This window comes from Brotonthovivens ammoniilytica (assembly GCF_025566885.1).
Lineage (GTDB): Bacteria > Bacillota > Clostridia > Lachnospirales > Lachnospiraceae > Brotonthovivens > Brotonthovivens ammoniilytica.
The window spans coordinates 1-57,671 of record NZ_JAOQJQ010000003.1; the positions used below are offsets into that span (position 1 = coordinate 1).

General features: G+C 42.9%; 50 protein-coding genes, 14 tRNA genes and 3 rRNA genes (1 of these 67 running past the window's edge). 60 read left to right on the plus strand and 7 right to left on the minus strand.

Annotated elements, in window-relative coordinates; translation table 11 throughout:
- The 12 genes from OCV88_RS08005 to OCV88_RS08060 all read left to right on the plus strand — a co-directional run.
- Nucleotides 1-71: ribosomal RNA gene (locus OCV88_RS08005) — 16S ribosomal RNA — on the plus strand; the annotation flags it as partial.
- 191 nt (nucleotides 72-262) lie between these two features.
- Nucleotides 263-380, plus strand: a 5S ribosomal RNA gene (gene rrf / locus OCV88_RS08010).
- A gap of 7 nt (nucleotides 381-387) precedes the next feature.
- Nucleotides 388-461: transfer RNA gene (locus OCV88_RS08015), tRNA-Ile, on the plus strand.
- Between the two features lie 28 nt (nucleotides 462-489).
- Nucleotides 490-562, plus strand: a tRNA-Ala gene (locus OCV88_RS08020).
- A gap of 306 nt (nucleotides 563-868) precedes the next feature.
- Nucleotides 869-3,755, plus strand: a 23S ribosomal RNA gene (locus OCV88_RS08025).
- 249 nt (nucleotides 3,756-4,004) lie between these two features.
- Nucleotides 4,005-4,076, plus strand: a tRNA-Asn gene (locus tag OCV88_RS08030).
- A gap of 176 nt (nucleotides 4,077-4,252) precedes the next feature.
- Nucleotides 4,253-4,324: transfer RNA gene (locus OCV88_RS08035), tRNA-Glu, on the plus strand.
- 60 nt (nucleotides 4,325-4,384) lie between these two features.
- A tRNA-Ile gene (locus tag OCV88_RS08040) sits at nucleotides 4,385-4,458 on the plus strand.
- 22 nt (nucleotides 4,459-4,480) lie between these two features.
- Nucleotides 4,481-4,554: transfer RNA gene (locus tag OCV88_RS08045), tRNA-Asp, on the plus strand.
- A 4-nt stretch (nucleotides 4,555-4,558) separates the two neighbouring features.
- Nucleotides 4,559-4,631: transfer RNA gene (locus OCV88_RS08050), tRNA-Val, on the plus strand.
- 28 nt (nucleotides 4,632-4,659) lie between these two features.
- Nucleotides 4,660-4,743: transfer RNA gene (locus OCV88_RS08055), tRNA-Leu, on the plus strand.
- 15 nt (nucleotides 4,744-4,758) lie between these two features.
- Nucleotides 4,759-4,832 (plus strand) — tRNA-Arg (locus OCV88_RS08060).
- Between the two features lie 204 nt (nucleotides 4,833-5,036).
- On the opposite strand, the gene OCV88_RS08065 is transcribed toward OCV88_RS08060, so the two are convergent.
- Nucleotides 5,037-5,957 (minus strand): LysR family transcriptional regulator, encoded by a 921-nt coding sequence (locus OCV88_RS08065; RefSeq protein ID WP_262591012.1) that lies wholly within the window; start codon nucleotides 5,955-5,957, stop codon nucleotides 5,037-5,039.
- A gap of 140 nt (nucleotides 5,958-6,097) precedes the next feature.
- Here OCV88_RS08065 and OCV88_RS08070 point away from each other — a divergent pair, with 140 nt between their 5' ends.
- The 12 genes from OCV88_RS08070 (at nucleotide 6,098) to OCV88_RS08125 (ending at nucleotide 19,548) form a co-directional block, all read left to right on the plus strand.
- Entirely contained in the window at nucleotides 6,098-7,777 is a 1,680-nt protein-coding gene (locus OCV88_RS08070) for an FAD-dependent oxidoreductase (protein ID WP_158425006.1), read from the plus strand.
- A gap of 22 nt (nucleotides 7,778-7,799) precedes the next feature.
- Nucleotides 7,800-8,336: a TetR/AcrR family transcriptional regulator gene (locus tag OCV88_RS08075; protein ID WP_262591013.1), complete on the plus strand. Its 537-nt coding sequence runs from the start codon at nucleotides 7,800-7,802 to the stop codon at nucleotides 8,334-8,336.
- Between the two features lie 103 nt (nucleotides 8,337-8,439).
- On the plus strand, nucleotides 8,440-9,270 hold the full coding sequence (locus tag OCV88_RS08080) for a DAPG hydrolase family protein (protein ID WP_158425008.1): 831 nt from the start codon (nucleotides 8,440-8,442) through the stop codon (nucleotides 9,268-9,270).
- A gap of 339 nt (nucleotides 9,271-9,609) precedes the next feature.
- Nucleotides 9,610-9,855 (plus strand): 4Fe-4S dicluster domain-containing protein, encoded by a 246-nt coding sequence (locus OCV88_RS08085; protein WP_158425009.1) that lies wholly within the window; start codon nucleotides 9,610-9,612, stop codon nucleotides 9,853-9,855.
- Complete coding sequence (locus OCV88_RS08090; protein ID WP_158425010.1) at nucleotides 9,855-11,531, plus strand: FAD-binding protein; 1,677 nt, start codon at nucleotides 9,855-9,857, stop codon at nucleotides 11,529-11,531. Before OCV88_RS08085 ends, OCV88_RS08090 begins: the two co-directional genes overlap by 1 nt.
- 45 nt (nucleotides 11,532-11,576) lie before the next feature.
- Nucleotides 11,577-12,914, plus strand: coding sequence for a GntP family permease (locus OCV88_RS08095; RefSeq protein WP_158425011.1), 1,338 nt, complete (start codon nucleotides 11,577-11,579; stop codon nucleotides 12,912-12,914).
- Between the two features lie 468 nt (nucleotides 12,915-13,382).
- On the plus strand, nucleotides 13,383-14,327 hold the full coding sequence (locus OCV88_RS08100; RefSeq protein ID WP_158425012.1) for a 3-hydroxyacyl-CoA dehydrogenase family protein: 945 nt from the start codon (nucleotides 13,383-13,385) through the stop codon (nucleotides 14,325-14,327).
- 51 nt (nucleotides 14,328-14,378) lie between these two features.
- Entirely contained in the window at nucleotides 14,379-15,557 is a 1,179-nt protein-coding gene (locus OCV88_RS08105) for a thiolase family protein (protein WP_158425013.1), read from the plus strand.
- A gap of 181 nt (nucleotides 15,558-15,738) precedes the next feature.
- Nucleotides 15,739-16,557, plus strand: coding sequence for a cyclase family protein (locus tag OCV88_RS08110; RefSeq protein ID WP_158425014.1), 819 nt, complete (start codon nucleotides 15,739-15,741; stop codon nucleotides 16,555-16,557).
- Nucleotides 16,558-16,608: 51 nt separating this feature from the next.
- Entirely contained in the window at nucleotides 16,609-17,907 is a 1,299-nt protein-coding gene (locus OCV88_RS08115; RefSeq protein ID WP_262591015.1) for an MFS transporter, read from the plus strand.
- 76 nt (nucleotides 17,908-17,983) lie between these two features.
- Nucleotides 17,984-19,273 (plus strand): DUF362 domain-containing protein, encoded by a 1,290-nt coding sequence (locus tag OCV88_RS08120; RefSeq protein WP_158425015.1) that lies wholly within the window; start codon nucleotides 17,984-17,986, stop codon nucleotides 19,271-19,273.
- Entirely contained in the window at nucleotides 19,273-19,548 is a 276-nt protein-coding gene (locus tag OCV88_RS08125; protein ID WP_158425016.1) for a hypothetical protein, read from the plus strand. The genes OCV88_RS08120 and OCV88_RS08125 overlap by 1 nt, the downstream gene beginning before the upstream one ends.
- A 163-nt stretch (nucleotides 19,549-19,711) precedes the next feature.
- Here OCV88_RS08125 and OCV88_RS08130 read toward each other — a convergent pair whose 3' ends face one another.
- Nucleotides 19,712-21,226 carry a sigma-54 interaction domain-containing protein gene (locus OCV88_RS08130; protein ID WP_158425017.1) on the minus strand — a complete coding sequence of 505 codons (1,515 nt, stop codon included), beginning with the start codon at nucleotides 21,224-21,226 and terminating at the stop codon, nucleotides 19,712-19,714.
- A gap of 213 nt (nucleotides 21,227-21,439) precedes the next feature.
- Between OCV88_RS08130 and larB the strand changes: the two genes are divergently transcribed.
- The 5 genes from larB to OCV88_RS08155 all read left to right on the plus strand — a co-directional run bounded on the left by larB (nucleotide 21,440) and on the right by OCV88_RS08155 (nucleotide 26,714).
- A complete protein-coding gene (gene larB / locus OCV88_RS08135; protein ID WP_158425018.1) occupies nucleotides 21,440-22,192 on the plus strand; it encodes a nickel pincer cofactor biosynthesis protein LarB in 753 nt (250 codons plus the stop codon).
- A 24-nt stretch (nucleotides 22,193-22,216) separates the two neighbouring features.
- Entirely contained in the window at nucleotides 22,217-22,537 is a 321-nt protein-coding gene (locus tag OCV88_RS08140) for a metal-sensing transcriptional repressor (protein ID WP_158425019.1), read from the plus strand.
- Nucleotides 22,538-22,667: 130 nt separating this feature from the next.
- Nucleotides 22,668-23,786 carry a uroporphyrinogen decarboxylase family protein gene (locus OCV88_RS08145; RefSeq protein WP_158425020.1) on the plus strand — a complete coding sequence of 373 codons (1,119 nt, stop codon included), beginning with the start codon at nucleotides 22,668-22,670 and terminating at the stop codon, nucleotides 23,784-23,786.
- Between the two features lie 281 nt (nucleotides 23,787-24,067).
- Entirely contained in the window at nucleotides 24,068-24,952 is an 885-nt protein-coding gene (locus OCV88_RS08150) for a LysR family transcriptional regulator (RefSeq protein ID WP_158425021.1), read from the plus strand.
- Between the two features lie 295 nt (nucleotides 24,953-25,247).
- Nucleotides 25,248-26,714: a sodium:solute symporter family protein gene (locus tag OCV88_RS08155; RefSeq protein WP_158425022.1), complete on the plus strand. Its 1,467-nt coding sequence runs from the start codon at nucleotides 25,248-25,250 to the stop codon at nucleotides 26,712-26,714.
- A 457-nt stretch (nucleotides 26,715-27,171) separates the two neighbouring features.
- Here OCV88_RS08155 and OCV88_RS08160 read toward each other — a convergent pair whose 3' ends face one another.
- Nucleotides 27,172-27,909 (minus strand): DAPG hydrolase family protein, encoded by a 738-nt coding sequence (locus tag OCV88_RS08160; protein WP_158425023.1) that lies wholly within the window; start codon nucleotides 27,907-27,909, stop codon nucleotides 27,172-27,174.
- A gap of 164 nt (nucleotides 27,910-28,073) precedes the next feature.
- On the opposite strand from OCV88_RS08160, the gene OCV88_RS08165 reads away from it, so the two are divergent.
- Together OCV88_RS08165 and OCV88_RS08170 are read left to right on the plus strand one after the other, a co-directional pair.
- On the plus strand, nucleotides 28,074-28,970 hold the full coding sequence (locus tag OCV88_RS08165; RefSeq protein WP_158425024.1) for a LysR family transcriptional regulator: 897 nt from the start codon (nucleotides 28,074-28,076) through the stop codon (nucleotides 28,968-28,970).
- 41 nt (nucleotides 28,971-29,011) lie between these two features.
- Complete coding sequence (locus tag OCV88_RS08170; protein WP_158425025.1) at nucleotides 29,012-29,608, plus strand: hypothetical protein; 597 nt, start codon at nucleotides 29,012-29,014, stop codon at nucleotides 29,606-29,608.
- A 146-nt stretch (nucleotides 29,609-29,754) separates the two neighbouring features.
- On the opposite strand, the gene OCV88_RS08175 is transcribed toward OCV88_RS08170, so the two are convergent.
- Nucleotides 29,755-30,495, minus strand: a complete 741-nt coding sequence (locus tag OCV88_RS08175; protein ID WP_158425026.1) for a DAPG hydrolase family protein — start codon at nucleotides 30,493-30,495, stop codon at nucleotides 29,755-29,757.
- Nucleotides 30,496-30,697: 202 nt separating this feature from the next.
- Here OCV88_RS08175 and OCV88_RS08180 point away from each other — a divergent pair, with 202 nt between their 5' ends.
- The 18 genes from OCV88_RS08180 to OCV88_RS08265 all read left to right on the plus strand — a co-directional run bounded on the left by OCV88_RS08180 (nucleotide 30,698) and on the right by OCV88_RS08265 (nucleotide 41,179).
- Nucleotides 30,698-30,868, plus strand: coding sequence for a type II toxin-antitoxin system HicA family toxin (locus OCV88_RS08180; protein ID WP_158425027.1), 171 nt, complete (start codon nucleotides 30,698-30,700; stop codon nucleotides 30,866-30,868).
- Nucleotides 30,869-30,926: 58 nt separating this feature from the next.
- Nucleotides 30,927-31,340, plus strand: coding sequence for a type II toxin-antitoxin system HicB family antitoxin (locus OCV88_RS08185; protein ID WP_158425028.1), 414 nt, complete (start codon nucleotides 30,927-30,929; stop codon nucleotides 31,338-31,340).
- A gap of 142 nt (nucleotides 31,341-31,482) precedes the next feature.
- Nucleotides 31,483-31,920, plus strand: coding sequence for a DUF1700 domain-containing protein (locus OCV88_RS08190; protein ID WP_158425029.1), 438 nt, complete (start codon nucleotides 31,483-31,485; stop codon nucleotides 31,918-31,920).
- A 261-nt stretch (nucleotides 31,921-32,181) separates the two neighbouring features.
- Nucleotides 32,182-32,370, plus strand: a complete 189-nt coding sequence (locus tag OCV88_RS08195) for a hypothetical protein (protein ID WP_158425030.1) — start codon at nucleotides 32,182-32,184, stop codon at nucleotides 32,368-32,370.
- Between the two features lie 223 nt (nucleotides 32,371-32,593).
- A complete protein-coding gene (locus OCV88_RS08200; RefSeq protein WP_262591020.1) occupies nucleotides 32,594-32,890 on the plus strand; it encodes a rhodanese-like domain-containing protein in 297 nt (98 codons plus the stop codon).
- A 115-nt stretch (nucleotides 32,891-33,005) separates the two neighbouring features.
- Complete coding sequence (locus OCV88_RS08205) at nucleotides 33,006-34,160, plus strand: THUMP domain-containing class I SAM-dependent RNA methyltransferase (RefSeq protein ID WP_158425032.1); 1,155 nt, start codon at nucleotides 33,006-33,008, stop codon at nucleotides 34,158-34,160.
- Between the two features lie 31 nt (nucleotides 34,161-34,191).
- Complete coding sequence (locus OCV88_RS08210; protein ID WP_158425033.1) at nucleotides 34,192-34,788, plus strand: XTP/dITP diphosphatase; 597 nt, start codon at nucleotides 34,192-34,194, stop codon at nucleotides 34,786-34,788.
- 46 nt (nucleotides 34,789-34,834) lie between these two features.
- Nucleotides 34,835-35,320, plus strand: coding sequence for a metallophosphoesterase family protein (locus OCV88_RS08215; protein ID WP_158425034.1), 486 nt, complete (start codon nucleotides 34,835-34,837; stop codon nucleotides 35,318-35,320).
- A 178-nt stretch (nucleotides 35,321-35,498) separates the two neighbouring features.
- Nucleotides 35,499-35,573, plus strand: a tRNA-Pro gene (locus tag OCV88_RS08220).
- Nucleotides 35,574-35,579: 6 nt separating this feature from the next.
- A tRNA-Gly gene (locus OCV88_RS08225) sits at nucleotides 35,580-35,650 on the plus strand.
- A gap of 24 nt (nucleotides 35,651-35,674) precedes the next feature.
- A tRNA-Arg gene (locus tag OCV88_RS08230) sits at nucleotides 35,675-35,748 on the plus strand.
- Nucleotides 35,749-35,783: 35 nt separating this feature from the next.
- Nucleotides 35,784-35,857 (plus strand) — tRNA-His (locus OCV88_RS08235).
- A 46-nt stretch (nucleotides 35,858-35,903) separates the two neighbouring features.
- A tRNA-Lys gene (locus OCV88_RS08240) sits at nucleotides 35,904-35,976 on the plus strand.
- A gap of 216 nt (nucleotides 35,977-36,192) precedes the next feature.
- Nucleotides 36,193-36,456: a type II toxin-antitoxin system Phd/YefM family antitoxin gene (locus OCV88_RS08245; RefSeq protein WP_158425035.1), complete on the plus strand. Its 264-nt coding sequence runs from the start codon at nucleotides 36,193-36,195 to the stop codon at nucleotides 36,454-36,456.
- The gene (locus tag OCV88_RS08250) at nucleotides 36,449-36,751 is read left to right on the plus strand and encodes a type II toxin-antitoxin system RelE/ParE family toxin (RefSeq protein ID WP_158425036.1); all 303 of its coding nucleotides are present in this window, start codon (nucleotides 36,449-36,451) and stop codon (nucleotides 36,749-36,751) included. Before OCV88_RS08245 ends, OCV88_RS08250 begins: the two co-directional genes overlap by 8 nt.
- Before the next feature lie 321 nt (nucleotides 36,752-37,072).
- The gene (locus OCV88_RS08255; protein WP_158425037.1) at nucleotides 37,073-38,311 is read left to right on the plus strand and encodes an Nramp family divalent metal transporter; all 1,239 of its coding nucleotides are present in this window, start codon (nucleotides 37,073-37,075) and stop codon (nucleotides 38,309-38,311) included.
- Between the two features lie 76 nt (nucleotides 38,312-38,387).
- Nucleotides 38,388-39,779 (plus strand): dihydroorotase, encoded by a 1,392-nt coding sequence (locus tag OCV88_RS08260; protein WP_158425038.1) that lies wholly within the window; start codon nucleotides 38,388-38,390, stop codon nucleotides 39,777-39,779.
- 74 nt (nucleotides 39,780-39,853) lie between these two features.
- A complete protein-coding gene (locus OCV88_RS08265; protein ID WP_158425039.1) occupies nucleotides 39,854-41,179 on the plus strand; it encodes a class-II fumarase/aspartase family protein in 1,326 nt (441 codons plus the stop codon).
- A gap of 86 nt (nucleotides 41,180-41,265) precedes the next feature.
- Here the strand turns inward: OCV88_RS08265 and OCV88_RS08270 are convergent, their stop codons facing one another.
- The gene (locus OCV88_RS08270; RefSeq protein ID WP_158425040.1) at nucleotides 41,266-41,958 is read right to left on the minus strand and encodes a GntR family transcriptional regulator; all 693 of its coding nucleotides are present in this window, start codon (nucleotides 41,956-41,958) and stop codon (nucleotides 41,266-41,268) included.
- A 341-nt stretch (nucleotides 41,959-42,299) separates the two neighbouring features.
- On the opposite strand from OCV88_RS08270, the gene OCV88_RS08275 reads away from it, so the two are divergent.
- From OCV88_RS08275 to udp, 9 genes are all read left to right on the plus strand, one after another.
- The gene (locus tag OCV88_RS08275; RefSeq protein WP_158425041.1) at nucleotides 42,300-43,064 is read left to right on the plus strand and encodes a dihydroorotate dehydrogenase electron transfer subunit; all 765 of its coding nucleotides are present in this window, start codon (nucleotides 42,300-42,302) and stop codon (nucleotides 43,062-43,064) included.
- Nucleotides 43,057-43,986, plus strand: a complete 930-nt coding sequence (locus tag OCV88_RS08280) for a dihydroorotate dehydrogenase (RefSeq protein WP_262591024.1) — start codon at nucleotides 43,057-43,059, stop codon at nucleotides 43,984-43,986. The genes OCV88_RS08275 and OCV88_RS08280 overlap by 8 nt, the downstream gene beginning before the upstream one ends.
- A 1-nt stretch (nucleotide 43,987) precedes the next feature.
- Nucleotides 43,988-45,172: an NAD(P)-dependent malic enzyme gene (locus OCV88_RS08285; RefSeq protein ID WP_158425043.1), complete on the plus strand. Its 1,185-nt coding sequence runs from the start codon at nucleotides 43,988-43,990 to the stop codon at nucleotides 45,170-45,172.
- Between the two features lie 96 nt (nucleotides 45,173-45,268).
- Nucleotides 45,269-46,012: a peroxide stress protein YaaA gene (gene yaaA, locus OCV88_RS08290; protein WP_158425044.1), complete on the plus strand. Its 744-nt coding sequence runs from the start codon at nucleotides 45,269-45,271 to the stop codon at nucleotides 46,010-46,012.
- 272 nt (nucleotides 46,013-46,284) lie between these two features.
- Nucleotides 46,285-46,788, plus strand: coding sequence for a MarR family winged helix-turn-helix transcriptional regulator (locus OCV88_RS08295; protein WP_158425045.1), 504 nt, complete (start codon nucleotides 46,285-46,287; stop codon nucleotides 46,786-46,788).
- Nucleotide 46,789: 1 nt separating this feature from the next.
- Nucleotides 46,790-49,108 carry an ABC transporter ATP-binding protein gene (locus OCV88_RS08300; RefSeq protein WP_158425046.1) on the plus strand — a complete coding sequence of 773 codons (2,319 nt, stop codon included), beginning with the start codon at nucleotides 46,790-46,792 and terminating at the stop codon, nucleotides 49,106-49,108.
- Nucleotides 49,109-49,111: 3 nt separating this feature from the next.
- The gene (locus OCV88_RS08305) at nucleotides 49,112-50,950 is read left to right on the plus strand and encodes an ABC transporter ATP-binding protein (RefSeq protein WP_158425047.1); all 1,839 of its coding nucleotides are present in this window, start codon (nucleotides 49,112-49,114) and stop codon (nucleotides 50,948-50,950) included.
- Nucleotides 50,951-51,193: 243 nt separating this feature from the next.
- On the plus strand, nucleotides 51,194-52,321 hold the full coding sequence (locus OCV88_RS08310; protein WP_158425048.1) for an AI-2E family transporter: 1,128 nt from the start codon (nucleotides 51,194-51,196) through the stop codon (nucleotides 52,319-52,321).
- Nucleotides 52,322-52,337: 16 nt separating this feature from the next.
- The gene (gene udp, locus OCV88_RS08315) at nucleotides 52,338-53,099 is read left to right on the plus strand and encodes a uridine phosphorylase (RefSeq protein WP_158425049.1); all 762 of its coding nucleotides are present in this window, start codon (nucleotides 52,338-52,340) and stop codon (nucleotides 53,097-53,099) included.
- Between the two features lie 101 nt (nucleotides 53,100-53,200).
- On the opposite strand, the gene OCV88_RS08320 is transcribed toward udp, so the two are convergent.
- Nucleotides 53,201-54,451, minus strand: coding sequence for an ROK family transcriptional regulator (locus OCV88_RS08320; RefSeq protein WP_262591027.1), 1,251 nt, complete (start codon nucleotides 54,449-54,451; stop codon nucleotides 53,201-53,203).
- Nucleotides 54,452-54,545: 94 nt separating this feature from the next.
- Nucleotides 54,546-55,601 (minus strand): NAD(P)-dependent alcohol dehydrogenase, encoded by a 1,056-nt coding sequence (locus OCV88_RS08325; RefSeq protein WP_158425051.1) that lies wholly within the window; start codon nucleotides 55,599-55,601, stop codon nucleotides 54,546-54,548.
- Nucleotides 55,602-55,954: 353 nt separating this feature from the next.
- Between OCV88_RS08325 and OCV88_RS08330 the strand changes: the two genes are divergently transcribed.
- Both OCV88_RS08330 and OCV88_RS08335 read left to right on the plus strand, forming a co-directional pair.
- Nucleotides 55,955-57,355, plus strand: a complete 1,401-nt coding sequence (locus tag OCV88_RS08330; RefSeq protein ID WP_158425052.1) for an ABC transporter substrate-binding protein — start codon at nucleotides 55,955-55,957, stop codon at nucleotides 57,353-57,355.
- Between the two features lie 113 nt (nucleotides 57,356-57,468).
- On the plus strand, nucleotides 57,469-57,671 hold the start of the coding sequence (locus OCV88_RS08335) for a carbohydrate ABC transporter permease (protein WP_158425053.1). It continues 724 nt past the right edge of the window; 203 of the gene's 927 nt are visible here — the first part of the coding sequence; the start codon lies at nucleotides 57,469-57,471; its stop codon lies off the right edge, out of view.

Below are 57,671 nucleotides of genomic sequence, written 5' to 3' on the forward strand. Positions count from 1 at the left end.
CAGGCCTGATAACTGGGGTGAAGTCGTAACAAGGTAGCCGTATCGGAAGGTGCGGCTGGATCACCTCCTTTCTAAGGAAATCGAGTAGGAGATATTTCACTGTTGAGTTATTAAGCAGAGCACTTAGGGAAAACGAGCCAAAGGCGAAGTTTGAAGTTAGTGCGAGCTTAGTTCGAAGGAACTTAGCGAAGGCGAGCCGGAAGGGGAAGCCTGAGGTTAGTGAATCGAACTTCCTTGTGAAAGGAACTTAATAACAAAACTTTCCGGTGGCGATGCGCCTAGGGGAAACACCCGTACCCATCCCGAACACGATGGTTAAGACCTAAGCGGCCGATGGTACTATGCTGGAGACGGCATGGGAGAGCAGGTGGCTGCCGGATTAGAAATGGGCTTATAGCTCAGCCGGTTAGAGCGCACGCCTGATAAGCGTGAGGTCGGTGGTTCGAGTCCACTTAAGCCCATTTATAAAAAATAAAAAGAAACCCGAATGGGGGCATAGCTCAGTTGGGAGAGCACCTGCCTTGCAAGCAGGGGGTCGAGAGTTCGAATCTCTCTGTCTCCATTGCACGAAGCATCCCAAAAGATGCCAAGTGCTGATATGTACCTTGAAAACTTCATACAGAGATAATGAATTGATAAAACGTTTTGTGATCGAAAGATCATAAAACCTCAGATATATCAAGACATCCGAGAAATTTGTCAGCAGAATGCAAATGAACATGAGCATCTGCAGACGAAAATGCAAACCAAACACAATCGTTGAAAAACGAAAACTCATTCTTGAATGAGAGCTGCGAAAGCAGCAGACCCGCCTAAGTAGCTAACGCTATAGCGAACAGGAAGGGAGAGCGGAAAACGCTCGTAGCAAGGTCAAGCAAGAAAGAGCGCAGGGTGGATGCCTTGGCACTAAGAGCCGAAGAAAGACGTGATAAGCTGCGAAAAGCTGCGGGGAGGAGCAAATATCCATAGAGCCGCAGATGTCTGAATGGGGAAACCCACATGAGAAACCCTCATGTATCCATACGCCAATCCATAACGTATGGAGGGGAACCCGGTGAACTGAAACATCTAAGTAGCCGGAGGAAGAGAAAGAAACATCGATTTCGTAAGTAGCGGCGAGCGAACGCGAAAGAGCCCAAACCATGGTGCGTGCATCATGGGGTTCGGACCGCATAAATGATTCAGTGATTCTAGCAGAACGGTTTTGGGAAAGCCGGCCGGAGAGGGTGAAAGCCCCGTAAGCGAAAGAAGAACTGACATGGCGGGATCCAGAGTACATCGAGACACGTGGAACCTTGATGGAANAAGCGGGGACCACCCCGTAAGGCTAAATACTCCTTAGTGACCGATAGCGCATAGTACTGTGAAGGAAAGGTGAAAAGGACCCCGGGAGGGGAGTGAAAGAGAACCTGAAACCCTGTGTTTACAAGCTGTGGAACCATTATCAAAAGTGGAACCGCGTACTTTTTGTAGAACGGTCCGGCGAGTTGTGCATACTGGCAAGGTTAAGGAATAAAGTTCCGGAGCCGGAGGGAAACCAAGTCTTAAGAGGGCGAAAATAGTCAGTAGGTGCAGACCCGAAACCGGGTGATCTATCCATGTCCAGGATGAAGATGCCGTAAAAGGCATTGGAGGTCCGAACGCACATCCGTTGAAAAGGGTGGCGATGAGGTGTGGATAGGGGAGAAATTCCAATCGAACCCGGAGATAGCTGGTTCTCCTCGAAATAGCTTTAGGGCTAGCCTCGGCAGAGTCTTATGGAGGTAGAGCACTGAATTCCTGCGGGGGCGTCAAAGCTTACCAAGGGATATCAAACTCCGAATGCCATGAAGATGCTTGCCGGGAGTCAGACTATACGAGATAAGTTGGATAGTCGAAAGGGAAAGAGCCCAGACCTGCAGCTAAGGTCCCAAAGTGTGTGTTAAGTGGAAAAGGATGTGGGATTTCAAAGACAACTAGGATGTTGGCTCAGAAGCAGCCACACATTCAAAGAGTGCGTAACAGCTCACTAGTCGAGAGGTCCTGCGCCGAAAATGTCCGGGGCTGAAACACACCACCGAAGCTCAGGAACCGAAAGGTTGGTAGAGGAGCATTCTTATGTGGAAGAAGCAGTACCGGAAGGAGCTGTGGACGGATAAGAAGAGAGAATGCCGGAATGAGTAGCGAGAACAAGGTGGGAATCCTTGTGGCCGAATATCTAAGGTTTCCAGGGTAAAGCTGATCTGCCCTGGGTAAGTCGGGGCCTAAGGCGAGGCTGAAAAGCGTAGCCGATGGACAACAGGTTGAGATTCCTGTACCGCGTATAAACAGAACTGTGGGGACGCAGAAGGAAAGCATAAGCCGGGAATGGAAAGACCGGTACAAGCAGGGTAGGAGTGATGCAGGCAAATCCGTATCACAATCTGAAGCTGTGATGTGGAGCGAAATATAAGTAGCGAAGTATGTGAGCCGGCTGCCAAGAAAAGCCGCTATTGTTTTATACGTGCCCGTACCGTAAACCGACACAGGTGGATGAGGAGAGAATCCTAAGGCCGGCGGGAGAAGCATTGTCAAGGAACTCGGCAAAATGACCCCGTAACTTCGGGAGAAGGGGTGCCACAGTGATGTGGCCGCAGAGAATAGGCTCAAGCAACTGTTTAGCAAAAACACAGGTCTATGCGAAACCGTAAGGTGAGGTATATGGGCTGACGCCTGCCCGGTGCTGGAAGGTTAAGAGGAGAGGTTAGCGAAAGCGAAGCTTTGAATTCAAGCCCCAGTAAACGGCGGCCGTAACTATAACGGTCCTAAGGTAGCGAAATTCCTTGTCGGGTAAGTTCCGACCCGCACGAAAGGCGTAATGATTTGAGCGCTGTCTCGACAATGCACCCGGTGAAATTGAAGTACCAGTGAAGATGCTGGTTACCCGCGCCAGGACGGAAAGACCCCATGGAGCTTTACTCCAGTTTGGTACTGGGATTCGGTACTGCACGTACAGGATAGGTGGGAGCCTAAGAAAAGTGGACGCCAGTCTGCTTAGAGGCGCTGTTGGGATACCACCCCTGCAGTATTGGGTTTCTAACCATCTGCCGTGACCCGGCAGTGGGACAATGCCAGGCGGGGAGTTTGACTGGGGCGGTCGCCTCCGAAAGAGTATCGGAGGCGCTCAAAGTTTCCCTCAGAATGGTCGGAAACCATTTAGAGAGTGCAAAGGCAGAAGGGAGGCTGACTGCGACACCGACGGGTGGAGCAGGTACGAAAGTAGGACTTAGTGATCCGGTGGCATAAAGTGGGATTGCCATCGCTCAACGGATAAAAGCTACCCTGGGGATAACAGGCTTATCACTCCCAAGAGTTCACATCGACGGAGTGGTTTGGCACCTCGATGTCGGCTCATCGCATCCTGGGGCTGTAGCAGGTCCCAAGGGTTGGGCTGTTCGCCCATTAAAGCGGTACGCGAGCTGGGTTCAGAACGTCGTGAGACAGTTCGGTCCCTATCCGGCGCGGGCGCAGGATATCTGAGGGGAGCTGGCCTTAGTACGAGAGGACCGGGCTGGACGGACCCCTGGTGCATCAGCTGTCATACCAATGGCACAGCTGGGTAGCCAAGTCCGGAAGGGATAAACGCTGAAGGCATCTAAGCGTGAAGCCCCCCCCAAGATGAGATATCCCTCCGAAAGGAGTAAGGACCCTTAGAGAGTATGAGGTAGATAGGTCAGAGGTGGAAGTGCAGTAATGTATGGAGCTGACTGATACTAATCGTCCGAGGGCTTGACCAAAAAGGGAAGAAAGCGGGTTCCTGAAACCGGGAGCACAGGGAAGAAAAGTTATTTTCTGAGCTGTGGGAGCTGGTTGAAGGAAAGGCATTTGCAGAGCAAATGGCACCGAGAAAGCGAAGCTTTTGAGGTGACCCGGTTTCAAAAAAGGAAAATGGTTTTAGTGAATCGAACTTCCTTAAATATGTCTGGAATGCTTTCACGGAAATCTGTATGAAGTTTTGAAGGTATATGAAATAAGATAGTACCTGATCCTCGATAGCTCAATGGTAGAGCATTCGGCTGTTAACCGAAGGGTTGTAGGTTCGAGCCCTACTCGGGGAGTTAGGAAAATCTGTAAACACTAATGTTTACAGATTTTTTATGCTATAAGGAGATTTTCTCAGTCCCTTTTTGGCTTTGCAAGTATTGCAGATAAAATACTTGCAATATAATTGGATGTATGATAATATTAACTTCGTTGCTGAGAGTAATATTGTGTAAGATAAATGAATGATTATGGCTCCATGGTCAAGCGGTTAAGACATCGCCCTTTCACGGCGGTAACACGGGTTCGATTCCCGTTGGAGTCATTTGAGCAGATTAGCTGCAGATCAGCAGGTTATCGGTTTTAAGTCCGATTATCGGCTTATGGACCTTTAGCTCAGTTGGTTAGAGCAACCGGCTCATAACCGGTCGGTCCTGGGTTCGAGTCCCCGAAGGTCCACTTAAAAACAAAAGAAACATATGGCCTAGTGGCTCAGTTGGTTAGAGCGCCGCCCTGTCACGGCGGAGGTCGTCGGTTCGAGTCCGATCTGGGTCGTTAAGGGATCTTAGCTCAGCTGGGAGAGCATCTGCCTTACAAGCAGAGGGTCACAGGTTCGAGCCCTGTAGGTCCCATACCTGTACGGAAAAAGTGCAGGGAAATGCCGGCGTGGCGGAACTGGCAGACGCGCAGGACTTAAAATCCTGTGGTGGCGACATCGTACCGGTTCGATTCCGGTCGCCGGCATTTAAAACAGAATATGTGTGTGTAGCTCAGCTGGATAGAGCACTTGGCTACGGACCAAGGTGTCGGGAGTTCGAATCTTCTCACGCACGTAACAAAAGAGGGTGCCGCAGGATCATTATTTTAGATGGTTCTGCGGTACTTTCATTATTATCGGTATTAAAAACGCTGAGGCCTTTGATATGTCCAGAACTCTGGGTGCATTTCATTTACGGCTACAGCGATTTTTTGTCTCCTTTTTCTTTTTTATTATGTACAGGAAAAATATCTTCCTGTTAATGAGATTATATAAATCTTTAGTAGAGAACAATTCCATATTCTGCATCTGCCAGAAATTCAGGTCTTCCATATTCTATCAGGATATCGTGAAGGACGCTGATAGACTGGGAGATATCTTTTTTCTTGTGATATACCAGATGAAAATTTCTGTCCCATTCGTAGTTTCCGTTCATAAAAATCTGTACATCATGATTTTTGATTTCTTTTTCAAACAACCGCACAGAAGCAATAGTCAGCAGGTTTTGCTGCATGACAGCAGTTTTCAATGAATCAATATCGCAGGTTTCCCAGCGTACATCAATATTAATATGGTGTTCGGTAAGATAGGATTCCATCATTGTGCGTGTGCCGCTTCCGGCCTCACGCAGAGCAAAAGAATAGTTTGACAAATCTTTCAATGTCACTCGTTTTTTCCCTGCTAACGGATGGGTGCTGCTACAGATGAGAACCAGATAATCTGAAATCAGCGGCATACTGATAAGTTCATTGTTTTTAACGGATCCTTCGATGAGGCCCACATCTAAATTAGATTTTAAAAGTTTTTCTTCTACTGATGCGGTATTCCCTGAATATGAAAAAATATCCAGATGAGGAAGGCGTGTGGTGAGCTGAGTTAAAATATCAGGAAGCAGACAGGTACTGATTGTCAGTGTAGCGCCAATTCGAAGCTGCTGTGTTTTATTGATCTGCAGCATAGCGTGTTCTAGCGTGTCAAACTCTGCTACAACATGTCTGGCATAGCTCAACAGGTATCTGCCATGTTCCGTAATATAAAGTTTTTGTGCGATTCTTTCAAAAAGCAGCACATTATAATGCTCCTCAAGTTCCCGGATAATCTGACTGACTGTTGGCTGAGAGAGAAAAAATTTAGAAGCAGTCATACTCATTTTTCCACTGTCGGCAACTTCAATAAATACACGTAAATGGCGTATTGTCATAATATTTTTCCTCCGGTTAAAATGATACTGTGATATATGAATTTGACCTGCAGCAATTAAGACATATTTTAGCATTTTACAGAATCGGGTGCAAGTGATAGGATAAATGCAGGTAAACAGTGTTATCGGGGGATAAAGATATGAATCTGCAACAATGTGGAAAAGTGGAAAAAGTAGATTTTCTTATTATCGGGGGAGGGATTGGCGGTCTGCAGGCGGCAATTACCGGTGCCCGGCTGGGGCTTGACACTCTGGTTGTAGAAAAAGCTGATACCAGGCGTTCTGGATGTGCTGCTAATGGAAATGATCATTTCGCCTGTTATATTCCTGAATATCACGGAAAAAATTTTGATTTTGCGGTCAGGGAAATGTCCAATACAATGGACGGAGGTTCCTGGCAGGATATGAGTATGCTGAAAACCTGGATGGCAAGGAGTTATGAGGTTGTACAGGCCTGGGAATCTTATGGAATCTGTATGCGTCCCAATGGCAGCTGGAATTTTGAGGGGCATACGTTTCCGGGACAGCAGAGTTATCATTTAAAATATGAGGGAAGCAATATTAAGAAGCTTCTGACAGCAGAAGCGTTACGTTCTGGCAGCAGAATTATGAATAAGACAGCTGTTTGTGAGATTTTGACCAATGGGGCAGGCAAAGTGATTGGGGCCATGGGGATCCGGATGGACAAAGAAGAGCCGGAACTGGTATTATTTCAGGCAAAATCTACTCTGCTTGCAACGGGACTGGTTTCCAGACTTTATCCGGGGGTAAATCCGGCTTTTTTGTTTAATACGCCAAGCTGTCCGGCTTCTACAGGCAGCGGCCATGCAATGGCCTACCGGGCGGGAGCACGGTTAATCAATCTGGATATTCCGGCTGTTCATATTGGGCCCAAGTATTTTGAACGTGGGGGTAAGGGGAGCTGGATCGGTCTCATTTCAGATATTTATGGAAGGAGTATCGGACCATATATGAAGATCCCCTCCAGAAAGATGGGAGATATTACTCCTGATATCTGGCCGGATATTTTTTTGGAAAAAGCAAAGGATGGTACAGGGCCGGTTTATATGAACTGTACACATACCGGGGAAGCGGATTTGGCTTATATGAATGATAATTTTGAAAAGGACGGAATTGATTCACTGGCAGATTATATCAGACAGAACAGGGTGGATGTATCCAAAGATCTGATGGAGTTTTCTTTTTATGGGATGGATTTTGTTCATAGAGGAATTGAAATCCGGGAAGATGCATCAGCGACACTGGAAAATTTGTATGCTGCCGGATATGCAGTGGGAAATGTAAATGGTCATTCAACTGCGGCCGCTGTATTTGGAATGATTGCAGCTGAGTCAGCCTTCAGGAAGAATGCAGCAATTGACTGGGAGGAAATTGAAAATCATCCCGTTATGAGAGAAAAAACAGCGTTGATTAATGGGATGTTAGAGCGTGGAGAACATGGGGCACACTGGAGAGAAGCCAATGGCACTCTTCAAAGCATTATGAAAGATTATGCCGGGTATGAAGGGCGTTCTGAGACAATGCTGACTGCCGGGATTTCCTATATCAGACATTTGAAAGACATGGCAGAAGAACAGATGGGGGCGGCAGATGCGCATGAATTAATGCGGGCTCTTGAAGTGTTTGATATGCTGGATTTAGGCGAGGCGGTATTTTATATGAGCAGAAACCGAAAAGAGACAAGAGAACTGCACAGAAGAACGGACTATCCACAAGAGGACCATACCCTTAAAAACCAGTATCAGACCATTGAAAAAACATCAGATGGAATACAATTGGGATTTAGAAAAAGAGGATAGTCAGGAGACGTACGACAATTTTATGAAATATGAAAAGTCAAAACAAAAAATTAGAGAATCTTTTATACGGTTATATTCAAAATATGATATTAATGAGATTAGTATAATTATGTTGTGTGAAAACTCAAGAGTATCAAGAAGCACTTTTTATCGGTATTACAGTGATATTTATGAAGTTTTAGAAGAGATTGGAAATGGAATACTTGATAAATTTATAAAGATTAGAGCCAATCGCTGCCGTAACAGTTTTTCCAATACAAAGGATTATATTCAGGAATTGTTGAATTGTATCAATCAAAATGCAGATTTTATATATTGTATTTTAGTAAAAGAAAGAAATGGACTTTTTCTATGTAAATGGAAAAAGATCATCCGTCAGGATTTATCTGAAAAGTATACAAAAGACCATAAGCAGGGAGAAGCTATATTGTTGAAATTAGAAATGATTGTTTATGGAGTTTTGGGAGTTTTTTCGTATTGGCTGAGTCATAAAAGCAGTTGTTCAGATCAACTGGTTCTTTCTGCCTTGATTGATATCTGGGATCACGGGAAAATATAAACTGAGACATAATATCCGAATTTGTTCTGTTCTTCAAGTTTTTTTCTGATTAAAATAAATAACATCATAAGATTGATATGCAGAAAAAAGGAGGAGGTATTTTATGTCTGAGTTACAAAGGGTTAATGTCCCTAAAGGAAGTGAAAGCAAACCTTATTTTAAGTACTTTATGAGAAATATGGCGCCTGTTCCACAGGAAAAGCTGGATATGTTAAGCAGAGGTCCCGCAGATACTAAAAAAGCGTTAAAGCTTGATGACAGGGCAAAATTGTTTGAACCGGGTTATCTGCCGATGGAAGTAGGGTATGCATATTTTGATGATGGCTCAGCTGTGGTGGCTAATAAAACATTTTGCAGGGGTGTAACAGGAGAGATGCTTCAGTGGTATTTTGCATGGCATCCTATTGAGCCGTTAAGATATGCGGTATGGGATCCATTTGATCACTATGATTCAGTTGTTTCTGATGAGGTTCTTCATAGATTACTTGATCCGGACATTTCTATTGCAGATAAATGTTTTAACAGTGATCAGCTGGTTACGGAATCTCTGGTTATGGGTGCACCTGGTGTACCGATTATGATTCATTTTAGACGGCCGTCGGAATATGGTATGGATGATCATGTTTTAGAAACAAAACAAGTTTCGTTTATTGTATGTGCTAATTGTGAAATAAAGACTCCAGAGGGACATCCGGATGTCCCGGTATTTATGCTGCATACAGCAAGAGATATAGAAGAGGGATGTGAACTTAGAAGCAGGTTCTGGTTAGGCTGTCATGTGATTAATGGTGAGGCGAAGTGTATGCTTCCGCCAGGAGTGAGGTTTCCGGAGGAAACGGCAAAACAGCTGCTTGGTCACAACTTTAATGAATTTACAAATCTTGCCGCTATTTTGCCGGAATTATATAATGAAAATAAAAATAAATGGGAATAAACAGCTGTTTTAGGCAGGATATTGAGAAATACGAATAGTTTAAATCCTGAAAATAGCAGTGTTACCAGCTGAATGTTTTGGTGTTCGGATCATAATTCTTACTTGCTGTTCTTATTCCATCTGATGAAAAAAGCGATTGATTGTACAGTGTAATTCATTACAGATACAGTCAGCCGCTTTTTTTGTGTCTTCATAGATTTTCCTGATAGGTGCTATCAGAAGTTCCTATTTTACAACTAAGTTACCGAAAGGTAATATTGATGTAGATGATAATTATCACAGAGATCTGCAGAAGCGGTGCACAATCTGCGGAAGTAAGAATTTATAGGAGGTGCTGTTATGCCGCCGGTAATAGAAAAAACAAAATGTAAGAAATGCGGTTACTGCGCACAGATCTGTCCTTTGGATGTAATTAAGATGACAGAAACAGAACTTGGAACAGATATTGATGTAAAATATCCGGATGAATGCTGGCATTGCAGAGCATGTGAGAAGGACTGCCCGGAACATGCGATTTCAATGAGATATCCGCTGTCGCATATGATGCTTCATATGGAACCACAACAGAAAAGGGGGAAATCATAATGCCGGTTAAAGTTAGAGAAGAGATCGTAAAGACAGAGTTTTTAATTGCAGGCGGAGGAATCGGAGGCCTGCAGGCAGCCATTACAGCCGCAGGTCTTGGGGTGGATACGGTTGTGGCTGAAAAGGCAGATACCAGACGTTCCGGCTGTGGAGCTAACGGAAATGATCATTTTGCCTGTTATATACCAGAGTGTCATGGGGATGATTTTGAGCGGGTAGTAAGAGAAATCAATATGACAATGGATGGAGGTCCATGGCAGGATCAGATTATGCTTCGAACCTGGTTAAAAAGGAGCTTTGATGTCATTCAGCTATGGGAAAAGCTGGGCATAAAAATGCGGCCTGCGGGAAAATGGAATTTTGAAGGGCATTCTCTGCCGGGACAGCAGCGATATCATCTAAAGTTTGACGGTTCCAATCAAAAAAAGGTTCTCACAGATACGGCCAGAAAAAATGGGGCCCGTATTATGAATAAAATGCTGATCCATGATGTGCTTGTAAACCGGGAAGGCCGAGTTACAGGAGCTATTGGTATTGATGTAAGCAGGGATGAGCCGGAAGTAGTATTGTTCCAGGCAAAGGCTGTTTTGCTGGCACCGGGAATGGCTGCCAGACTGTATCCAGGTATAACACCGGCATATATGTTTAATACCCCCTGCTGTCCCGCTGTAACCGGCAGTGGTCATGCTATGGGATACCGGGCAGGGGCGAAGCTTGTAAATATTGATGTGCCTCAGGGACATGCGGGACCGAAGTATTTTGCCCGGGGCGGAAAAGGTACCTGGATCGGTGTGACAAGTGATTTAAGAGGTGAATGTGTGGCCCCATATAATACAAAGCCTTCCCGGGAAACCGGAGATGTGGTTGCGGATGTGTGGCCTTCCGTATTCCGGGATAAAATGATTGACGGAACAGGCCCTGCATTTATGAACTGCACAGAAACACCAAAGCAGGATCTGGAGTATATGCTTTATACCGGATTTGTCAGTGAAGGAATAGATTCTATTACCGATTATCTAGAACAGCATCAGATTGATCTTAGAGAATCTATGGTGGAATTTGGTTCTTATAATCCCACAATGAGTCAGAAAGGTCTGGAAACAGACGAACATGCGGCAACCAGTCTTCCTGGATTGTATGCGGCGGGAAATGCTGTGGGCAATTCCAGCGGAAATGTAACCGGAGCGGCTGTATTTGGTATGATTGCAGGTGAATCTGCAGCTGAATATGTGAAACAGGCAGAGTTTGAAGATATCTCAGATCATCCGTGGATTTCAGATCATATACAGTTTTATTCAGATCTTTTAAGCAGAAAAGGGGCTCACTGGAAAGAAGCGGCCTCCACGCTTCAGAATATTATGAATGATTATGCAGGGCTTAATGTGCGGTCAGAGGACATCTTAAGTACGGGTCTTGCTTATCTGCGGCAGTTAAAAGAGTATGCCCGCCGGGAGCTTTCAGCCGGAAATTCCCATGAGTTGATGCGTACCCTTGAAGTAATGGATATGATTGATCTGGGTGAACCGATCTTTTTAACTGCATTAAACAGAAAAGAGACTAGAGGCCAGCATAGACGTTCGGACTATACATATACAAACCTGCTGTTAAATAATAAATTTCAGACAATTTATAAAAGCGGTGATGAGGCTGTGATGGAGTTCAGAAATCGAAGGTAGCATTTAAAAACTGCAGAATCAGGAATTTTAGACGGGAGAAAAAGAATGAGTGCGATAGGCATTATAGGTATTTTAATAGGTATTGTATTATTGATCTGGCTGACAGTAAAGGGAATTCATGTTGTAATTCTTGCGCCGGCCTGTGCACTGCTTGTAATTGTGATGAATCAGATGGCGCCGCTGACCAGTCTGACAGAAGTATTTATGGGCGGAGCCATGGGATTTTTCAAAAATATGTTTTTTGTATTGCTTTTGGGGGCGCTGTTTGCCCAGATTTTTGAAAAGTCAGGAGCGGCGTTAAGCATTACAAATGGTATTCTGGGTGTGTTTGTCAAAGGTGATATGCGGTCATCCAGAGGAATTTTAACCTGTGTTATTTCACAGATTGTGATTGCGGCAATTTTTATGTTTGGCGGAATTGATGGTATGACAGAGTTGATTACCGTATTTCCCATCTGTCTTGCTATGTGCAAAAAGATGAATATCACAAGGAATCTGGTGCCGGCACTGGCATTTACAACTGGTGTGTGGGCGATGTGTTCACCAGGAGCGCCTCAGGCGGTAAATGAAATTGCGGCAAAGCTTTGTGGAACAACGGCATCTGCCGGTCTGGTGCCCGGAATTATTGCAGCGGCCTGCATGGCAGTATTTACCATCTGGTATTTGTATTTTGAAATGAAACGCGCTATGAAGCTGGGACTGACATTTGAGAGCCTTCCAGATGATCCGGATATGTCAGATGAGCGAAGACTTCCAAACTTCTGGGTCAGCATCATCCCTATGGCAGTTATTTTTGCTACATATAATTTCCTTCATCTTCAGCTGGTAACAGCATTGGCTATTGGTGTTATTTTATCCTTCGTTTTGCTGATGCCCACATTGCTGGAAGGAGAGAAAGGCCGTTTTGGAGAATTTACCACTGTATTATCCAAAGGTGCGGATGTAGGTGTGCGGATTACAATTATTGCGGCAGTATTGGCCGGATTTGGCAATGTAGTATCTAACACGCCAACCTTTACGCCGCTGATTGAGAAACTGTCTAGTACCCCGATTCCAATCCTGTTTATCTGTCTGGTATTGGTTGCAGTTATCTGTGCCATTACGTCAAACAGCAACGGAGGCATTCAGGTTGCTTTAAATATTACCATTCCAATGGCACAGCAGGCCGGTGTCAGTATGGCCGCTCTGCACAGAGTTGCAATTTTTGCGGCAAGTTCTTTAAATACGCTTCCCACGAATCCGGGAGTTATGATTACCTGCCAGCTGGCAAAGGTGCCTATGAAGGCAGCATACCGGCCGATTTTTGTATTAACAGTAGTGGCGCCTTTTGTAGGAGCTGTGATTGTTGCGGTACTTTACATGCTGTTTCCGGGAATGGCCTGAATATTTAAGCGTGATAAAAGACGGATTTTTTTCAGATATAAGATCAGCAGGAAAGAGAGCATTTGATATTGCCGGACTATAATAAAATATGTATGCTAAGAGCTTTGGTGTGAAAATGCCAAAGCTCTTAATCATTGTGTTTCCAGAGAACAACAGGAGAATAGCACCTGTTGCGATCTGGGAATTTTTTTGTTGCAAAAATGGTGAATTCTAAAGTGAAAAAGGATTTTGGCACTGTACGAAAGGAAAACGCTGAGAATGCATGACATCCATTTACAGATTCGCGCAGCGCCTTAAAATCAGGCAGTTAATGGAAAATAAAAGAACAGATCCTCATGATTTTTCTGGTTCTGTATTTGGAGAGAAAATCTGGCATAGGATTTGCAATGTTAGTATAGCGCATAAGCCAAAATCCAAGAAGCAGTATAGAGGAAATTTGGAAAAAACAGGAAGGGAGCAGAAAAATAAATGGATCTTAAAAAAAGGGTGGCGGTGCTGGGAGCCGGGAAAATGGGACTGGGTATTGCCCAGCTGTTTGCATCCAAAGGTCATCAGGTCAAAGTAATATATGTATACGATGACAAGACAAGATATGATGCAAAAGCCGTTCTAACAGAGAATCTTCAGGTTCTGGCAGAAAATGAAGTATTAAAGGCGGAGGAAATCCCACAGATTCTTCAAAGAATCAGCTTTGTGGATGCAATTGAAGAGGTGTCAGATTTTGCAGATATTGTATTTGAATGTATCATTGAAAAACTGGAAATCAAGCAGGAGTATTTTGCGCGGATGGATCAGATTTTTCCGGTGGAAACAATTTTGGCCACGAATACATCAGCGATTGGAATTACAGAGATTGCAGAAAAATCTGTACACAGAGAGCGTATTATTGGAACCCACTACTGGAATCCTGCCTATCTGGTTCCGCTGGTGGAGGTTATAAAAACAAAATATGTTTCAGATCAGATTGTACAGGATACCTATGATCTGCTGAAGCAGGCAGGGAAAAAGCCGGTAATTGTAAAAAAAGATGTTCCCGGTTTTCTGGCAAATCGGATGCAGCATGCGCTGTTTCGGGAAGCATTATCTATTATTGAGCAGGATATTGCAGATCCGGCAGCTGTAGACGATGCCATTAAATATGGCTTTGGCATGCGCCTTGGAATCTGTGCGCCTGTGGAAGTAATGGATATGGGGGGCTTGGATTTAACCTACAATATTCATAAATATTTGTTCCCGCATCTTGAAAATTCCACGGAGCCGTCTAAATTGCTGACAGAGCGGATTGAAAGGGGCGATCTGGGATTTAAAACCGGGCAGGGGCTTGAAGCCTGGTCAGAGGAAGAGGTAAAGAGTGCAAACAAAGAGCTGACAGAAGGGCTGATTAAAGTGGCGCGGGCGCTGGGAAGACTGTAAAAGTTTTTGTGGATGTTTGTGCCGGATAATTAAGAAAAGAGGATCAATGAAATGAGAAATGTTGTAATTGCTGCAGGCTGCAGGACGCCCATTGGTACAATGGGGGGACAATTTAAAACACTGACATCACTGGATTTGTCCATTCCGGTTATGCAGAATCTGATAAAACGTTCCGGAATTGACAGTGGAATGATAGAGGATGTGATCTGGGGATGCAATTATCAGAGAACTTATAAAGAAAATAACCTTGCCCGTGTGGCGGCAGTAAAAGCCGGGCTGCCGGTAACTGTTCCGGGGATTACGGTACATAGAAATTGTACATCTTCCATGTCTTCTATCCAGATGGGATATTATCAGATTAAGGCCGGGGAGGCTGATTGTATTATGGCCGGAGGAGCCGACAGCATGAGCACCGCGCCTCATATGGTATTTCATGCAAGATATGGACAAAAATACGGCAATATGGAACTGAGAGATTCTATGTGGGATTCTCTTACAAATCTGGGTGTAGGGCCTGCTATGGGAATTACAGCAGAAAATGTTGCTGATAAGTATGATGTCACAAGAGAACAGATGGACGCTTATTCTCTGCGGTCTCAGAAACGGGCGGCAGCAGCTATGGACGCAGGAAAATTTGAAGAGGAGATTATACCTGTTACAGTTTCCACACGAAAAGGAGAAACCGTTTTTCGGACCGATGAATATCCGAAACGCAATGCGACTTTAGAGGGACTTGAAAGATTAAAGCCTGCATTTAAAGAAGGCGGAAAAGTGACTGCAGGAAATGCATCGGGAATGAATGATGCGGCATCTGGCGTTATTTTAGTAGAAGAGGAAAAAGCGAAAGAACTGGGGCTTCCGATTCTGGCCCGGATTGTCAGTGTGGCAACCACTGGTGTAGAGCCGGAGCTTATGGGTATCGGTCCCATCAGCGCTACAAAAAAAGCATTAAAAAAAGCAGGACTGACTATTGAGGATATTGACCTGTTTGAAATTAATGAAGCCTTTGCATCTCAGTGTCTGGCCTGCCAGAAAGAACTGGGAATTCCGGATGATAAACTCAATGTTAACGGCGGAGGAATCTCTCTTGGTCATCCTGTTGGTGCAACAGGGTCCAGAATTGTAATCTCTTTGATGTATGAAATGATAAGAAGAGAAAATCGTTATGGTGCAGCCACTCTTTGTGCCGGCGGGGGTATGGGAACTGCTGTAATCATAGAGCGGATTTAGGGATAAGAGTAAAAAGCTGCAACAGGCAGACCGGTGAGCGTTGCGGGTGCGCAACAGATCAGACTGCCAGAGGCGTAAACAGTGCAGTTTCCGGTGATTTATTTTGGCATGTGTTTTGCAATAAATAAATCCGGAAGCCAAAAGGCGTAAATAAATTAAGTTAGAGAAAAGGAGAATCATTATGGGAAAACAAGTATTAGTAGATTTATCACATCCGTTTGGAAGAGGAAATCCATTATGGCCGTCAAATGGAGATTTTCATATTGACAGAGTGCAGCATATGCCGATGCATTACAGATTGCTGCAGACATTTAACGATTTTCATATGCACAATAGTACACATGCGGATTCCCCGTCTCATGTAATACCGGAAGGTGCATTTACACATGAACTTCCATTAGAGAATTATTATGGAGAGGCTGTCTGCCTGGACATTCCTAAAAAGCACTGGGAGCTGATTACGGTAGAAGACATTGAAAATGCGGCCAAAAAAGTAGAAGGCGGCATCAAAGAAGGAGACTGGGTACTTCTTTGTACTGGTATGCATAAACGCTGGGGAGAAAATGATGATTATTTTGCTTACAGTCCGGGATTATCCATTGACGGAGCCAAATGGTTTGTAGAGCATAAAGTAAAAGGCGTTGGTTTTGATATGCAGGCCATTGACCATATTTTATATACATATGCTGCTCAGCACGGTCCGGGGCCTTATGTTCCAAGAATTGTTGATGAATATAAAAAAGAATTCGGTCATGATCCCCTGGAGGATTTTCCGGAATGGGAGCCGTGTCACGAGATTTTACTTGGAAATAACGTTATGGGTATTGAGAACCTTGGGGGAGATATCGAAAAAGTCAAGGGACAGCGGTTTATGTTCTGTGCATTTCCATTGAGATGGTATATGGGAGACGGAACCATTGTACGTGCGGTTGCTTTCATTGACGAGGATAAGATTAATAAAGATGTGCCTGACCGGGTTTACAAATACGGTGTATATTAAGCCCCAAAGATAAAAGCTTGTTTTAGGCTTGTATTGCCGGGATGAGAAGTGATGAAAGGAATAGGAGAGGTTATGGATAAAAAGAACAATCATTCTCTGTTTGATTTTGGAAAAGCCGGATGGGGAACCATTATTTTCTGTATGGCAATGTTCTGGTTTTTTGTAGGGTTTTGTACAGATGGAAATAATGTAACTGCGCCGGCTGTAGCTGCCCATCTGGGAATTCAGCCCGGAACCGTGCTTCAGATGAACTCATACGGCGGTATGATCGGCGTGGTTTTCTACATTGCAATGGGACAGCTGACACGTAAAATAGGAGCGCGAAAAGTTTCCGGAATTTCCCTGTTTATATCAGCGGCAGCCTATATTGTTATCGGAAACTGTCCGAATCTCGCTGTATACACGATTGCCTATGTCTGTTTGATTGGTTCTATTATGTCGGCGGGCTATGTAGTGGGCGGCGCGCTGGTGGCTCAGTGGTTTCCAAAGAGAAAAGGCGTTGTTATGGGATATACAACCATGGGACTGAATATTGCATCTGCCACATGGGTTCCTATGATGACATTTATTGTAAATAAAATGGGATTTGAAAAGGGTGTGATTATCCCGGCGGTTTTGGTAGCAGTTCTTGCAGTGATCGGTCTTGTATTTATGCGGAATACCCCTCAGGAGAGAGGTATCAATCCGGACTGTGTATCAGATGAAGTGTATAAAGCAGAATACGATCAGGATGATGCGGAACATGATACAAGATGGACTGTGAAAAAATTATTGAAAACCCGCGCGGTGTGGACAGTAGCCCTTGCAACAGGAATTTTACAATGCTGCTCTACAGGCGTTATGAGCCAGCTGGTTGTCCGTAATCAGGAGCTTGGAATGTCTGCCACACAGGCGGTATCCATGATGACGATTATTGCTGTTGTGGGAATTTTTGGTTCCTGGCTGATTGGTGTATTTGACGATAAGTTTGGAACTAAAAAAGTTATGATTATTTTCTGTATCTGGTATGCTGCGGCAATTTTGGCCAACGTAACAGATACCAGATGGGGAATGTATCTGGCTGTATTTATGATTGGAATATCCATTGGAGGATCGGCAAACTTTATGACCTCTTTTCCCTCTTCTGTATTTGGAAGACACGGATTTGAAAAAGTCAACAGCGTAATATTCCCGATTCAGTCCATTGTAACGGCCAGTGCATTTCTGATTGACGGAATCAGTCTTAATGTAACCGGAAGCCTTCGATGGAGTTACCTTGTGCTGGCGATTATCGGATTAATAGATATTATTTTTGTGGGTCTGACAAAAGATCATGAATTTAATCTTGACTGGAAAAAACAAAGCGTTTGATAAGACAAAGAAACAGAATATGTGCAGGCGGGATTCTTTTCCGGAAAGTCTGCATAAGAATAGAGGAGGAAACAGCATGGCAAAGAAATCTTTAGTTGCCCTTGCCAAAGGAACCGGTGTACAGGAGAATGTAACAAAGGTTTTTGATCTGATGGGCGGAGTAGAGCATGTAATTCGAAAAGGCTCCACGGTGGTTTTAAAGCCCAATGCCGGTCATGCGGAGCCGCCGGAAACGTCTGTCTGCACGAATCCGGAAGTGGTAAGAGCGGTTATCCGTGAAGTGAAAAAGGCATCGCCAAAAAGAATTATTATAGCAGAGGCGGCGGCTATTGGCTGCGATACGCTGGAGTGCTTTAAGGTCAGCGGTATTGAGGCCGTTGCAGAGGAAGAAAATGTAGAACTTATGGATATTAAGCGGGATAAAGATCTAGTGAATATTGCAGTTCGTGATTACAGATCGAATATTGATCATGTGCTGCTTCCAAGGTTCTTATTAGAAGCCGATCATCTGATTAATTTGCCCATTTTGAAAGCACACGCAAGTATGGTGTTTTCCGGTGCCTTAAAAAATATTAAAGGTGTGGTTCAGGATAAAGTACATATGCAGATGCATCAGCAGAACCTGACTATGGCAATGATGGATGTGTGGTCTGCCTGCCGTGCAGATATTAATATTATGGATGCCATGCATGCGGCAAGCGGCTACAGCCCTCATATGCCGGTGCCCATTGACACTAATATGGTACTCGGGTCAAAGGATCCGGTAGCCATTGACCGGGTAGCCTGCGAGGTGACGGGTATTGACACAACTTGTGTAGATTATTTTAAGGTTGCGGCAGAAACCGGACTTGGCAATTATGATATGGAAAACATTGAGGTAGTTGGAAATACCATTGAAGAGTGCTACAAGAAAATGTGGATTCCATACATTGGCGATATGAGCACCAGATGGCCGGAATATGATGTACGGTGTGAAGGCGCCTGCTCTAGCTGTCAGGCATTGCTGGCTATCAATATGGAAGAGCTAAAGGCAGTAAATGAGTATGATAAAAATGCCGGAATGACAGTTGTAATCGGAGGAAAGAATGAGATTCCAAAAGATATTCCGGATGAAAAAATTGTGCTTCACGGAAACTGCACAAAAAAATATTTAAAAGATCATCCGAATGCATACTGGATTTTAGGATGTCCGCCAAACGAGCCGGCTTTGTATCTGACTGTACAGAGAAAAGAAGTAATCAATGGAATGGGCGATCAGGAAGAAGAAATTATCCGCCCGTGTATGGCAAGAGATGCTGCAGTCTGGCGGGATTATGTTTTTGAAGCCGCAGAGAAATATTATTCAGAGCATCCGGGGGAAAAATAATGGATGATTATGTATTTGTCGATGTAGATCCAAAATTTCGGCAGCTATTGAAATCTATTTTTACAGATGAATTTATGAAAAGCTTTACGAATTTTGAAAATTTTGAAGGATTTCAGTATTCCAGTGCGGTAATTACCAACTGGAATTCTGAACGGATGGTATATTCTCAGCTTCTGATGGACAATTTTGTAAGAGAAAGCACCAGGTTTTCTTCCTGGAATGAAATGGTGATTGCCGCGTCAGATCAGCGGTTTGGAAAAGCAAAAGTAAATTAGAACCATAATAACATAAACCTCTACAATAAAAGAACCGGGATACTGCAGGGACAGTTCCTGGTTCTTTTCACTCTATAGGAAATACCGTGTTGTGATAAAGCTGAAAAGTACCGATTCCTATAGAGCCAAAAACGCTTTGCTGTGGCAGGATTCTTTTTCAAATTCAGTCTTTTCTGTTTGGGTAATCTATATTGTACTGTTTGATTTTTCTGGATATGGTAGATGCATTAATGTTCAGTTTCCGTCCGGCTTCTCTTAGGTTGCCGGAAGTTTGCAGCGTATGCTCCAGAAGCTGTTTCTCGAATTCCGCTACAGCTGTATTAAAATCGGAATCTGCCGGAATGGTTTTTTTCTGGGAAGAAATATTCAGAAGGCTGGTAATGACATCATCTTCCACATGTCCCACGCCGGAGCTGCAAAGGACCAGATATTCAATAATATTTTCCAGTTCCCGGATATTTCCGGGCCATTTGTACTGCCGCATATAGCCAAACTGCTGCTCTGTTAGAGAGAACGGACGGTTATATTTGGAGGAAAACAGATCAATAAAGTGTCTGCACAGCGGCTCGATGTCTGCCAGGCGATCTCTGAGAGGCGGAACATGGATAGGAATAACGTTCAAACGATAGTACAAATCCTGCCGAAAGGTTCCATTTTCTATTTTTTCTTTTAAATCGGAATTGGTAAGGGCCAGAAAACGAATGTCTAGTTTAATAGGTTTTGTCCCACCGATTCTGGTAATTTCCTGAGACTGGATAGCCCGTAGAAGTTTTACCTGAAGATCCATAGGCATATCACCGATTTCATCAAGCATCAGTGTTCCGGTGCTGGCAAGCTCAAATAATCCGGGTTTTCCTTTGGCGCTGGCGCCGGAAAAGGCTCCTTTTTCATATCCGAATAATTCTGATTCCAGAAGATGAGCAGGGATGGAAGCACAGTTGATTTTTACGAAGGGTCCGCCGCTGCGGCTGCTGTTTTTATAGATTTCATCTGCAATGACTTCTTTTCCGGCACCGGACTCTCCTGTAATCAGGACAGTAGCGTCGGAGGCGGCCACATGATGAATCAGAGTCCAGATATTGGCCAGCGTTGTAGTTTTTCCAATCATTTCAGAAGAAAGATTTTCATTGGAATTTGTGTTGATGGTTTTCTTATCCAGCTGTGAGAGCTCCTGCACAAAGGTATTAAAATCACTTTTTAAAGATTTCAGGGAGACAATGGTGCGGCTGCAGGCAACTACCTGACGCAGCTCTCCGCTGCTGTTAAAGATGGGGGTGCCTATAACATATCCGGTCTGAGGTTTTCCGGTTTTGTAGGTAGTAGAAAGGCGGAAAGCCGGTTTGCCTGTTTTTAGCACATCGGGAACAGCGCCGCCGGTATACAGTTTATCCTCTCCGGTAAGCTCCGTGATATTGTGATTTAAAACGTCTTCTTGGGTGATTCCGGTGTTACGTGTGTAGGCGGGGTTTACATAAAGTACATTGCCCTGATGATCTGTAATGAAAATACCGTCATCTAATCCGTCTACAATTTCTTTAAAGTCAATGTCTTTTTTTAGAAAATATTCCAGTTTTTCGTCTATCTGATGCAGATACTGTGATAATTCCGTATCGGCAGCTTTTTCCATGGCCTTCAGGAGTATTTCACGAATTTCCCGGATAGCAAGATACTGATTCATAATGAGTCCTCCTGGTTTAATCGTTATTTTAGTTATTATAGCAAGGTGTAATTTGTTTGTAAATAAATGCGGCATCTTTGTTTGATTTCTGCAACAGGAGTGCCCGGGATGCAACAAAACGGAAGATATCCGGAGATGAAAATGCCGTAAAACCAGAGAATAAAAACTGGCATGATTTTTGCGAATATAATAAATATTATGGAGGCTTAACAGATGGATACGGCATATTTAGAAAAATTATTATATCAGGTAAAAAACAGGGAAATGAGTGTAGGGCAGGCGTTGGAATCCTTTAAAACACTGCCGTATGAAGATTTGGGTTATGCAAACATTGATCAGCATCGAAATCTTCGTACTGGTCAGGCGGAAGTGATTTTCGGGGAAGGAAAAACGCCGGAGCAGATTGCAGGTATTGTTTCTCATATGATAAAAAATAATGAAAGAATTCTGGTAACCAGGGCAGATAAACAGGATTATCAGGCCGTAATGCAGACGGTACCTGAAGCTGAGTATGATGAAACCGCACGTATTATTTTAATTGGAGGAAAGCCTGAACCTGTGAAAACAAAAGGGCCCATTGCTGTTTTGACAGCCGGAACATCGGATATTCCGGTGGCAGAGGAAGCCGCTTTGACTGCAGAGTATCTTGGAAATGAAGTAGACCGGATCTATGATGTGGGGGTGGCGGGTATCCACAGATTATTTGGACGGCTGGATCGAATTTTAAAAGCCGATGTTGTGATTGCTATTGCAGGAATGGAGGGAGCACTGGCCAGTGTTGTAGGGGGACTGGTGCAGGTTCCGGTTATTGCAGTGCCCACAAGTGTGGGTTACGGAGCAAATTTCGGCGGCCTGGCCGCACTGCTTTCTATGCTGAACTGCTGTGCCAATGGAATTGGTGTTGTAAATATAGATAATGGATATGGTGCGGCCTGCTTGGCATCAAAGATCCGTATTGGAAAATAAATCATTGTTTTAGGAGGAATACAAATGTCAGAAAATCAGATACATCATCATGAACAGCATCTAGAACAGCATCATCATGCTCATATGCACCCTAACGCAAAAGCAGTTTCTAACCGGCTGGCCCGGGCCATCGGCCATCTGGAATCCGTAAAAAAGATGGTTGATACCGGAAGAGACTGTTCGGAAGTTCTGATTCAGCTGGCGGCAGTGCGCTCGGCGATCAATAATGCGGGAAAAGTAATTTTAATGGATCATATTACCCACTGTATCGTGGAGGCAGTGGAAGAAGGAGACCAGAAAGTGGTAGATGAACTCAGGGAAGCAGTAAAACAGTTCGTAAAATAGTCACATCTATCTATCATAACCAAACTGCATGGCAGAATCGGAACAACTCATTTTACAGATATTTTTCCCTACTTTATACTTGGTATCAGAAGATGATAAATCATAATGCTGATAAACAGGAGGTATAACCATGGGAAAATATGAAGAAAATTTAGAGCGGATTCGAAAAGCAGTGCGGTGTGAACCGGTGGACCGGATTCCGGTGGCGCCGTGCGCAAATGGTTATATGGCAAAAAGCCAGAATGTACTGATGAAAGATTATATTACTGATTTTGACAGAGCCTGCGATGCCAATTTGGCGGAACTGACATCTCTGGATGCGGATGCAACCCAGAATGTAATTTTTTCACCATATCTGCTTGGAACACAGTGGCTGTCAAAAGCTGCGCTGCCCGGTATTGAGCTGGGAGATGATGAGATGTGGCAGATTGTTGAATGCGAGAATATGAAGTTTGAGGAATATGAGGATATTAAAAAAATGGGCTGGGATGCCTGGCAGCAGAAATTTATTGCTGAAAAGTGCAATAATAACTGGGAAAATTTGAAGCCGTTTTTTGAAGCAAATCCCCGCTGTTATGAGAAATTTTATCATGCGGGCATTCCATGTATCTGCGATTTTTTAATGATTACTCCATTTGAATATTTCTGTGGCGGACGTTCTCTGGAAAATTTCTTTATGGATGATCTTATGGAAGAACCGGAGCTGATGCACGAGATTTTTGATATGGTACTGGAGCATAATCTGAAAGCATACCGTCAGCAGATTCAGGATACACATGCCTTAGGCGTGTGGATTGGAGGCTGGAGAACAGGCCCGGATCTTGTTTCCCCGGCGATGTTCGATGAATTTGTATGGCCGTCTTTTAAAGCGTACTATGATCTGTGTATTGAGATGGATGTTATTCCGATGTTCCATCTGGATTCCAACTGGGATCTTGTACTGGAGAAATTTAAACGTCTGGAAGATAAAACTTATATTCTGGCGCTGGATTCCAAAACAGATATCCGTAAGGCAAGAAAAGTGCTGGGACCCAATGTATGTATTCTTGGAGATGTGCCCTGCGAATTGATGAGCTTTGGAACTACAGATGAAGTGAAAGAATATGTAACAAAACTGCTGGATGACATCGGCCCATGGGGATGTATTATCGCTACCGGATGCGATGTTCCCTCCGATGCAAAACCTGCTAATGTTAAGGCCATGAGTGATGCTGCCCACGAGTATTTAACAACACATCCTCAGAACTAAAATAATATCAGACAGAATAAAACGTAACAGAAGATCGTTGTGTATATTTTATGAAGAGGGTGCCGCTCAATCATCTAATTTGATGATTTTGCGACACCCTCTCAATGTTAGATTACTACACCGGAAGGGGTGTCACTTGTTAAGTTGATTGAACCGCCGTGTACCGAACGGTACGCACGGTGGTGTGAGAGGTCGGAAATTTCTTATTTAGAGAAATTTCCTCCTACTCGATCTGCTGTATGTTATGATACTTATATGAAAAGAAAACGGAGGATACAAAGATGAATATGACGCAGATGAAATATTTCATCATGGCAGCAAAATGTCTGAATTTTACAAAGGCCGCGGATAAGCTTTTTATTACACAGCCTGCTTTAAGCCGGCAGATTGTAGCTATGGAAACGGAGCTGAATATGCAGCTGTTTGTAAGAAATAACCGTTCCGTGAAGCTGACGCCGGCAGCTGTGGTTTTACTGGAGGAGTTTGAACGGATTTATAATGAATATAATCTGGCCATAGCGAAAGCAGCTAACAGTTTTGAAGGAATGAGCGGGGAACTGAATATCGGTATTCTGGAGGGGGCTTATGTAGGAGATTTATTTCCGGAAGTGCTGCGTCATTTTGCAAGGTTTTATCCTCAGGTGAAAATTAATCTGCGCAATTACAGCTTTAATGCGCTGATTGAAAAATTGTACAGCAATGAACTGGATATGATTATTACGTTGAGATTTGATGTAGAAGGAAGAGATAAAATTCAGTTTGAAATAATTGAACATACCAGGGATCATGTAGTTGTGCATAAAGACCACCGGCTGGCTAATGCCAAATATGTAAAGCTTTCGGATTTTAAAGACGATACAATTATGATGGTATCCACCGAGGATTCAGAGATGTCCCCTAAGCTGATTTTGGACAAATGCAAAAGCTGCGGGTTTAATCCCAAGGTGAAGTTCGCTTCTTCTCTTCAGGAGGAAATGCTGTGGGTGGAGGCCGGAGTGGGAGTTTGTATTCTGGATACAAGAAACAGCTTATATAAAAATTCTACTGTGAGATTTCTGGAAGTGGACCAGATCAGTGACCCCAGTCTTACCCTGGCGTGGAATGTGGATAAGTATAATCCGATGAAAGAGATTTTCCGGGATAATTTTCTGGGCAGGCGGGGTTGAGATAGCACAGCGGCGGATAGGCATCTGTTAAGTTTTTTTAATATAAATGCAGCAAAGATTACAAAAATGCATGGTGCCATGTAAAAGAGTATTTGTTTTTGAAAATAAAATGGAAAAAAGCCGGGTACCTGGCTTTTTTTGTTTGAGTTTTTACTGTAATACGCTAAAGAAACCTCAGCAAATTTTTATCATAACCAAACTGCATCCTGAAATGATGAATGGGAATTATACAGTGGAATTTAGCAGGAATATAATGAAAGAAGCTAAAAACACAGAGAAAGGGTAAGGTGAGGTTATGAACTGGGGAATTTTAGCATTTGTTATTATTTATGAAATTGTTACAGTTGTTGGAGTGGGGTTGATTATCTCAAGGAAAAATAAGGCAGCCGGAGAGGAAGGGAATTTTGCTCTGGCCGGTAAAGGCCTCCCCACAGCACAGGTTGGAGTAACTCTGGCACTGACCATGCTTGGTTCGGCGCATATTTGGGGAACCTGTGAAAATGCGTACGCCATGGGAGCGATCTCTATATGGTTTGGAATCGCATGTACCGTTATGATGATTGTTATAACACAGATTACAGGACCATGGGTCAGAAAAATCGGTACAGATACCGTCCCTGATTTATTTGGAAAATTATTTGGCGGTAAAATGAGGATTCTTACGGCCTGCGTTATGGGGCCCCTGGTATTTGGATGTCTGTGTCTGGAAACACAGTGCATAGCAGTTACATTTGTTGCCTGCACCGGCTGGTCCTATACAACGGGAGCGATTGTAGGCGGAATTTTCGGTATTCTTTACGTGCTGCTTGCCGGTATGAAAGAGGTGTCCTGGCTGAATATGATTAATGCGGTATTTATGTATGTGGCATTGATTGTAGCTTTGATTGCAATGTTTGTATATCTGCCAGGTAATGGCTGGGAAGATGTGGCTGCAAATCTCAGCAATAATGGACAGGGCTGGATGCTTGATATTTTTGGAAATAAAGATCTGATAATCAACTTTGCAATTCCTACGATCTTTTGTACTTCTATGTTCCAGGGCGTTTCTCAGATGGGACTGCAGACCTGTATTGCAGCAAAGGATGTAAAAGCAGTAAAGAAATCTATCTGGCTGGCTGGCCCGGTAAACGGATGCTTCTGTATTATTCCTGCGCTTCTTGGAATGGCAGCACTGGCTCTGGGCTACTTTAAAATCGGCGGAAGCGCTATGATGATGACACCGGCTATGATTCTGGAAGTACTGCCTCACTGGGTAGTTGCATTAATCTGTGCATCATTCCTGGGCGCTTTGCTTTCCACATTCGCAATGACGTCCTTATGTCCGGCAACGATTTTTGCATACGATCTGTACGGCGGCTTGTATAAGCCAAAAGCTTCAGAGAAAGAAAAAACAATTGTTATGCGGATTATGATCGTAATCGTTGGTGTTCTTGCAATTGTACTGAGTAATTTCCAGCCAACAGTTGTTACAACCATTAACTGGATTTTCACCTGGGGCGTACCAATGTTCGTTATGATGGTAATCGGACTTTGCTGGAAGAGAAATACAAAGGCAGCGGTTATTACATATATTGTGTCATGGATTGCAAATATTTTATGGATTACCTGCGGACTGCAGGATAAACTCGGCATGATGAATTTCCATCAGGTATATTTATGTACCATTATATCTGTTGTTCTTGGACTTTTACTGACTGCGGTTCTGCCGGGGTCCAAACCGGGATTTTTCAAATTGTCCAAGGAAGAGCAGAAGGCTTGTTAATGAAGGAAAAGGAGGCGCATCTGTATGGTAGCTCGTATTGTAATCGAAAGTGTTATTATGGTATTCGGAATTACCATAGCCGGATATTTTATCGGAAAACTGTTTAAAGAAGCAGAGAAAGAAGATTAATCACAAAAAGAATTTCAGGTATCAGGAGGGAACGATATGATCGCAGCGATAACGATGACTCAGGGATGGATGATAGGTATTATTGCTCTGATGGCCGTATTTGGGATCTGTGCACTGGTATTTGCGCAGCTGGGCAAGAAAAAATAATATACGCTCCGCCAGGAGGTGCAGCGATTTGGAATAGAATGTTGTCAGCAAAGCGGACCCGAATCGTGCACCAAGTCTCGCTTTTGTGAGACTTGAAATTAATAGAGCAATTATGGCTCCGGGCTGTGCCCGGAGCCATTTATCTTATTTGAATCAAGATCTGGAAAAGCTGATTTTACAATTAGGCAAAAATCCGGGGAGTGGTTTTGCTTCCCCAGGGTTTTGATTTTGCAAAGGGTTCCGGTGCCCCTAACTCTTCCCAGTGATCTCTCAGATAATAAGAAGGCATCACTTTATTCAGAATATGAAATTCGTTCATATCATGATTCATAACGCCCAGGCCGATTTCCATGGGGAACATAGCTGTTACTTGCTCTGGTGGAAGCTCCAGAGTATCTCCAAGCCAGTAATGATTCCGAAGCACGAGACCGTAAGGGGTATCCCGGCCAACGCCGACGTACTGCCCTCCCACAGGGCGCCCTTTTGGATCACGGATGCATTTATCCCAGTCTCCAAGGTTGCAGCAGGAATAGAGAACCACATCCGCCTCGCCTTGTTCTTTTGCTTTTGTCAGTTTGTCCCCAAAGAGCTCATAAGGATCCAGATACATCAGTGTTGCTTCTGTAGCAGAACCAGCCATCATTTCCCGTGCTTTGTGTGTGGTACCCTCAACACACCCGTCTTTATGTCCGGGCTGGATTTCTGCCCATTCAGAATATAAATGAGCGCCAGGATGCCATAAACGGTATTCGTCGGTATCCGGCTGCATACCAAACCAGTGGGCCAGCATATCAGAGGTACAATTTTCCAGCAGCGACATAACTGCAATGTGCAGACCGCCGCTTGATAAGCGTTCCACTCCGGTTTCCAGCGGCAGCGGGGCAATACTTAATAAAGATTCACATTCTTCAAATCTCATGATAAAAACCTCCTGTATTAGAATAATATGATTGTACTGCTAAAAAGCCGCAGTGGTGTTGCATAGACGGGAATGTATGTCTTGTTTCTTGCAATGCAGATATAGCTTATTTATACTAAAGAAAAGGTCGAATCATACTGCTTTAGAATACGAAGGGGGATTAGATGGATATTCAGCAAATGAAATATTTTTTGAAGCTGGCAGAAAATTTGAATTATACAAATACTGCCCGGGAACTGAATCTTTCGGTTTCTTCTTTAAGCCGCCAGATTGTGGCCATTGAAACAGAATTGAATGTTCAGCTGTTTTTCCGCGACAATAAAAATGTCCGCCTGACAACGTGCGGAGAATATTTTAAAAACCGGTTATCGGATATATACAGGGACTATCAGCAGACCATCCAGAATACACAGAGAATCTATCAGGGAATCAGCGGGCATATTTCCTGTGGAATACTGGATGATATTACCCTTAACGGTGTGATGCAGGAGAACTTCCATGATTTTACAAGGAAACATCCTGACTGTGCGGTTGATTTGTCCAGAGGGTCTTTTGGACAGCTTCTGGAGGGATTGAAAAAAGGGACCTATGATTGTATTATCAGCTACTTTTTTGCGCTGGATCACATTATTTCTCTGAAATATAAGGTGATCGAGGATATGAAAGAAGGGATCTTGATTTCATCAAAAAACCCCCTTTCCGATGAGCCTTGTTTTTGGCCGGAGAAGTTTAAGAACCAAACATTTATCATTGTGTCAGGTGATGATAATGACTATGCTTTTGGGGGTCCGGTACAGTTTTGTCAAAAATATGGATTTTATCCGAAGATTCGTACCGTGCCGGATATTGATACGGCAACACTTCTTGTGGAGGCGGGGCTTGGAGTATCCTTTACCTATGAGAAAAGCATAGGTTCTTATAATCCGGCGTTGAAATTTCTGCCCCTGAAAGAGGACGAGATTATGACATCTGCACCATTTGTGGTTCTTGCCTGGAGTGAAAACATCAATAATCCGGCTGCGGAGAGTTTTATAGAAGAATTTCGGGGAAAAAGGGGATAGGTGAAGGTTAGAATAATCAGAATATATAAAGGAGTATCAGGATGCCGCTTGACCGAAAAAAACAAAAGGGTTTTTATACTAGAGAAGCTATAAAAAGAGAATATGCTGAATTATGCTGCAAATTAAAAACTCATCATGTTCCGGTTAAGGAATTATGCAGCAGTATTCCCATTTCCAGAAATACATTTTATATGTATTTTGCAGATATCGCTTCGGTAGCCGATGAGATTGAAGAAGAGTTGATAAATGGATTTCTGACTATTTATGACGAGTTTTCTGAAACAGATTTCAGCAGTTATCAGAGGGGGGAGGTGCTTCCCATTTTTATGGATACACTGCTATTTATAAAATTGAATAATATGTATTTTCGTGCCTTTGCGGGAAAAATACCGGATTATTACTTTATTGAAAGCTGGAAAAAGATTATTATTGGTCACTTTAAAGAGCGCTGGAAAAGACAGAACGTACATTATGAAAATGAAGATCTTGTTTTGGAAACAACTGCTATGAGTGCCATTGCAGCGTATTCTTACTGGCTGGAAAATGAGGATAAAATAAATCTTATGGAAATGTGTAAATTTCTGGGAGGAATGATTTTTTATGAACAACTGACTTTAAGTAATAGAATTGAAAAATAAAAAAGAATTTATTTACATAAACTGATGAAAATACAGCATAACAGTGTTTTAGCTATTATGCTGTATTTTCTTTGGGTAAGTTTATGCTTCAATTTTATTGATAATAACTGGTTTCGTATCTGATATTTTTATAAGTATTCTGTTTACTATGCAAACAGTTTTGGACTCAGTGTCAGAGCTTTTGGATCTGATACGGAATAGGGCTCTGGAGCTCCAAGTTTTTCCCAGTTATCGCGAAGATAGCAGGGAGGAATTGCTTTTCCAAGGATGTGGAATTCATTTGAATCATGCTCCATAAGATATAAAGCAAATTCTTCTGATACCATCTTTTCAATTTCCTCGCGCGGCAGATTCATTTCATCTCCCAGCCAGTAATGATTTCTGAGGACAAGTCCGTATGCTGTATTCCGCCCTACACCAACATACTGCATCATAGCGGGGTAGCCTTTTTCATTTCTTGAAATTTCGTCCCATTTTCCGGGGCAGGCCCAGCCATACAGTACTACATCAGCATCACCGCGTGCTTTTGCTTCATCCAGTTTTTCACCAAATAATTCACGGGGATCAAGATATTTTAACTGCATTTCCATTACTTCTGATGCTCCCAGGGATTCTCTGATAAAATGAGTTGTTCCGATTACATTTCCAGGTACATGATCGGGTTCATATTCTCCCCAGGTGGAATATTTGTGTGCTCCGGGGTGCCATAGACGATAACCGTCTGTATCACACTCAGATCCAAACCACCATTCCAGCATTTCGGCTGTACAGTTTTCTAAGCACATTCTGACAGCTACGTGCATGCCACCGCTTTCAAGTCTCTCTACACCGGTTTCTAATACAAGGGATTTGCGGTTTAATAATGCATCACATTCTCTGAATCTCATTTACTGTTACCTCCTGTTTTTTTGATACTTTAATTGTAGACTTTTGATTTCGATTTTAACAGGACACCCAGAGGGCAGAGTGTAATCAAAAGCTATGCGGCAGAAGAGCGGGACTTGAATTAGTTGGAACGTAAATATTTTATAAATCAGTTGAAAATAATGTGTATAGTGTGTATAATTTAGTTAAAATAAGGAGGAGGGAATGAAGCAAAGGGATTTAGTAAAGAAATTGAAAAGGGCCGGTTTTCAATTTGAACGGCACGGAAGGAGCCATGACGTTTATGTCCGAGGTTCTGATACAGAAGAAATCCCTAGACATAAGGAAATAAATGAACAACTTGCGAAAGCTATTATAAAAAAATGGGGATTATAAAAATATAATCTTAAAAAGTACACATAGATAAAAATAAAAAGAAAAGGTGTGGTGTGAAATGAAAAAAATTTATCCTGTTATTTTTACTGCCGCAGATTCCGGAGTATTGGTTGAGGTGCCGGATTTGGAAATTTTAACAGAAGGAAAAAATATGCCTGATGCATTTGATATGGCAAGAGATGCTATTGGATTAAAGGGAATTTCATTTCTTGATCGTAATATCGCTATTCCTGAACCCTCTGACTTAAATGAGATTGATCTGGAAAAGTCCGTATTTAAAGAAGAAGGAGAAGCTGTTGTTTCTTATGTAGATATTGATTTTTTAGAATATCAGAGAAAGAATGATAATAGATCAGTAAGAAGAAATGTGACATTGCCGAATTGGTTAAATAAAGAGGCTGAGGCAGCACATTTAAACGTTTCTAAAATATTACAGGAGGCTTTGATGTCAAGACTGGGAGTATCTAAGTAAATGGAGGATACAACTTAAAGTGAATAGATCTTGAAAATTTAAAATTTCTGCATTATACTGGTGTTACAACCCCTCATATAAAGCAATATGAGGGGTTTTTCACTCATTCACTTATAAAATTCTCAGGAGAAACGATGCTAAAATGGAAGATTTTTTATATGTTTTAAAAATGGAATTAGATGGAAAGCTGACGCAGGAGCAGATTGCCCATCAATTGGATTTATATAGAAATTATATTATAGAAGAAATGGGAAAAAATAAAACCGAGGAACAGGTTTTGCGCAAACTTGGCGATCCTGTACTAATCTGTAAATTGATTGTTGAATCTTATGAAAAAAGAGAGAAACAGCAGCGGAAGGAAGAGGAGAAAAAACATCCAAAAACGGCGGAAGAAATCAATGCAGAGATAAAAAATCCGGAGCACGGGCTTCATGCGGAATTTAAGGAAAATGAAGGTTGGGATATCCGCCTTGGCAGATTAAAGTTAAATTCCTGGTACGGGACGTTAATTATTCTTGGTGTGGTATTATTGGTATTTGTAATTTTATCAACACTTTTTCCGGGACTTCGCAGAGGATAACAGCTATAAGGAAATCAGAGGGATTTCCTGTAAAAGAATAAATAAAAGAGAAAAGACCAATGGGGGAGCCATTGGTCTTTTCTATGAGGGGAGTATAAATAATTAATAAGGGGTATAACTAAAAAGAATTTTTGAAGGTAAAATTCTTTTCAAAATGCATTATATACTATTCCAATTGAAATTGCAAACAAAATGTATGAATATTTGCATTCTATTTGAGAAATAATAGGAACGTAATTTATGATAGGAGGCAATTTCAAAATGGCAAAAAATTCAGAAACAAATAAAAACGCTTATGTAACAGAATATGAAGCAAATGAGTATACTGATTCCAGCAGCAACTGCGGGAAAAACAGTTCTCAGAACTGCGGAAAAAACAGCAGCAAAAATAACAGCAAAAACAGCAGTAAAAACAAAGCTTCAAACAAAAACTCCTCAAACTGCAGATAACACATTTAAGACAACTGAATATGATATAAAAAACAGGTTACAGTTTGTAGCCTGTTTTTTACTCTATAGGAAATACTGTGTTGTGATAAAGCTGGAAAGTACCGATTCCTATAGAGCAAAAAAACGCTCCGCTGTGGAACGCACTGCGGCGGAGCGGAGTCATGTCGCAAAAGCGACCTTTTTTATTTGACATACAGACTGGAGTGTAAGGATGAATATTTGTATGATGAAGGCAAAGGAGCTGGACTATTACAAAAATGAGAAAGGCGGAATCCTTATTGATTTAAGAGGTGCAGGTGAATACCGGAAAGATCATATACCTGGAGCTGTTAATGTTCCGTATGACACACTGGAGAGATTTGCAGCAGTGTCTGATAAACGCCAGCTTTATCTGCTGTACTGCGACCGGGGAATTATGAGTCTGAAGGCGGCCAGAAGGCTGGCAAGAGAAGGATACCAGATCTGCGCTCTGGCAGGAGGCTTAAAAGCTTACCGGGAATGGCAGATATATGCTGATTGACAGCGGAAGAAGAAACCGTTATGATTAAATAAATTCTGACTTTTTTCACATGAAAACAGCAGAAAACATGAGACAAAAGAGGGGAAGCATGGACTTGATTTCATGCAGAAGATGAATGAAACTATTTGAATTAACGGCGCCGTGCCATTTTGGGATGGAGGCAGTTTTAAAAAAAGAAATATATGATCTTGGATATGAAATTATACAGGTCGAGGATGGAAGAGTAACTTTTGAGGGGGACTCAGAGGCTGTCTGCAGAGCTAATATTTTTCTGCGGACAGCTGAAAGGGTGCTGTTAAAGACTGGAAGTTTTCAGGCAGTAACTTTTGATGAACTATTTGAAGCTGTCAAGGCTATTCCATGGGAGCAGTATCTGCCGGAAAATGCCAGGTTCTGGGTGGCCAAAGCGTCCTCTGTAAAAAGTAAGCTGTTCAGTCCTTCAGATATTCAGTCAATTGTAAAAAAAGCCATTGTAGAACGACTGAAATACATATATAAAAAAGAATGGTTTGATGAGGATGGGGCCTCATATCCCATTCGGATTTTTCTAATGAAGGATCAGGTAACTATAGGACTGGATACAACAGGCGAGTCCCTCCACAAAAGAGGCTACCGTACCATGACAAGTAAAGCTCCGGTCAGCGAAACGCTGGCGGCAGCGCTGATTATGCTGACGCCGTGGCGCCGGGAGCGGATTTTAGTGGATCCATTCTGCGGCAGTGGAACATTTCCCATTGAGGCGGCGATGATGGCTGCCGGGATAGCTCCGGGAATGAAACGGGAATTTCTGGCGGAAAACTGGACAAATCTGATAGAGAAGGAGCTCTGGAAGGAGTGCCGGCAGGAAGCAGCGGAGATGATTGACCTGGATATTAAAACAGATATCCAAGGGTATGATCTTGATCCGGATGTGATAAAAGCCGCAAGAGAAAATGCAAAAAGAGCAGGAGTAGAGAAGCTGATACATTTTCAGCAGAGGGATGTGGCGCAGCTGAATCATCCCAAAAAATACGGATTTATTATTACGAATCCTCCTTATGGCCAGCGTCTGGAAGAAAAGGATGCCCTGCCGGCTCTTTACAAAGAAATGGGGAAGGCTTTTTCTCGGCTGGATGACTGGTCGGAATATGTGATTACCTCCTATGAAGAGGCGGAACGTTATATTGGCAGGAAAGCGGATAAAAACCGAAAGCTGTATAACGGAATGCTGAAAACCTATTACTATCAGTTTCTGGGTCCGAAACCGCCGAAAAAAAAGAAAGAAAAGTAATTTTACGTAAGAAGGAGAAACAGCAGGAATTATGAAAAAAAGGATTGTATTTGCCACCGGAAATCAGAATAAGTTAAAAGAAATCAAAATGATTCTTGCAGATCTTTGTGCAGAGATTGTAACTATGAAAGAGGCGGGAATTGATATAGAGATTGTGGAAGACGGAACAACCTTTGAGGAAAATGCCAGGATAAAAGCTCAGGCAGTGGCAGAACATTGTGATGATATTGTTCTTGCCGATGATTCCGGCCTTGAAATTGACTATCTGAATAAAGAGCCGGGAGTTTATTCCGCCCGTTATATGGGAGAAGACACTTCTTATGAAATTAAGAATAAGGCATTACTTGGCAGATTAGAAGGCGTGCCTAAGGAGCAGCGTACTGCCCGGTTTGTGTGTGCTGTCTGCGCGGTGATTCCGGGATATGAACCGGTAACGGTAAGAGGAACTATTGAAGGGTATATCGGGTGGGAGCCGGCAGGAGAGCATGGATTTGGATATGATCCGATTTTTTATGTTCCGGATCTTGACTGTTCAACAGCTGAGCTGTCTCCGGAGGAGAAAAATAACAGAAGCCACAGAGGGAACGCGTTAAGAGCCATGAAAGAGGTATTAAAAGATTATCTTTAAATTTGCAGATTAGAATAGCGGAATAAAAAAGGACGGATTTCATTTTATGAAAATATTGGTTGTAAGTGATACCCACGGAAGACATGATTATCTGAAACGGGCTCTTGCCTTTGAACAGTCAGTAGACCGTATCCTTCATCTGGGAGATCTAGAAGGCGGAGAAGAGGAGATTTGTCAGCTGACATCCTGCCCGATAGATATGGTGAAGGGGAATATGGACAGTCTTACCAATTTACATGAGGAGATGCTGGTTCAGGCAGAAGGCCGCAGGATTTTAATGCTGCACGGACATCATATGTGTCTGTCTTCCGGTAAAGAGAAATTATATAGAGCCGCGGCGGATTTTAATGCTGATATTGTTTTGTTCGGTCATACACATCAGCCATTGCTGGAAGAATACCATGGGATTACGCTGATGAATCCGGGGAGTATTTCATTTCCCCGACCTCTTGGGAAAACACCCTCTTATGGAGTGATTGAATTAAATCAGGGGAAAACGGATAAATTTGAGATTCGGTATATTGTGGGATAATTTTATACATAATAAATAGATAAGGACAGGTATACATTTGGTTTCATTCCAGGATACGGAGGCTTTGTCATATTCTCGGCCGAAAATGTAAAAAAATAAAAAAAGATGTTGACATTTTTTGCAATTTTGGCATATAATATATCTTGCGTTGTGCAGATGACGCAGAATAATTAAAGAACGGGGTGTGGCTCAGCTTGGCTAGAGCGCCTGGTTTGGGACCAGGAGGTCGCAGGTTCGAATCCTGTCACCCCGATTGTATGCGGGTGTAGTTCAATGGTAGAACACCAGCCTTCCAAGCTGGATACGTGGGTTCGATTCCCATCACCCGCTTATTTTTCTGTAATTGTATAATATGTGTTTGTAGCTCAGCTGGATAGAGCAACGGCCTTCTAAGCCGTGGGTCGGGGGTTCGAATCCCTCCAAGCACGTTTCGGAAAAATAAAACAGTGAAAGATTTTTTATGGTGGGTATAGCGCAGTTGGTTAGCGCGCCAGATTGTGGCTCTGGAGGCCCAGGGTTCGAATCCCTGTATCCACCTTATATACGTTGCACCAAGTCTCGCAAGAGCGAGACTTGAATTTACGGGGTATTAGCTCAGTTGGTAGAGCACTTGACTTTTAATCAAGTTGTCCGGGGTTCGAATCCCCGATGCCTCATGAAAAAAACCAGATTCGGCAAAAACCGGATCTGGTTTTCTTTTACAATTAGGAAACGTTGTTCCTAGTGTATAAAAATGCTCTGCGGAGAGATATACTGTGGTGAAGATGAAAAGTGCCGTAAGCGACCGAGCTGGCTGCTGGAAGATGCCGGGTATTATTTTTTGCAAAATGTACATAATTATGTTAAAATTATGTACATAAGGAGGTGCGGTTATGCCACAGATCAGACCCATTACAGATTTACGAAATACAAATGATATATCAGATGCATGCCATGCATCAAAAGAGCCTATTTTTATTACAAAAAATGGTTACGGAGATTTAGTGGTTATGAGTATAGAAACCTATGAACGGATTGCTGAAAATCATGTAATTGATCAGGAAATAAAAGAGGCGGAGGAAGAGTATGAAAAAACAGGGGCTCTTTTTGATGCCAGGGAGGCACTGACAGAGCTTAGGAGGAAGCATATTGGATAAATACAGAGTGAAATTAATGCCAAAAGCATTGAGAGATCTTGAGAGTATTTATAGTCACATTATGGATGAGTTCAAGGAAGTTAGTACAGCTGGTCATATGGCAGCTATGCTGGAAAATGCTATCCTGGAATTGGAAGTAATGCCGTATAGAGGTGCTGTCCGTAAAACGGGAAGTTATTCAAATAGCTGTTACAGGCAATTGTTTGTAAAAAATTATACAGTTGTGTATCGTATTCTGGAAGAAGTCAGAATGGTTCTTATTGTGACTGTCAGATATACGCCTAGTAATTTTTGAGAAATAGATAGAGAGTTTGAAAATTGAAAAGATTGTGTGTGAAAAACCAGATTCGGTGAAAACCGGATCTGGTTTTTTGCTGCGCAGGGTAAAACCTTTCTGTTTCTTGTACAGATTTAGAGCAATGTGTGAGATTTATAGCAAAGCTGTATCTGGCTAATGGAGAAATTAATAAAGAATATGTTTGTATACACCAGTATTTTACTGCAATGAAATGTATATAAATGAATAGTTCCCCATATGATTCTTGTTAAATTATAATATACACAACAAAACAAAGCGCTTGGGTTTTATTAAAATATTAACAGGAGGAAGATTTGTATGGAAAATTGTACCACAGAAAAAACAGGTTTCAGATATCTGATGGCAGCCATTGGACCGGGGATGATTTTGGCAGCTACAAGTATAGGGCCGGGCTCTATTGTATCTTTTACAAATGCCGGCGCCGGTTTTGGCTATACGTTATGCTGGTGGATTGTAATTATTCTTGTTTTCAGGGCAATTTTTACCTTTGCCATGAATAAATATACCGTCGTAACCGGAAAGCCTGTTATGGTGGGAATTCGTGAAAAATATGGAGCAGTGTGGGCAATTCTGGCGGGAGTTTTTGCATTTATTGGACAGTGTGTCTATGGAATCGGCAATGTAATTGGAGTCGGCCTGGCGTTTTTGATTTTATTCCCGTTTATTCCATTAAAAGCGGGAGCTGTGATTGGGGTTGTAATCTGCATACTTTTATATTTTATGAAAGGTCTGTACCAGAAAGTAGAAGTATTCATGAAAGTGCTGGTTGTTATTATGGTAGTTATTTTTGCTATCTCATTTTTTGCCACTCTGGGGATTGAATACGACGGAACTGTTTCACATCATTTGTTTGGGATACCTGCAGGATCAAAGGCAATGATGCTTTCTCTGATGGGAACTACAGCATCTCTGGGAACGGTAGCTTATGGCTCTTCTCTTGTAAAAGAAAAAGGCTATAGATTGATAGATATTAAAAAAGGCGGCTTAATGGCAGATGTTGTGGGGGGTGTTCTTGTAATCGGTATTATATCTGCAGCATGTTATTTTGTAGGAGCCAATTTATTTCCAGGTCAGCCCATTGGAACCGGTATGGATTTAGCGGTGGGGCTTTCCGGATTGCTGGGAGCATTTATCCGACCTGTGTTTGGCATTGCATTTTTATCTGCTGCTTTGTCTTCTGAGATGATGGCACCGAAGCTTGGAATTAATCTGCTGCTTCAGGCTTTGAATAAAGAATCAGGAATGGAAAACAAAGCAGAGAATATTGTCTCGATTATAATGCTGTTGTTTGCCTTGGCAATTGTATTTGCATATGGCGGGGTACCGGCACAGCTCCTTACCTTTGCGCAGATTGGCGGGGTGATCAACACACCGATTCTTGGCCTGATGACAATTCTGCTTCTGAACAGAAAGGATGAAATGGGAGAGCATAAGGTATCCGTGGGATTTACATGCGGTCTGCTTGTATCCTATGGGGTAGTATTATATATGGTTGTTAATAATGTCATTACGCTGGCTGGCGGTGTGTCGGCATAGAACAGCTGATAAGTAAAAATGATAGAACAGATGGATTTATGCGAATAGATGCAGAGAAAATTAGGAGAGAATAAAAATGTATGATTTAGTGATAGAGAACGGCCTGGTCTACCAGGATAAAAATTTCTATCCTTTGACAGTATGTGTGAAGGGCGAAAAAATTGCGGCATTAGTACAGCCAAAACAGAAAGTGGAAGCAAAAAAGATAATTGATGCATCAGGGAAACATGTGCTTCCGGGATTTATTGACCCTCATTGTCATTTAAGAGAACCGGGGCTGACCCAGAAGGAGGACTATTATACAGGAACCTGTGCGGCCGCCCATTCTGGTATCACACTTGTTTTTCCCCAGCCAAATACAAAGCCGGTGCCGTCAGATTTTGATGCCTATATGATGCAGGTTGATGCAGGAAAAGAGAAGGCAATTGTAGACTTCAATCCCATTGGAAGTCCGCTTGGAAATTCAGCATCTGTAAAAAAGATTGCGGAGGCGGGAACCATGTGGTTTAAGATTTTCGAGAAGGTTGCTACATATCCTTATAACACCACAGCGGGAACGTTAGATACCCACCGCATCTATGAAGCTTTTAAAGACTGTGCAGCCAATGACAAATATTGTTCGGTACATCCGTTTGATAAATATTTTTTTGATGCGGCTGTGGAAGAAGTCAGATCTCAGGGAAAGGAAGTTAACCTTCGCAATGTAAGGCATAAATGGTACAGTGATGAAGAAATGACAGGGGCCGCCTATCAATTGTCCTATTATGCGAAAAAGGCTGGATTAAAGTGGTATGCAATGCATTGCTGGATGCCTGGATATATTGATTTGGTACGTATGTTAAAACAAAAGGGAGAGATGACCATTGTATCTTCCTGTGAATATATGCCTGCTATTCATGCCTCAGATGAAATCTGGGATATTGAAAATCAGAGGTTTATTTATATCAATCACGATGCAGCTCCGGATCTTGATAAAATCTGGGAAGGAATTAATGACGGAACCATAGATATGATTGGGTCTGATCATGCGCCTTGCCGGCCGGAGGAATATAATCCTGATGATGCGCTTCATACCAGCGCCGGTTTTGCCATGCTGGATTATTACGGACATCTTCTTGTAAGTCATGTGAATGAGGGACACTATTCGCTGCAGAAGCTGGTTGAAATTTCTTCTGAAAATTGTGCCAAAACATTTGGGCTGTATCCCCGGAAGGGTTCTAATATTGTAGGAACAGATGCAGATTTTACCATTGTGGATTTGAAAAAGGAGTGGGAAATTACTAAAAACGACAGGGTCTATACAAAGACACAGACAATACCTTATGTGGGGAGAAAAGTCCATGGACAGGTGACCCAGACTGTAGTACGGGGACGGGTTGTTATGAGTGACGGAGTTGTGGACTGTGAACCGGGATATGGAAAATATATCAGATGTGAGATGACTCCCGCCTCTATAGGTGGTAAGTAACAAGCAGGTATCAGCGGCGGGAGCGAGACTTGAATACAGTTAACGATCACTGAACCGTTTTGAGGTGAAGCAGAATGGAAAAAATGTTATCGAAAATGCAGAATATACTTTCCAGAGAAGGACTTTTTACACGCTGGCTTAAGGTGGAAAAGGCGCTGGCATCCGCTCAGGCAAAGCTTGGGATAATTCCGGAACAAATGGCTGGTGAAATTGCAGATCATGCAGGAATAGAGCATCTGCAAATGGAAAAGTATGATGAAATTTATGAAAAAACAGGTCATCCCATGGTATCCGTGCTTCGGCTTTTGGAGGAAGCTATAGACGGTCCGGCAGGACAATTCATCCATTTAGGAGCCACTACACAGGATATTATAGATACGGCAATGGTTCTGGCTGTAAAAGAAACCTTAGACCTGGGGGAAAATACTCTTGTGAATATGATAAATGCGACCTGCAAAATGGCGCGAAAATATGCGGATACACCAATGATGGGAAGGACCCATAATATGCAGGCGCTGCCTATTACTTTTGGCTATAAGGCGGCTGTATGGGCCAGTGAATTATATCGTTGTCTGGAGCGGCTCAGAGAGAGCAGAAAGCGTGTGCTGGCACTTCAGATGTCCGGGGCAGTGGGCTCTATGGTTTCTTTTGGAAAATTTGGAGAGAAAATTCAGGAACTTATGGCAGAAGAACTGGGCCTTCAGATACCCGATATCTGCTGGCATGCATCCAGAGACCGGTATGGAGAATTTGCCGCTCAAATGGGGCTTATGGGAACCTGCCTTGGAAGGATTGCCGGAGAGATCTATTCATTGATGGGAACAGAATACGGAGAGCTTTCTGAAGTTTGGGGGAAGGACCGTGTGGGCTCATCTACTATGCCTCATAAAGTAAATCCAACCAATACCCAGCATATTCTTGCCAAAGCATCTCATCTGCGGTATGCATCGGCAGAAATTATGGAATTTATGATGGTGGATCATGAGCGGAATATGCAGCACTTTATCGGTGAGCGGACAAAAATGGAGCAGATCTGCCTGTATACAGCTGAGATTATGGATCGAAGCTGTGAATTATTAGATACGCTGGTGGTAAATGAGGAGAATATGTTTCATAACTTAAACCGCCTTGGAGGACTGACCCAGTCAGAACATGTTATGCTGGTACTGGGAGAAAAAATCGGGAAACAGAATGCCCATAAGATAGTGGGAAACATTGCGGTAACTGCCATTTACCAGCATCAGAATTTTGCAAAAGAATTGTGCAAAGTACGAGAAGTTGCAGAGGTGTTATCCAAAGAAGAAATATATGATCTGCTGGATCCTGTGAAATATATAGGGGATTGTCCAAAATTTGCGGTCCGGACAGCCGATGAACTTTTAAGGAAACTGGAAAATTAAAAAATAATTGCTGCCAAAAGGCTGTTGCTGAATCTGAAGGGGATCCGGCAGCAGCCTTATACAATTTTATCAAATTTTTATTTGACTCAGTGGGAATTTTTATCATAAAGGGAATGACTGATCAGCATATTCATATATTTATTTACCTTATCCTTGTTATTGATTTTATAATTTGAAATATATTCTTTATCGTTTTCAATTATGGCGGTCAGTAAATCCCTGTGGGCTCTGGCATAGTTAGCGTCGTAACTGTAAAGAAGAATGTTATTGGCAATGGTTCGCTCCCGAAATTCCAGCCGGCCTGTGATTCTTATTAACTCAGTGTTGCCTGTTGCCCGGATTAATAGAGCGTGGAATTCAAGATTATTTTCAAACTGTTCTTTGGGATCTGTCAGCAGACATCCTTTTTTGATGTTGGCTTCTAACTGCATCAGGATGCTCCGGGGAATCCGTCCTTCTAGAAGGTCAATGGCAAGAGCCCGGAGCCATTCTAGAACCTCTAAAGTATCCAGACATTCGTCCAGTTCAAACTGCCGTACGATAGAGCCTCTCTGAGCATCAGATGTGATAAAGCCCTCATATTCCAGCCGTTTAACAGCTTCTCTTACAGGGGTGCGGCTTACCTGAAATAAATCAGCCAGATCCTCTTCTTTCAGGCGGTACCCAGGTGGAACGATACCGTGTGCAATGCCCTCTCTTAATGTAGAGTAAAGCAGATCTCCGATCTGTTTTTTGTCACCCATTGTTTTCTTTATATCTAATAATTTTTCCAGCATCATTCCATGTTTCCTTTCCGAGCCTGTTCTTTCCTGCTTTTAAAGATATAGCGTAAAATGTAAAACCAATTTTATATATTGTATCAAGTACCGTCTTTAAATTCAATCGGAGAGGGCTGGGAATGAGGGAAAAAGGGTACCTGCAGACAATGAATATTTCTGTATACAGGAGGATACATTCAGAAACGAAATAATAAATATGTGTAGCTTGAAAGAAGAGGTCAGGGCAATATAATGAAGACAGATACCGGGATATGATAGGGGTAAAGAATCCCAAATAAAACAAAAAACAGCCGGTAATAAAAATAGCAGAGAATAAAGACAACAGGTGAAGGAGGAAAGATATGAGTGCAAAAAGATGTCTGGCATCTGTGTATGAACAACAGGAGCTTGTGCCAGGGATTTTCAGTATGTGGATGTTGTGTAAAGAAATTTCAGATGAGGCGGGCCCTGGCCAGTTTTTAATTTTATATTGCCAGGACCAGAGCAGAAAACTGGGAAGACCCATCAGTATATGCGAAATTGACAGAGAAAATGGAAGAATCAGAATTGTATACCGTGTGGCGGGAAAAGGAACGGAGGAATTTTCAAAACTGAAATGCAAAGATGTTATTACAGTGCTTGGACCTTTGGGAAACGGTTATGACATACTTCCGGGGCGGGCGCTGCTGACAGCGGGAGGTATCGGCATTCCACCTATGCTTGAACTGGCAAAACAGCTGCCGGGGGAAGTGACTGTGGCGCTTGGATATCGTGACGGCAGCATGTTCTTAAAAGAGGAATTTGAAAAATATGCAAAGGTTGTAGTTGCTACAGAGGATGGTTCCTTTGGAACAAGGGGAACTGTTTTAGATGCAATACAAACAGAAGGGATTACAGGAGATTTTATCTGCGCCTGCGGTCCAAAACAGATGCTTTTTGCTTTGCAGCGTTATGCTGCCAAGAAAGAGATTAGTGCTTTTTTGTCTCTGGAAGAAAAGATGGCATGCGGAATCGGTATCTGTCTGGGCTGTGCGGTTCCTGTTCGTATCGGGGATGGTTTTACATATAAACGCGTGTGTAAGGATGGGCCTGTTTTTAACAGTAAGGAGATCATATTTGATGAATAAAGAAGTTTTGTTAGGAAAGATAAAGTTAAAGAATCCGGTATTGTGTGCATCAGGCTGCGCAGCCCATGGATATGAGTTAGAGCCGTATACGGATATCAGTAAAATTGCGGCATTTTCCATGAAAACGGTAACCTCTGAACCAAGAATTGGGAATAAGCCCCCAAGAATCTGTGAAGTAGATAACGGGATGCTCACATCCATTGGCCTGCAGAATCCGGGGATCGAAGTTTTTATAAAAGAGCATCTGCCGCAGATTAAAAAAACCTGCCGGCCGGATCAGATTATAATAAGCATTGGCGGAAATGAAATCAGAGATTATACAGCTGTGGCAGAAAAAATTGCACAAAGCTGCGGGGAACATGAAATCGCAGCTGTAGAGGTAAATGGAGCGTGTCCCAATGTTGCTCATGGGGGCGGAGTGATGAGCGCTTTGCCAGAAACCATGTATCAGGTTGTGAAGGCAGTCAAAGATGTAGTTTCCGTTTCTGTTATTGGAAAAATGAACACAAATTTTTCCTGTTATTGCGATGTGGCAAAAGCGATTCAGGAGGCAGGCGCTGAGGCAGTCTATCTGGTCAGCACTCCTATGGGAATGCATATTGATATTAAAAGCAGAAAACCCGCTGTGGGGAATATCAAAGCTCCGGTATCCGGTCCTGCCATTCTCCCCCAGTCAGTGTTGAAAACCTGGGACGTTTACCAGGCGGTGGACATTCCTGTGATTGCCAGTGGAGGAATCTATACCTGGGAGGCCGCGATAGAAATGATGATGGCAGGGGCATCGGCGGTTGGAATTGGCAGTGCTTTGTTTATCAACCCCGATACAGCAGCCAGGATATTGGACGGAATGATTCAATATTGTGAGCAGAATCAGATAGAGTCATTTTCGGAACTGGTGGGATGCGCTCATGGGAGGGATTGATATGAATCTGAAAAGAGCCGCATTGGAGCGGCATTATAAATTAAAGGGAAAGATTGAGGTGGTTTCACGGGCAAAGATCGAATCAGTGGAAGATCTGGCTGTTTTATATACGCCGGGAGTGGCACAGCCCTGCCTTGAGATTCAAAAAGATATCAGGAAAAGCTTTGATTTTACAAGGAGAAATAATCTGGTAGCTGTTATTACAGATGGGACAGCGGTGCTTGGCCTGGGAGACATCGGACCGGAAGCGGGGATGCCTGTGATGGAAGGAAAGTGTCTGTTATTTAAGGAGCTTGGAAATGTTGATGCGTTTCCGTTGTGTATCCAGTCCAGGGATCCAGAAACAATTGTGGAAACCATTGTCCAGATAGCAGGAAGTTTTGGGGGAATTAACCTTGAGGATATATCCGCACCCCGATGCTTTGAGATTGAGGAAAAATTAAAAAAACGACTGAACATCCCAGTATTCCATGATGATCAGCATGGAACGGCGGTGGTTGTTCTTGCCGGTATCATAAATGCATTAAAGCTGACAGGAAAAGAGAAACACGCCTGCAGGGTAGTGATAAACGGGGCGGGCTCTGCAGGGATTGCAACAGCAAAGCTGCTGCATGGTTTTGGGTTTGAAAATATTATTGTGTGCGATATCAGAGGCATCATAGCCAGAGATGACAAATCTTTAAACCAGGCGCAGATGGAAATAGCTGGGATAACCAATCACAGATTGCGGCATGGCTCTTTGGCAGATGCATTAGATGGTGCGGATATTTTTGTGGGAGTTTCAGCGCCGGGGGTTGTGACAGCGGATATGATAAGGCGGATGAATCAGGGAGCTATCGTGTTTGCTATGGCAAATCCGGTTCCGGAAATCATGCCGGATCTTGCAAAAGCAGCAGGTGCGGCGGTAGTTGGAACCGGAAGAAGCGATTTCCCCAATCAGATTAATAATGTCTTAGCTTTTCCGGGAATTTTCAGGGGAGCCTTAGATGTGGGGGCAGGGGAAATTAATGAGGAGATGAAACTGGCGGCGGCTCTGGCGATTGCGGATACGGTTTCAAAAGAAGAATTAACAGCAGATCATATTGTGCCGGAACTTTTGGATCCCAGGGTTTTAAAGAATGTTTCAAAGGCTGTCAGAGAGGCTGCCATTAAGACTGGTGCGGCGGGCGTCAGGAAAGAAGTGTAAAAAAATGAAGTCATCGCTCATATTGTGCAGGATTTGTAAATTCCACAGAGTTTCTGTATAATAATCTAAAATGTCAAAGGAAAGCGAAACAGACAAATGAAGATTATTATTTCTCCGGCGAAAAAAATGAATACAGATACGGATACGCTGGCTGTGGAGGGACTGCCGGTGTATCTTCACAGGACGAAAAAAATTCTCTCCTATCTGCAGGGACTTTCCCGGCAGCAGGCAAAAGAGCTGTGGAAATGCAATGACAAACTGACAGATCTGAATTATCAGCGGATACAGCAGATGGAGCTGGCACGTGCTTTGACCCCGGCTGTTTTGTCTTATGAAGGGATTCAGTATCAATACATGGCTCCCGGAGTGCTTGATGAGGATTCTCTTCAATATCTGCAAGATCACCTGCGGATTTTATCAGGATTTTATGGAATCTTAAATCCCTTTGATGGAGTAGTTCCCTACCGGCTGGAAATGCAGGCGAAGGCCGGAGTGGACGGCTGCAGAGATCTGTATGAGTTCTGGGGGAGCAGCCTGTATGAGAGCCTTGCAAAAGAGACAGACTGTATTTTGAATCTGGCCTCTAAAGAATACAGCAGGTGCATTGAAAAGTATCTGGAGCCGGAAATAATGTTCATTACAGTAGTGTTCGGTCAGATGAAAGAAGGAAAAGTCATACAGAAAGGTACACTGGCTAAGATGGCAAGAGGAGAGATGGTGCGCTATATGGCGGAAAATGGTATCGAAGATCTGGAAAGAGTGAAAGGCTTTGACCGTCTGAACTTTATCTATGCGCCGGAGCGGTCGGATGAAAAGATAATTGTATTTTTGCAAAAATAAAAGGAGCCATTAAAATTGCTAAAAGAGCTGTAATGATGACCGGTATTTTCCGGCAAAGAAAAATCCATGTAACGGGAAACCGCTGCATGGATTTTTTTAGGCAAGGGGCCTGTTCCACATTGTGCAGTTTCTCAAAAGAGAAACGGAGATTTATAAAATGTGAAAAAAGTATGAAGTTGTTGCTTGTGATGTTAGTGTGTGTTATATTCTTTACTATGCCAATAATTAACGATGTTAACTAATTGGACATCAATCTTAAGGTGGTGAAAGGAATGGACGGGAACAATATGGAAATACTGGAAGCATTACAGATGTTTCACAAGCTGAATTTTTCCGTATTATTCCAGGATATGTCAAAGGGAGAGTTTATTACCCTGAAGGCAATCAAAGGATGCTCTGCAAGGTGCGGGACAAATGAGAATGAGTCCCGGACAGACGATGAGGGAGCCCGGGCAAAAGTATCAGATGTGGTAAAGCATTTGGATGTTATGCCCTCGGCAGTTTCTAGAACGTTAAAAACTCTGGAAGAAAAGAAATGGATTATCCGGACCGTAAACAGCCGGGACCGGAGAAATATGCAGGTGGAACTCACAGAGGCGGGCAATAAAGAACTGGATAATGTGGGCCGTAAAATGTCAGAGGTCACAGCGCGTATTTTACAGAAAATGGATCAGAAAGAGCTTGAAAAAATGATACAGATTCTGCATCAGCTGTATGAAATTTCAAAAAGAGAGTTAGAATTGTATAAGGAAGAATTAGGCAGAAAGGACGTTTAAGATGTTTAAGATTTTTAAAAACATGAAGCCTTATTGGAAGAGTATTATTGTCATTATTCTGCTGTTGATTGTGCAGGCCTTCTGCGACCTGTCACTGCCCACCTATACGGCGGATATTATTGATGTGGGCATCCAGAATAAAGGAGTAGAGCATATTCTTCCGGAAAAAATCACAAAAGAAGAATATGAATATGCCAAGCTGTTTATGACTGAACAGGAAGCAAAAGACTGGGATGACAGCTATAAGGCAGATGGAAACGTGTATGAACGTACACAGGAGGATGGGGATACACTTGGCAGTCTGGACGAATCCCTTGCAGTGCCGCTGGTTTTAAATTATCAGATGTCAGCGGTAGATGAGGAGACTTTTAAGGAGTATCTGGCCCAGGCTCAGGGAGCAGACCCGGCAGCTTTAAAAGATTTGTCCATTGAGCAGATTGGACAGCAGTCAGGAATGAAGCTGGAAACCTTTGTGCAGGAAAAGGAAAATGATGACGGGGAAATGGAAGAGATGACCTGCGTGGATATGCGGCCTGTTTTTCAGGGAATGATGGCTTCAGGCCAGATGAATCAGGACAGTGTTATGCAGATGCGGGAATCTATGGAAAAAATGGTTGATGCCATGGGAAGTTCCACCATGCAGTCAACAGGCGTTGCTTATGCGGTTCACTGTGATGAACTTGCGGGAATCAATATAGATAATATTCAGAAATCTTATTTGTGGAAAGAAGGATTTACCATGGTGGGATTTGCCGCTGTTTCAGTGGCATGTGCGATTTTAGTATCCTTCTTTGCGGCGCGTATCGGCGCCGGTATCGGAAGAACCTTAAGAGGCGGAACTTTCAAGAAAGTACTTGGTTTTTCTAATGCAGAGATGAATCAGTTTTCTACAGCTTCCCTGATTACAAGGAGTACCAATGATGTACAGCAGATTCAGCTTGTATCTGCCCTGCTGCTTCGAATGATTTTATATGCCCCCATTCTTGGAATCGGCGGCGTTGTGAAAGTAATTCAGACCGGAGCACATATGGGATGGATTATAGCGTTATCAGTTGTTGTAATTGTAGGATTTGTAGGTCTATTGGTATCTATTGCAATGCCGAAATTTAAAGCAATGCAGAAACTGGTGGATAACTTGAATCTGGTTTCTAGAGAAATCCTGACAGGTCTTCAGGTTATCCGGGCATTTAAGAGGGAAGATACCGAAGAGAAGCGTTTTGATAAAGCAAACAAAGATCTGACAAAAACAACATTGTTTACTAACCGGGTTATGGCGTTTATGCTGCCGGGTATGATGGCTTTGATGAATTGTATTACCGTATTAATTATGTGGGTTGCCTCAAAGAAAATTGATGACGGTGTGATGCAGGTTGGAGCTATGACAGCATTTATCACATATGCAATGATGATTGTTATGGCATTTTTAATGCTGACCATGATGTCTATTATGCTTCCAAGAGCCGGCGTGGCAGCAGAACGTATTGATGAAGTTCTGACTACAAAAAGTACGATTTTAGATCCGGAAAGTCCTGCGGCTTTGACAGACAGCAAAGGGCTGCTTGCATTTCATCACGTGAATTTCAGGTATCCGGGAGGAGAAGAAGATGCTCTCCACGATATCGACTTTGTGGCGGAGCCCGGAAAAACAACTGCGATTATTGGAAGTACCGGAAGCGGAAAATCAACGGTAGTAAATCTGATTCCGCGTTTATATGATGTGACCGAAGGAAGCATCACGCTGGATGGTGTGGATGTGAAGCAGCTGCGCATGAAGGAGCTTAGAGCGGAAATCGGTTTTGTACCTCAAAAAGGCATTTTGTTTTCGGGAACCATTGCTTCTAATCTGCGGTTTGGCAATACAGATGCTACAGACGAAGAGGTGCAGAATGCAGCCGAAATTGCTCAGGCAACGGAATTTATAGAGACAAAGAAACGGAAGTATGACAGCGAGATTTCCCAGGGAGGAACCAATGTGTCCGGCGGGCAAAAGCAGCGTCTTGCAATTGCAAGGGCTATTGCTAAAAATCCGAAAATCTTTGTATTTGATGACAGTTTCTCTGCGCTGGATTTAAAAACAGATGCGGCTCTTAGGAAAGCTTTGTCAGAAAAAGTGAAGGACCGCACAATGATTATTGTTGCTCAGCGTATTAGTACCATTATGCACGCAGAACAGATTATTGTGTTGAATGAAGGACGGATTGCAGGAAAAGGAACCCACCAGGAGCTGCTTGAAAGCTGCGAGGTTTATCAGCAGATTGCAAAATCACAGCTTTCAGAAAAAGAGCTAAAGATGGGTATGCATGGAAAGGAGGAAGCGTAAATTATGAGTGAAAACAGTAGACCTCCAAAACGGCCGGGTGGTTTCGGCGGCGGTATGGCTCCGGCGGAAAAAGCCAAAGACTTTAAAGGAACCATTAAAAAAATATTGCAGTACATTGGAAAATATAAAATTGCGGTTATCATAGTTATGATTTTTGCGGCCTGTTCTACCGTATTCAATGTTTTAGGCCCCAAAATTCTTGGTAAGGCAACGACAGAGCTGGCCAGCGGTCTGATGGCCAAAATCCAGGGAGTAGGAAGCATTGATTTTAGTAAAATTGCCACGATACTGTTGATTGTATTATCGTTGTATGTGATTTCTGCTGCCTTTGGACTGCTGCAGGGATTTATTATGACAGGGGTTACGCAGAAGATCTGCTACCGGATGCGCCGGGAGATTTCTGAAAAAATCAATCGTATGCCCATGAAATATTTTGAAAGCCGCACCTATGGAGAGGTGCTTTCAAGAATTACCAATGATGTGGATACACTGGGGGTGGGGTTAAACCAGAGTATTACTCAGATTATTACCTCACTTGCAACGATTATCGGTGTGCTTGTGATGATGCTCAGCATTTCACCGCTGATGACACTGATTGCAGTTGTTATTCTTCCGGTTTCCATATGCGTGGTTATGCTGGTTGTAAAGCAGTCGCAGAAACACTTCCGCACCCAGCAGGAATATCTGGGCCACATCAATGGTCTGGTGGAGGAGTCCTATGGCGGACATCTGGTAATTAAGGCATATAACAAAGAAGATGAAATGGTTCAGCGTTTTGATAATACTAATGAAGTTCTGTACAAATCCGCATGGAAATCCCAGTTTTTATCCGGAATGATGATGCCGCTGATGCAGCTGGTCAGCAATCTTGGATATGCGGCGGTTTCCATTGCCGGCGGATTCTTATGTATTTCCGGTGTTATTACAGTGGGTGAAATTCAGGCGTTCATTCAGTATGTCAGAAGCTTTACTCAGCCGATTCAGCAGATTGCCCAGGTTGTCAATCAGCTGCAGTCTATGGCAGCAGCTGCAGAACGTGTTTTTGAATTTTTAGAAGAGGAAGAAGAAGATCAGTTTGCGAAAAACCCGGCTGCTATGGACCATATTGAAGGAAACGTTGATTTTAATCATGTAAAATTTGGTTATAAAGAAGACCAGACCATTGTCAATGATTTCAGCGCTCATGTGGAACCGGGACAAAAAATTGCTATTGTAGGACCTACCGGCGCCGGAAAAACTACTATGGTGAAGCTGCTGATGCGTTTTTATGATGTAAATGAAGGCTCCATCTGTGTAGACGGACATAATGTAAAGGATTATAACCGGCGGGATTTAAGAGATGCCTTTGGAATGGTGCTTCAGGATACCTGGCTGTTTAAGGGAACGATCATGGAAAATATCCGGTACGGACGCCTAGAGGCTACGGACGAAGAAGTAATAGAGGCTGCAAAGGCGGCTCATGCACATCATTTTATCCAGACCCTTCCCGGCGGTTATCAGATGGAGCTGAATGAAGATGCCAGCAATGTATCACAGGGGCAGAAGCAGCTGCTGACCATTGCAAGAGCGATTCTTGCAGATAATCGTATTTTGATTCTGGATGAAGCAACGTCTTCTGTAGATACCCGTACAGAAATCCTGATTCAGAAAGCTATGGATAATCTGATGCAGGGCAGAACAAGTTTTATTATTGCCCATCGTTTATCCACCATTCGGAATGCAGATCTGATTCTGGTAATGAAAGACGGCGATATTATTGAGCAGGGAACTCATGAGGAACTCCTGAAAGAAAATGGTTTTTATGCAGATCTGTATAATTCGCAGTTTGAAGAGGCTTCTTAATTCCCGGTTTCCATTGACAGCAGTTTTGATGTCTGGTATTCTTTGGATAGTACAATTTTATATACTTGGCGTGTTGAAAAATATGCCGTATGGAAATAAAAGGGAGTAGTTGGCGCCAGTACAGGCGTTTACGATATCGTCAGCGCGATGACAGAAGGTCATCCGGTACGTAACCAAGCAGCGAGACTTTTGTTGTGAAACAGCCACAGCAGAAGTCCCGCTTTTTTTAAAAGGAGTTTGCGCATGTCAAAGAAAACATTAAGACTGATTCTGGGAATTATTACATTTGCTGTGATACTTACAGCGGTTGTATTTCATCTGAATAAGGTAGCGGGGGTGTTTATAGCCGTATGGAATGTATTTATGCCTTTTGTGGTAGGTGTAGCCCTGGCTTTTATCCTCAATGTTCCTATGAAATTTGCAGAGCGGAGAATTTTGTGTAAGATAAAACGTCATAAGGTGAAGAGGGCCTGTTCGATACTGGCGACTCTTGCTTTTTGCGGAGTTATTATTGCCATAGTTATATTATTAATCGTTCCGGAGATTATCAACACAGTAGAATCCATTATTAACAATCTCCCTGCCATGATGGATCAGGTGGATGCCCTGATTCAGAAGATAGCCGGTTTCAGCAAAGACTTTGAAGAATTTGTAGGAAAGAGCAATTTTGACACAGATAAGATTCTCAACAGTATTATGAGTTTTGCACAGACACAGATGTCAACCCTTGGAACATCGGTTTTCTCAGCTTTGACCAGCGCCATCGGAACCATTGTGGGCGGAGTGATCGGGTTTGTATTTTCCATTTATATTCTGGCATCCAAGGAGAAACTGGTGCGTCAGACCAGAATGGTTTTGTATGCTTATCTGAAAGAAGAACGGGCAAAGAAAATCTGGGATATTATTCTCATGGCTAATCATACATTTCAGAGATTTATTTCCGGACAGTGTCTGGAAGCCTGCATCCTTGGATGCATGTTCTGGCTGTCTATGACAATCTTTAAGATGCCTTATGCCATATTGATCAGCGTGGTGATCGGTGTGCTGGCGCTGATTCCTATATTCGGTGCATTTGTGGGATGTCTGGTAGGATTTTTGCTGATTGTATTTTTAAATCCCATTCAGGCTGTCTGGTTCCTGGTTCTGTTTATTGTAATTCAGCAGATTGAGGGACATTTTATCTACCCCTTTGTTATTGGCACATCGGTGGGACTGCCGTCTATCTGGGTATTGCTGGCTGTTGTAGTGGGCGGAAAGCTGTTTGGAGTCATTGGTATGGTTGTATTTATACCGTTATGTTCTGTGCTGTATGCACTGTTTGCCACAAATGTAAGAAAGCATTTGAAAAAGAAAAAAATGACCATAATCTGAAAGGAGGCATCCTGAGATGAAATATGCAGAAGAAGGAATGCAGTATCATATTGGAATTAGGAACGGTGAGATTGGAAAATATGTAATTTTGCCGGGGGACCCAAAACGATGCGTCAAAATTGCGGCTTTCCTGGATCATGCCAGACTGGTGGCGGATAATCGGGAATTTGTTACCTATACAGGCTTTTTAGAAGGAGAGCGTGTGAGCGTTACATCTACAGGGATTGGAGGGCCCTCCGCTGCTATAGCCATGGAAGAGCTGGTGAGGGCCGGAGCAGATACGTTTATCCGGGTGGGAACCTGCGGTGGAATGCAGCCACAGGTGAAAAGCGGAGATCTGGTAATTGCCACGGGAGCGGTTAGGATGGAAGGAACCAGCCGGGAGTACGCGCCCATTGAATTTCCGGCAGTGGCGGATTTTCATCTGTCAGGCGCCTTAGAGAGAGCCGCAGAAAAGCTTGGATTTTCCTGTCATACCGGCGTTGTTCAGTGCAAAGATTCTTTTTACGGCCAGCATGAACCGCAGAAAATGCCGGTGGGGTATGAGCTTCAGGAAAAATGGAACGCCTGGATAAAGCTTGGATGCCTGGCTTCTGAAATGGAGTCGGCGGCATTGTTTGTGGTGGCTTCTTATCTGAACGTGCGTGCTGCATCAGTATTTTTAACAGTTGCCAATCAGGAGCGGGAAAGGCTGGGGCTTGAGAATCCTGTGGTTCATGATACGGAAAAAGCCATCCGGACTGCGTTAGAGGCTGTTCGGGAATTGATTCAATCATAATAAAAGAAAAAGCAGATACTGCAGTCACCTGGCTGGTGATTTTGCAGCATCTGCTTTTTTGGAATTAAAAGCTTTATTTCCTGCTGTATGAAAATAATTCCTCAATGATTACAGGACAGATAATGATTGATAGAATCTATAATGTCTTCCCCCTGGAGGATATGATCAAAAAGTGTTATGGCAGCTCCGGTAAGTACGCTGTCTTCTGTAAAGCGGGAAAAACGGATGTTGATATCACTGCTCAGCTTTGAAGGCAGGAAATCAGCCAGATATTTGTTCAGTACACAGACAAACTTATCAGATTGCGGAATCTCATCTCCCAGAATAATAACTTCCGGGTCCAGAACAAAAATCAGACCTGTAAGCCCGTAAGCCAGATAGCGTGCAGCCCGGTTCATAGCCCATTCTGCAAGAGGATCTCCGTTGTCATAAGCCTGATAAATCTCCGGCAGTGTAGAATCCAGTGACAGAGCTGTTTTTGGGTAATCATACAAATTTTCTGCAACCATATTGCGGATTGCCAGTGGAGAAGCATATTCTTCATAAATGCTGCGATTATAGTTGATATCGCCGTTTAATCCCCCGTGGGGAAACAGACAGTTAATCCCAAGGTGCCCCACTTCTCCGGCAATACCGTGAAATCCCTGGAAAATCCGGCCGTTAATAATAATGCCGCCGCCGAGCCCGATTCCACCTACAATATTCAGCAGAGAAGCAGGAGTATAGTTTTCTTGTCTTGAATAGTACTCCAGCTCTGCCATAGCGCTGACATTGGCGTCGTGATTAATAAGAAGTTTATATTCTGGAAACCGGAGCTGAATTTCCTTGTAGATATCTGCGTCACTTAAGGTTTTAAAACCGTCCGCTTTAATATAGTACGAATCTGTGGATACATAAAGATATCCCAGAGTTGCAATGGAGATACCAAGGATCTCCATACGGTTTTGGCGGCAGAAATCAATCTGTAGCTGAAGCTCATCCTGCATCTGGCAGATAATAGAATCAATATTCAAACTGTTGTTGTAATTTGTTTCCCGAAAATTGATCTGGCTGTTATCCATGGTATAAACCGCCGTGCGCAGATGATTCCGCTTGATACGTATTGTGATTGCTACAAAATCTTCCATATTAAGTGACAGTCCGGTTGCTTTTCTGCCATTGGATGATATGATATCTCCAGTTTCCCGGATAAGATTCTTTTCTAAAAAATCATTTACAATATTGGAGACGGTTGCTTTATTTAAATTTGTAATCTGTGAGAGCTCGATTCTGGAAACAGGTGCATTTTTCTTAATTGTCTGCAAAATCAGACTTTTGTTTTTCCGTTGTGATTCTTCCGGTAATTTCCCCAAGTCAGGACCTCCTGATGTCATCTGATATTCTTCATAAGTTAAGTATAAGCAAAATCAGGAAACTTTTAAAGTATTTTATCTGGTTTACGGGCATTTAAGCGTCCGGATGTATGCGGATTACTGCCTTTGTGACGGTATCCTTGTTATGGATGGCGTATTCCATGCCTTTTTGTATATCTTCAAATTCAAAGATATCAGAGGCAATTTTTTTTAATGGGATTAAGCCCTGGGAGACCGCTTTTATAATAGAAGGATAAATGTTTCTGTACCGGAAGACCGTTTTAATTGTTATTTCATTATCAATAATCCAGTTTACATTCATAACAGCTTCCCCGGAGCTTGTGTATCCAACAAGGGTGATGGTTCCGCCCCGGCGGGTCATTTTTGCAGTCTGATAAATGGTGGCAGCATTTCCGGCGGTTTCAAATACATAGTCCGCCCCGCCCTGAGTAAGCCTTAAGACTTCCTCTACAGGATCACAGGTACCGGCATTGATGACATGGGCAGCTCCCAGTTCCCTGGCTTTTTCCAAGCGGTTAGGCATCAGGTCTACCACGGTAATATCCTGGATCCCACGGCATTTTAAGGATAACATAGTGACCAGGCCGATGCATCCTGCTCCAAGAATTACGGCCCGTGCTCCGGGTTTGGCGCCGGACTGGTTGGCGGCATGGTATCCAACTGCCAGAGGTTCCATCAGAGCGCCCTCCAGTGTGCTGACATTATCCGGAAGTTTATAGCACAGATTGGCCGGGTGCGCAATATATTCCGCAAAGCACCCTTCTGTAACCGGCAGGGACGCATAGAAAAATACATTTTTGCACAGATTATACTTTCCCTGCTTGCAGAAATCGCATTTCCAGCAGGGGACGCCCGGTTCTACAGCTACTCGGTCTCCTGGTTTTAGCGTTTTTACATCCTTTCCCACAGATTCCACTACACCACCCGGCTCGTGCCCCAGTATCATGGGTTCTGTAACATGGTTTTCCCCAATAAATCCATGCTCAAACAGATGGGAGTCAGAACCGCAGATTCCCACATAATCTAATTTTATTAAAACATAGTCATCTTTTAATTTTGGAAGCTCTTTTTCTTCTATAACCAGTTTTCCCGGGGTGTACATAATTGCTGCTTTCATCTTTTTATTCATTTTTCCTCCTGTTTATAATATAAAATGTTAAAATAGTTGTTAAAGAAATAACGTTATGAAATTTAATTTTATCATGAAAATAAATTTTAAATTTAAACTAATGGATATATTTATGATATCACGAAGAAAGATAGAAAACAACAAAGAATAGTAGTGCATTTTGTATAAAAAATACAAAATATAATCTATATTTTTCATAAAAAGAATGGTGAGAATAGATAAAAAAGGAAAAATAATTGACATATCTGTGAAGCTGTACTATGATAAATACACGACATTTATTGGTTTAAAAAATAAACTAATAATGCGAGAGGGTATACGAAATTAAGTACAATTGCGAGGAGGAAGAAAAATTGAGAAAGAAAAGAATAATGGCAATTCTTTTAGTGTCTGCACTTACTGTTGGGACACTGGCCGGATGCGGGAAAGATAATGAATCGAAAAATAATTCCGCAGCAAAGGAAGATGGCGGTGAGGGGGTAACTTTAACCATCGCATCTGTAAACAATGATCCGTTTATGATGCTGGAGAAAAAGAGTGCCGAGTTTACAAAAGAGACGGGTATTAATGTAAAATTTGAAATTTTATCAGAAAATGAGGTACGGTCTAAGATTCAGCAGGATGTAGGGCTTGGCGGAGGAAACTATGATATGGTGACGCTGGGAACCTTTGATATGACTACATATTATAACAGTGGATGGACTGTTGGGCTGGATGAGTATTTTGACAAAATGTCAGAGGAAGATAAAGCTGCTTACAATAAAGATGATATTTTTGAACCGGTGCTGGCGTCCTGTACAGATGCGGCCACAGGAACCTTGGCTGCACTTCCGTTTTACTCAGAGTCTACAATGATCTGTTATAACAAGGAAATTTTTGATGCATTAAATCTGACCATGCCGGAAAATCCTACCTGGACGGAGATTCTTGAGCTTGCCAAAAAATGTGACGGCTACAGCGGTGAAGGATATGATAAAGTGGCGGGTATTGCTATGAGAGGAAAAGCGGGCTCTGGAGAGAATCAGTATATCTTCAGTTCTATTATGAACTCCTTTGGCGGACAGTACTATGATAAAGACTGGAATACAACTTATGATTCCAAAGAGGTACGCCAGGCGTGGGAGTTTTATAAAGAACTGATGAACTATGCGGAGGATTCTCCTACTACCTGTGGTTATACAGAATGTTTGAACCTGTTTACACAGGGACAGGCAGCAATTTACTATGATGCTACAGTATCTGCGGCAACTTTTGAGTCAGCGGATTCTGCTGTAAAAGGGAAAGTGGGATATGTTCCTGCTCCATCAGAAAAAGAGGCATTAAGCTCTACCATCGGCGGATGGGGAATGGCTGTTACATCCGGTTCTCAGCATAAGGACGAAGCATTTCAGTTCCTGACCTGGGCAACCTCCAATGATTATCTGAATCTGGTTGGAGAGTCAGAAGGATGGACCAGTGTTCCGTCTGGTACAAGAGCTTCTCTGTACGAAAATGAGAACTACCTGAAAGAAGCTCCTTTTGCAAAAATGACAGCGGCAGCAATCCAGTCTGCGAAACCAAATCATCCGGCCGTAGAGGAAACTCCGTATACGGGAACCTCTCTTCCGAATATTCCGGAATATTCTTCCTGGGGAACTACAATTGCAGAGGAGCTTTCAGCTTATATTGCAGGTACAACCAGTCTGGATGATGCGCTGAATACCTGTTATAAAGCAATTGATGATGCTGCAAAAGACGGCGGATACAGAGATTAGGTTTTAGAATAACATATTTATATGTGTTTTATGTGGTTGAAACTTGTAACCGGCGTGGCAGTCATGCCAGCCGGTTACAATTATTTGGAAATGAAAGCTGGAGGTAATATAAGATGAAGCCTCAATTGAAAAAATTTGACTTAAGTAAACTGACGTTTCTGCCGGCAGTGATTATCGTATTTATTATTACCCAGGTTCCCTTTGGGGTGACGATTGTTTTTTCCTTTTTAAAATGGAATGTTAAACGAATGGATCAGGGAATCACTTTTGCAGGCCTGAAAAACTATATCTATATTCTTGGCTGGGATAATTTCTG

Coding starts and splice junctions, on each gene's coding strand:
- OCV88_RS08110 (WP_158425014.1), top strand. CDS start 15,739: ATGGGAAAACAAGTATTAGTAGATTTATCACATCCGTTTGGAAGAGGA.
- OCV88_RS08270 (WP_158425040.1), bottom strand. CDS start 41,958: ATGATGCTGGAAAAATTATTAGATATAAAGAAAACAATGGGTGACAAA.
- OCV88_RS08170 (WP_158425025.1), top strand. CDS start 29,012: ATGCCGCTTGACCGAAAAAAACAAAAGGGTTTTTATACTAGAGAAGCT.
- OCV88_RS08275 (WP_158425041.1), top strand. CDS start 42,300: ATGAGTGCAAAAAGATGTCTGGCATCTGTGTATGAACAACAGGAGCTT.
- larB (WP_158425018.1), top strand. CDS start 21,440: ATGGATACGGCATATTTAGAAAAATTATTATATCAGGTAAAAAACAGG.
- OCV88_RS08285 (WP_158425043.1), top strand. CDS start 43,988: ATGAATCTGAAAAGAGCCGCATTGGAGCGGCATTATAAATTAAAGGGA.
- OCV88_RS08300 (WP_158425046.1), top strand. CDS start 46,790: ATGTTTAAGATTTTTAAAAACATGAAGCCTTATTGGAAGAGTATTATT.
- OCV88_RS08140 (WP_158425019.1), top strand. CDS start 22,217: ATGTCAGAAAATCAGATACATCATCATGAACAGCATCTAGAACAGCAT.
- OCV88_RS08100 (WP_158425012.1), top strand. CDS start 13,383: ATGGATCTTAAAAAAAGGGTGGCGGTGCTGGGAGCCGGGAAAATGGGA.
- OCV88_RS08305 (WP_158425047.1), top strand. CDS start 49,112: ATGAGTGAAAACAGTAGACCTCCAAAACGGCCGGGTGGTTTCGGCGGC.
- OCV88_RS08130 (WP_158425017.1), bottom strand. CDS start 21,226: ATGAATCAGTATCTTGCTATCCGGGAAATTCGTGAAATACTCCTGAAG.
- OCV88_RS08310 (WP_158425048.1), top strand. CDS start 51,194: ATGTCAAAGAAAACATTAAGACTGATTCTGGGAATTATTACATTTGCT.
- OCV88_RS08160 (WP_158425023.1), bottom strand. CDS start 27,909: ATGAGATTTGAAGAATGTGAATCTTTATTAAGTATTGCCCCGCTGCCG.
- OCV88_RS08325 (WP_158425051.1), bottom strand. CDS start 55,601: ATGAATAAAAAGATGAAAGCAGCAATTATGTACACCCCGGGAAAACTG.
- OCV88_RS08075 (WP_262591013.1), top strand. CDS start 7,800: ATGAAATATGAAAAGTCAAAACAAAAAATTAGAGAATCTTTTATACGG.
- OCV88_RS08210 (WP_158425033.1), top strand. CDS start 34,192: ATGAAAAAAAGGATTGTATTTGCCACCGGAAATCAGAATAAGTTAAAA.
- OCV88_RS08200 (WP_262591020.1), top strand. CDS start 32,594: ATGATGAAGGCAAAGGAGCTGGACTATTACAAAAATGAGAAAGGCGGA.
- OCV88_RS08105 (WP_158425013.1), top strand. CDS start 14,379: ATGAGAAATGTTGTAATTGCTGCAGGCTGCAGGACGCCCATTGGTACA.
- OCV88_RS08260 (WP_158425038.1), top strand. CDS start 38,388: ATGTATGATTTAGTGATAGAGAACGGCCTGGTCTACCAGGATAAAAAT.
- OCV88_RS08280 (WP_262591024.1), top strand. CDS start 43,057: ATGAATAAAGAAGTTTTGTTAGGAAAGATAAAGTTAAAGAATCCGGTA.
- OCV88_RS08085 (WP_158425009.1), top strand. CDS start 9,610: ATGCCGCCGGTAATAGAAAAAACAAAATGTAAGAAATGCGGTTACTGC.
- OCV88_RS08145 (WP_158425020.1), top strand. CDS start 22,668: ATGGGAAAATATGAAGAAAATTTAGAGCGGATTCGAAAAGCAGTGCGG.
- OCV88_RS08180 (WP_158425027.1), top strand. CDS start 30,698: ATGAAGCAAAGGGATTTAGTAAAGAAATTGAAAAGGGCCGGTTTTCAA.
- OCV88_RS08070 (WP_158425006.1), top strand. CDS start 6,098: ATGAATCTGCAACAATGTGGAAAAGTGGAAAAAGTAGATTTTCTTATT.
- OCV88_RS08295 (WP_158425045.1), top strand. CDS start 46,285: ATGGACGGGAACAATATGGAAATACTGGAAGCATTACAGATGTTTCAC.
- OCV88_RS08125 (WP_158425016.1), top strand. CDS start 19,273: ATGGATGATTATGTATTTGTCGATGTAGATCCAAAATTTCGGCAGCTA.
- OCV88_RS08215 (WP_158425034.1), top strand. CDS start 34,835: ATGAAAATATTGGTTGTAAGTGATACCCACGGAAGACATGATTATCTG.
- OCV88_RS08090 (WP_158425010.1), top strand. CDS start 9,855: ATGCCGGTTAAAGTTAGAGAAGAGATCGTAAAGACAGAGTTTTTAATT.
- OCV88_RS08185 (WP_158425028.1), top strand. CDS start 30,927: ATGAAAAAAATTTATCCTGTTATTTTTACTGCCGCAGATTCCGGAGTA.
- OCV88_RS08120 (WP_158425015.1), top strand. CDS start 17,984: ATGGCAAAGAAATCTTTAGTTGCCCTTGCCAAAGGAACCGGTGTACAG.
- OCV88_RS08205 (WP_158425032.1), top strand. CDS start 33,006: ATGAAACTATTTGAATTAACGGCGCCGTGCCATTTTGGGATGGAGGCA.
- OCV88_RS08255 (WP_158425037.1), top strand. CDS start 37,073: ATGGAAAATTGTACCACAGAAAAAACAGGTTTCAGATATCTGATGGCA.
- OCV88_RS08115 (WP_262591015.1), top strand. CDS start 16,609: ATGAAAGGAATAGGAGAGGTTATGGATAAAAAGAACAATCATTCTCTG.
- OCV88_RS08095 (WP_158425011.1), top strand. CDS start 11,577: ATGAGTGCGATAGGCATTATAGGTATTTTAATAGGTATTGTATTATTG.
- yaaA (WP_158425044.1), top strand. CDS start 45,269: ATGAAGATTATTATTTCTCCGGCGAAAAAAATGAATACAGATACGGAT.
- OCV88_RS08265 (WP_158425039.1), top strand. CDS start 39,854: ATGGAAAAAATGTTATCGAAAATGCAGAATATACTTTCCAGAGAAGGA.
- OCV88_RS08155 (WP_158425022.1), top strand. CDS start 25,248: ATGAACTGGGGAATTTTAGCATTTGTTATTATTTATGAAATTGTTACA.
- OCV88_RS08165 (WP_158425024.1), top strand. CDS start 28,074: ATGGATATTCAGCAAATGAAATATTTTTTGAAGCTGGCAGAAAATTTG.
- udp (WP_158425049.1), top strand. CDS start 52,338: ATGAAATATGCAGAAGAAGGAATGCAGTATCATATTGGAATTAGGAAC.
- OCV88_RS08080 (WP_158425008.1), top strand. CDS start 8,440: ATGTCTGAGTTACAAAGGGTTAATGTCCCTAAAGGAAGTGAAAGCAAA.
- OCV88_RS08245 (WP_158425035.1), top strand. CDS start 36,193: ATGCCACAGATCAGACCCATTACAGATTTACGAAATACAAATGATATA.
- OCV88_RS08065 (WP_262591012.1), bottom strand. CDS start 5,957: ATGACAATACGCCATTTACGTGTATTTATTGAAGTTGCCGACAGTGGA.
- OCV88_RS08175 (WP_158425026.1), bottom strand. CDS start 30,495: ATGAGATTCAGAGAATGTGATGCATTATTAAACCGCAAATCCCTTGTA.
- OCV88_RS08195 (WP_158425030.1), top strand. CDS start 32,182: ATGGCAAAAAATTCAGAAACAAATAAAAACGCTTATGTAACAGAATAT.
- OCV88_RS08150 (WP_158425021.1), top strand. CDS start 24,068: ATGAATATGACGCAGATGAAATATTTCATCATGGCAGCAAAATGTCTG.
- OCV88_RS08190 (WP_158425029.1), top strand. CDS start 31,483: ATGGAAGATTTTTTATATGTTTTAAAAATGGAATTAGATGGAAAGCTG.